The organism is Stenotrophomonas sp. YJH_SMC_65, from assembly GCF_059369475.1.
In genome coordinates this window covers 113692-171362 of record NZ_JCAFSR010000006.1, presented here as the reverse complement: position 1 = coordinate 171362, position 57671 = coordinate 113692, and the positions used below count along the sequence as shown (strand labels likewise).

Annotated in this window: 50 protein-coding genes and 1 tRNA gene (1 of these 51 running past the window's edge); 35 read left to right on the top strand and 16 right to left on the bottom strand. The window is 65.7% G+C overall.

What is annotated here, in order from left to right; genetic code table 11:
- Nucleotides 1-58 precede the first annotated feature (58 nt).
- From AC5P7A_RS13100 to AC5P7A_RS13080, 5 genes are all read left to right on the top strand, one after another.
- Nucleotides 59-1234, top strand: a complete 1176-nt coding sequence (locus AC5P7A_RS13100) for a phosphoglycerate kinase (protein ID WP_014648236.1) — start codon at nt 59-61, stop codon at nt 1232-1234.
- Nucleotides 1231-1884 (top strand): HAD hydrolase-like protein, encoded by a 654-nt coding sequence (locus AC5P7A_RS13095; RefSeq protein ID WP_111205442.1) that lies wholly within the window; start codon nt 1231-1233, stop codon nt 1882-1884. The genes AC5P7A_RS13100 and AC5P7A_RS13095 overlap by 4 nt, the downstream gene beginning before the upstream one ends.
- Nucleotides 1885-2094: 210 nt before the next feature.
- Entirely contained in the window at nt 2095-3561 is a 1467-nt protein-coding gene (pyk, locus tag AC5P7A_RS13090) for a pyruvate kinase (protein ID WP_032959168.1), read from the top strand.
- Between the two features lie 223 nt (nt 3562-3784).
- On the top strand, nt 3785-4789 hold the full coding sequence (locus AC5P7A_RS13085; protein WP_445978749.1) for a class I fructose-bisphosphate aldolase: 1005 nt from the start codon (nt 3785-3787) through the stop codon (nt 4787-4789).
- Nucleotides 4790-4918: 129 nt separating this feature from the next.
- On the top strand, nt 4919-6061 hold the full coding sequence (locus AC5P7A_RS13080; RefSeq protein WP_014648232.1) for a hypothetical protein: 1143 nt from the start codon (nt 4919-4921) through the stop codon (nt 6059-6061).
- A gap of 92 nt (nt 6062-6153) precedes the next feature.
- Here AC5P7A_RS13080 and AC5P7A_RS13075 read toward each other — a convergent pair whose 3' ends face one another.
- Together AC5P7A_RS13075 and cysK are read right to left on the bottom strand one after the other, a co-directional pair.
- Nucleotides 6154-6753, bottom strand: coding sequence for an O-acetyl-ADP-ribose deacetylase (locus AC5P7A_RS13075; protein WP_445978750.1), 600 nt, complete (start codon nt 6751-6753; stop codon nt 6154-6156).
- A 273-nt stretch (nt 6754-7026) separates the two neighbouring features.
- On the bottom strand, nt 7027-7986 hold the full coding sequence (cysK, locus tag AC5P7A_RS13070; protein ID WP_014648230.1) for a cysteine synthase A: 960 nt from the start codon (nt 7984-7986) through the stop codon (nt 7027-7029).
- Between the two features lie 208 nt (nt 7987-8194).
- Between cysK and AC5P7A_RS13065 the strand changes: the two genes are divergently transcribed.
- The 10 genes from AC5P7A_RS13065 to AC5P7A_RS13020 all read left to right on the top strand — a co-directional run bounded on the left by AC5P7A_RS13065 (nt 8195) and on the right by AC5P7A_RS13020 (nt 22582).
- Complete coding sequence (locus AC5P7A_RS13065) at nt 8195-9178, top strand: LysR family transcriptional regulator (RefSeq protein ID WP_010481448.1); 984 nt, start codon at nt 8195-8197, stop codon at nt 9176-9178.
- Nucleotides 9179-9791: 613 nt separating this feature from the next.
- Nucleotides 9792-10211: a DUF2946 domain-containing protein gene (locus AC5P7A_RS13060; protein WP_197621835.1), complete on the top strand. Its 420-nt coding sequence runs from the start codon at nt 9792-9794 to the stop codon at nt 10209-10211.
- 72 nt (nt 10212-10283) lie between these two features.
- On the top strand, nt 10284-12347 hold the full coding sequence (locus AC5P7A_RS13055) for a TonB-dependent copper receptor (protein WP_495220196.1): 2064 nt from the start codon (nt 10284-10286) through the stop codon (nt 12345-12347).
- Between the two features lie 273 nt (nt 12348-12620).
- Nucleotides 12621-13727 (top strand): efflux RND transporter periplasmic adaptor subunit, encoded by a 1107-nt coding sequence (locus AC5P7A_RS13050; protein WP_046432263.1) that lies wholly within the window; start codon nt 12621-12623, stop codon nt 13725-13727.
- Nucleotides 13724-16849, top strand: coding sequence for an efflux RND transporter permease subunit (locus tag AC5P7A_RS13045; RefSeq protein ID WP_014648225.1), 3126 nt, complete (start codon nt 13724-13726; stop codon nt 16847-16849). The genes AC5P7A_RS13050 and AC5P7A_RS13045 overlap by 4 nt, the downstream gene beginning before the upstream one ends.
- Nucleotides 16842-17444, top strand: a complete 603-nt coding sequence (locus AC5P7A_RS13040) for a GNAT family N-acetyltransferase (RefSeq protein WP_126411301.1) — start codon at nt 16842-16844, stop codon at nt 17442-17444. Before AC5P7A_RS13045 ends, AC5P7A_RS13040 begins: the two co-directional genes overlap by 8 nt.
- A gap of 180 nt (nt 17445-17624) precedes the next feature.
- Nucleotides 17625-19133: an alanine/glycine:cation symporter family protein gene (locus tag AC5P7A_RS13035; protein WP_495220195.1), complete on the top strand. Its 1509-nt coding sequence runs from the start codon at nt 17625-17627 to the stop codon at nt 19131-19133.
- Nucleotides 19134-19967 (top strand): TrmH family RNA methyltransferase, encoded by an 834-nt coding sequence (locus AC5P7A_RS13030; protein WP_046432259.1) that lies wholly within the window; start codon nt 19134-19136, stop codon nt 19965-19967.
- A 166-nt stretch (nt 19968-20133) separates the two neighbouring features.
- Nucleotides 20134-21120, top strand: a complete 987-nt coding sequence (locus AC5P7A_RS13025; protein ID WP_049404925.1) for a hypothetical protein — start codon at nt 20134-20136, stop codon at nt 21118-21120.
- 10 nt (nt 21121-21130) lie between these two features.
- Nucleotides 21131-22582: an alanine/glycine:cation symporter family protein gene (locus AC5P7A_RS13020; RefSeq protein ID WP_049440414.1), complete on the top strand. Its 1452-nt coding sequence runs from the start codon at nt 21131-21133 to the stop codon at nt 22580-22582.
- A gap of 126 nt (nt 22583-22708) precedes the next feature.
- On the opposite strand, the gene AC5P7A_RS13015 is transcribed toward AC5P7A_RS13020, so the two are convergent.
- The 4 genes from AC5P7A_RS13015 to AC5P7A_RS13000 form a co-directional block, all read right to left on the bottom strand.
- Nucleotides 22709-24130 carry a M28 family peptidase gene (locus AC5P7A_RS13015; protein WP_142235242.1) on the bottom strand — a complete coding sequence of 474 codons (1422 nt, stop codon included), beginning with the start codon at nt 24128-24130 and terminating at the stop codon, nt 22709-22711.
- Between the two features lie 245 nt (nt 24131-24375).
- Nucleotides 24376-24780 (bottom strand): large-conductance mechanosensitive channel protein MscL, encoded by a 405-nt coding sequence (gene mscL / locus AC5P7A_RS13010; RefSeq protein WP_241887061.1) that lies wholly within the window; start codon nt 24778-24780, stop codon nt 24376-24378.
- A 54-nt stretch (nt 24781-24834) separates the two neighbouring features.
- The gene (locus AC5P7A_RS13005; protein WP_445978751.1) at nt 24835-25551 is read right to left on the bottom strand and encodes a fumarylacetoacetate hydrolase family protein; all 717 of its coding nucleotides are present in this window, start codon (nt 25549-25551) and stop codon (nt 24835-24837) included.
- Nucleotides 25552-25626: 75 nt separating this feature from the next.
- Nucleotides 25627-25908 (bottom strand): hypothetical protein, encoded by a 282-nt coding sequence (locus AC5P7A_RS13000; RefSeq protein WP_005410817.1) that lies wholly within the window; start codon nt 25906-25908, stop codon nt 25627-25629.
- 178 nt (nt 25909-26086) lie between these two features.
- Here AC5P7A_RS13000 and AC5P7A_RS12995 point away from each other — a divergent pair, with 178 nt between their 5' ends.
- On the top strand, nt 26087-26422 hold the full coding sequence (locus AC5P7A_RS12995) for a Rieske (2Fe-2S) protein (protein WP_049440406.1): 336 nt from the start codon (nt 26087-26089) through the stop codon (nt 26420-26422).
- Nucleotides 26423-26664: 242 nt separating this feature from the next.
- Here AC5P7A_RS12995 and AC5P7A_RS12990 read toward each other — a convergent pair whose 3' ends face one another.
- The 4 genes from AC5P7A_RS12990 to thiS all read right to left on the bottom strand — a co-directional run bounded on the left by AC5P7A_RS12990 (nt 26665) and on the right by thiS (nt 30387).
- The gene (locus AC5P7A_RS12990) at nt 26665-28512 is read right to left on the bottom strand and encodes an SLC13 family permease (RefSeq protein WP_032957191.1); all 1848 of its coding nucleotides are present in this window, start codon (nt 28510-28512) and stop codon (nt 26665-26667) included.
- Nucleotides 28513-28539: 27 nt separating this feature from the next.
- Complete coding sequence (trmB, locus tag AC5P7A_RS12985; RefSeq protein WP_019660186.1) at nt 28540-29274, bottom strand: tRNA (guanosine(46)-N7)-methyltransferase TrmB; 735 nt, start codon at nt 29272-29274, stop codon at nt 28540-28542.
- Entirely contained in the window at nt 29274-30068 is a 795-nt protein-coding gene (locus tag AC5P7A_RS12980; protein ID WP_005418798.1) for a thiazole synthase, read from the bottom strand. The genes trmB and AC5P7A_RS12980 overlap by 1 nt, the downstream gene beginning before the upstream one ends.
- Before the next feature lie 118 nt (nt 30069-30186).
- The gene (gene thiS, locus AC5P7A_RS12975; RefSeq protein WP_005418796.1) at nt 30187-30387 is read right to left on the bottom strand and encodes a sulfur carrier protein ThiS; all 201 of its coding nucleotides are present in this window, start codon (nt 30385-30387) and stop codon (nt 30187-30189) included.
- Between the two features lie 240 nt (nt 30388-30627).
- Between thiS and AC5P7A_RS12970 the strand changes: the two genes are divergently transcribed.
- From AC5P7A_RS12970 to AC5P7A_RS12910, 13 genes are all read left to right on the top strand, one after another.
- Entirely contained in the window at nt 30628-32448 is a 1821-nt protein-coding gene (locus AC5P7A_RS12970) for an autotransporter domain-containing protein (protein WP_180835146.1), read from the top strand.
- Nucleotides 32449-32607: 159 nt separating this feature from the next.
- Nucleotides 32608-32681 (top strand) — tRNA-Gly (locus tag AC5P7A_RS12965).
- A gap of 124 nt (nt 32682-32805) precedes the next feature.
- Nucleotides 32806-33024 (top strand): hypothetical protein, encoded by a 219-nt coding sequence (locus AC5P7A_RS12960; RefSeq protein ID WP_049440387.1) that lies wholly within the window; start codon nt 32806-32808, stop codon nt 33022-33024.
- A 177-nt stretch (nt 33025-33201) separates the two neighbouring features.
- Entirely contained in the window at nt 33202-34080 is an 879-nt protein-coding gene (gene rimK, locus AC5P7A_RS12955; protein ID WP_005418651.1) for a 30S ribosomal protein S6--L-glutamate ligase, read from the top strand.
- Between the two features lie 258 nt (nt 34081-34338).
- Nucleotides 34339-34818 (top strand): hypothetical protein, encoded by a 480-nt coding sequence (locus AC5P7A_RS12950; protein WP_032957208.1) that lies wholly within the window; start codon nt 34339-34341, stop codon nt 34816-34818.
- A gap of 95 nt (nt 34819-34913) precedes the next feature.
- A complete protein-coding gene (locus AC5P7A_RS12945) occupies nt 34914-35384 on the top strand; it encodes a hypothetical protein (protein WP_014648207.1) in 471 nt (156 codons plus the stop codon).
- 115 nt (nt 35385-35499) lie between these two features.
- On the top strand, nt 35500-35961 hold the full coding sequence (locus tag AC5P7A_RS12940) for a hypothetical protein (RefSeq protein ID WP_014648206.1): 462 nt from the start codon (nt 35500-35502) through the stop codon (nt 35959-35961).
- Between the two features lie 162 nt (nt 35962-36123).
- Entirely contained in the window at nt 36124-36801 is a 678-nt protein-coding gene (locus tag AC5P7A_RS12935; protein ID WP_005410804.1) for a response regulator transcription factor, read from the top strand.
- Nucleotides 36764-38134 (top strand): sensor histidine kinase, encoded by a 1371-nt coding sequence (locus tag AC5P7A_RS12930; protein WP_075676409.1) that lies wholly within the window; start codon nt 36764-36766, stop codon nt 38132-38134. Before AC5P7A_RS12935 ends, AC5P7A_RS12930 begins: the two co-directional genes overlap by 38 nt.
- Nucleotides 38135-38673: 539 nt before the next feature.
- Nucleotides 38674-39060, top strand: a complete 387-nt coding sequence (locus AC5P7A_RS12925; protein ID WP_014648204.1) for a hypothetical protein — start codon at nt 38674-38676, stop codon at nt 39058-39060.
- 733 nt (nt 39061-39793) lie between these two features.
- Nucleotides 39794-40162 carry a hypothetical protein gene (locus AC5P7A_RS12920; protein WP_154582513.1) on the top strand — a complete coding sequence of 123 codons (369 nt, stop codon included), beginning with the start codon at nt 39794-39796 and terminating at the stop codon, nt 40160-40162.
- 1019 nt (nt 40163-41181) lie between these two features.
- On the top strand, nt 41182-41826 hold the full coding sequence (locus AC5P7A_RS12915) for a hypothetical protein (protein WP_126411298.1): 645 nt from the start codon (nt 41182-41184) through the stop codon (nt 41824-41826).
- A 591-nt stretch (nt 41827-42417) separates the two neighbouring features.
- Complete coding sequence (locus tag AC5P7A_RS12910) at nt 42418-42705, top strand: hypothetical protein (protein ID WP_053495128.1); 288 nt, start codon at nt 42418-42420, stop codon at nt 42703-42705.
- A gap of 975 nt (nt 42706-43680) precedes the next feature.
- Here AC5P7A_RS12910 and coaE read toward each other — a convergent pair.
- From coaE to AC5P7A_RS12895, 3 genes are read right to left on the bottom strand one after another with little or no spacing between them, the layout of a single operon-like run.
- Nucleotides 43681-44292, bottom strand: coding sequence for a dephospho-CoA kinase (gene coaE, locus AC5P7A_RS12905; protein WP_180835124.1), 612 nt, complete (start codon nt 44290-44292; stop codon nt 43681-43683).
- 11 nt (nt 44293-44303) lie between these two features.
- Nucleotides 44304-45167 (bottom strand): prepilin peptidase, encoded by an 864-nt coding sequence (locus AC5P7A_RS12900; protein WP_180835125.1) that lies wholly within the window; start codon nt 45165-45167, stop codon nt 44304-44306.
- Nucleotides 45168-45175: 8 nt separating this feature from the next.
- Nucleotides 45176-46435: a type II secretion system F family protein gene (locus AC5P7A_RS12895; protein ID WP_053495121.1), complete on the bottom strand. Its 1260-nt coding sequence runs from the start codon at nt 46433-46435 to the stop codon at nt 45176-45178.
- A gap of 353 nt (nt 46436-46788) precedes the next feature.
- On the opposite strand from AC5P7A_RS12895, the gene AC5P7A_RS12890 reads away from it, so the two are divergent.
- From AC5P7A_RS12890 to pilB, 3 genes are all read left to right on the top strand, one after another.
- On the top strand, nt 46789-47217 hold the full coding sequence (locus AC5P7A_RS12890; protein ID WP_053495122.1) for a pilin: 429 nt from the start codon (nt 46789-46791) through the stop codon (nt 47215-47217).
- A gap of 92 nt (nt 47218-47309) precedes the next feature.
- The gene (locus AC5P7A_RS12885) at nt 47310-47717 is read left to right on the top strand and encodes a pilin (RefSeq protein WP_053495123.1); all 408 of its coding nucleotides are present in this window, start codon (nt 47310-47312) and stop codon (nt 47715-47717) included.
- 224 nt (nt 47718-47941) lie between these two features.
- Nucleotides 47942-49672 carry a type IV-A pilus assembly ATPase PilB gene (gene pilB / locus AC5P7A_RS12880; RefSeq protein WP_014648200.1) on the top strand — a complete coding sequence of 577 codons (1731 nt, stop codon included), beginning with the start codon at nt 47942-47944 and terminating at the stop codon, nt 49670-49672.
- 114 nt (nt 49673-49786) lie between these two features.
- Here the strand turns inward: pilB and AC5P7A_RS12875 are convergent, their stop codons facing one another.
- Nucleotides 49787-51160 (bottom strand): sigma-54-dependent transcriptional regulator, encoded by a 1374-nt coding sequence (locus AC5P7A_RS12875; RefSeq protein WP_126411296.1) that lies wholly within the window; start codon nt 51158-51160, stop codon nt 49787-49789.
- 60 nt (nt 51161-51220) lie between these two features.
- A complete protein-coding gene (locus tag AC5P7A_RS12870; protein WP_049440369.1) occupies nt 51221-52834 on the bottom strand; it encodes a sensor histidine kinase in 1614 nt (537 codons plus the stop codon).
- 405 nt (nt 52835-53239) lie between these two features.
- Between AC5P7A_RS12870 and sucC the strand changes: the two genes are divergently transcribed.
- From sucC to AC5P7A_RS12855, 3 genes are all read left to right on the top strand, one after another.
- Nucleotides 53240-54409 (top strand): ADP-forming succinate--CoA ligase subunit beta, encoded by a 1170-nt coding sequence (gene sucC, locus AC5P7A_RS12865; RefSeq protein ID WP_004154430.1) that lies wholly within the window; start codon nt 53240-53242, stop codon nt 54407-54409.
- A gap of 20 nt (nt 54410-54429) precedes the next feature.
- The gene (gene sucD, locus AC5P7A_RS12860; RefSeq protein ID WP_005410793.1) at nt 54430-55305 is read left to right on the top strand and encodes a succinate--CoA ligase subunit alpha; all 876 of its coding nucleotides are present in this window, start codon (nt 54430-54432) and stop codon (nt 55303-55305) included.
- A gap of 181 nt (nt 55306-55486) precedes the next feature.
- Nucleotides 55487-57121, top strand: coding sequence for an NAD+ synthase (locus AC5P7A_RS12855; RefSeq protein WP_111206597.1), 1635 nt, complete (start codon nt 55487-55489; stop codon nt 57119-57121).
- 142 nt (nt 57122-57263) lie between these two features.
- Here the strand turns inward: AC5P7A_RS12855 and AC5P7A_RS12850 are convergent, their stop codons facing one another.
- Nucleotides 57264-57671, bottom strand: partial view of a lipase family protein gene (locus AC5P7A_RS12850; protein WP_495220194.1) — the end only. It continues 795 nt past the right edge of the window; only the last 408 of its 1203 coding nucleotides appear in the window; its start codon lies beyond the right edge, outside the window; the stop codon is at nt 57264-57266.

The window sequence follows — 57671 nt, the reverse complement described above, 5'->3', positions numbered from 1 at the left end:
CGATACAATGGCCGCCTGCCGTAGCCCGGCATCCCGTCCCTGAGCCAAAGAGTTGCCCATGTCCATCGTCCGCATGACCGACCTCGACCTCTCCGGCAAGCGCGTGCTGATCCGCCAGGATCTGAACGTGCCGATCGAGAATGGCCGCATCACTTCCGAACAGCGCATCACCGCTTCGCTGCCGACGCTCAAGCGCGCGCTGGAGCAGGGCGCGGCAGTGATGGTCACCTCGCACCTGGGGCGCCCGAAGGAAGGCGTGTGGAGCGAGGCCGACTCGCTGGCGCCGGTCGCCCAGCGCCTGTCCGAGCTGCTCGGCCGCGAGGTTCCGCTGGTGCGTGACTGGGTCGACGGCGTCGACGTGCAGCCGGGCCAGCTGGTGCTGCTGGAAAACTGCCGCATGAATGTCGGCGAGGGCAAGGACGACGAGGCCCTGTCGAAGAAGTACGCCGCCCTGTGCGACGTGTTCGTGATGGATGCCTTTGGTACCGCACACCGCGCGCAGGCCTCGACCCATGGCGTCATCCGCTTCGCCCCGGTCGCGGCCGGTGGCCCGCTGTTGATGGCCGAGCTGGACGCGCTGGCGCAGGCGCTGGACGCACCGGCCAAGCCGCTGCTGGCCATCGTTGCCGGTAGCAAGGTCAGCACCAAGCTGGAACTGCTGGCCAACCTGGTCGGCAAGGTCGACCAGCTGATCGTTGGTGGTGGCATCGCCAACACCTTCATCGCTGCCGCCGGCTACAAGGTCGGCAAGTCGCTGTATGAGCCGGACCTGCTGGACACCGCGAAGAAGATCGTGGCCGATGCCAAGGCGCGTGGCGCCGACATCCCGCTGCCGGTCGACGTGGTCACCGCCAAGCAGTTCATGCCGGACGCTGTTGCCGAAGTGAAGGCGGTCGACGCCGTCGCCGAGGACGACCTGATCCTGGATATTGGCCCGCAGACCGCTGCGCAGTACGCGCAGCTGATCGGAAAGGCCGGCACCGTGGTCTGGAACGGCCCGGTCGGCGTGTTCGAGTTCGAAGCCTTCAGCAAGGGCACCGAAGCGCTGGCCCGCGCCATCGCCAGCTCGCCGGCATTCTCCATCGCGGGCGGTGGCGACACCCTGGCGGCGGTCGACAAGTTCGATATCGCCGGGCAGGTCAGCTATATCTCCACTGGCGGTGGTGCGTTCCTGGAGTTCCTGGAAGGCAAGACCCTGCCGGCCGTCGCCGCGCTCGACGCGCGCGGCGCATGAGTGCCGACCGTAGCAAGGATGTCCTGTTCTTCGACCTCGACGGCACGCTGATCGATTCGCAGGTGGGCATCACCGCCTGCATCGCCTATGCGCTGCAGAAGATGGACCATCCGGTGCCGCCGCAGGAGACGCTGCTGGGCTGGATCGGTCCGTCGCTGCGCACCACCTTCGCGCCGCTGTTCGTCGAACCGGCACGGGTGGAACAGGCGGTGGGCTACTACCGTGAGCGCTTCGACGCCGAAGGCTGGCGCGAACACACGGTGTACCCGCAGGTGGAAGACACGCTGCGCACGCTGCATGGCCGTGGCCACCGCCTGGCGGTGGTCACCGCCAAGAACGAGCCGCATGCGCGCCGCATCCTTGCACACCTGCCGTTTGGCGGGCTGTTCGAGGAGATCATCGGTTCGACCCTGGATGGCTCGCGCAGCCACAAGCCGGAGCTGGTCGGGGAAGCTCTGCGCCGGCTGCAGGTGCAGCCCGCACAGTGCTGGATGATCGGCGACCGCCGCATGGACATCGAAGGCGCGCGTCACCACGGCCTGCGCAGCGTGGGTGTGCTGTGGGGCTTTGGCGGTGAGGCGGAACTCACCGCGGCCGGCGCTGGCCAGCTGGCACGCGAACCGGCGCAGCTGGAAACGCTGCTGGCCTAGCTCCCTGTAGCGCCGAGCCGATGCCCGGCTGCTCCGGCGAGTGGCCAGCCGGGCATGGGCTCGGCTCTACGGAATGCCCTGCGCCAGCGTATGTCCGGACAATGTCCGTTGCATGACCTGCGGAGTCAGGCAGCACAAGGCTGTAACCGTATACATGCGGCGTGAAGGATGTGCTAATTTCCGTTCTTTAACGGGAGAGGCCCATCCACCATGTTCGAGCGTCAGCGTCGCACCAAGATCCTTGCCACCCTCGGTCCGGCCACTGATCCGCCGGGCGTGCTGGAGGATCTTTTCCGCGCCGGCGTCAATGTGGTGCGCCTGAACTTCAGCCATGGCGATCCGTCCGGCCAGGCCAAGCGTGCTGCCGAAGTGCGCGCCGCGTCGGCCCGCGTGGGCGTGGAAGTGGGCATCCTGGCCGACCTGCCGGGCCCGAAGATCCGCATCGAGCGCTTCGCCGAAGGTAAGGTGCAGCTGAAGGCGGGTGACCGCTTCGACCTGATCGCCAGCGAGAACGCCGGCCCGGGCAACGCCAGCCAGGTGGGCGTGAGCTACCTCGGCCTGCCGCAGGACGTGGGCCCGGGTGATGTGCTGCTGCTCGACGACGGCCTGATGCAGCTGCAGGTGGTGGAAGTGCAGGGCGAGCGCATCGTCAACACCGTGCTCAACGATGGTGTGTTGTCCGACCGCAAGGGCCTGAACAAGCAGGGCGGCGGCCTGTCGCTGGGTGCCCTGACCGAGCGCGACAAGGAACTGATCGGCATCGTTGCCAAGATCGGCGTGGACTTCATCGCCGTGTCGTTCTGCCGCAACGCGCAGGACATGAACGACGCGCGCGACATCGCCCGCTCGCACGGCTGTGATGCCGCCCTGGTGTCGAAGATCGAGCGCACCGAGGCGATCGAGAACCTGGAAGAAATCGTCGAGGCCAGCGACGTGGTGATGGTTGCCCGTGGCGACCTTGGCGTGGAAATCGGCGATGCCGAGCTGCCGGGCCTGCAGAAGAAGATCATCAAGGCCTCGCTGGCGCAGAACAAGGTGGTGATCACCGCCACGCAGATGCTGCAGTCGATGGTGGAAAGCCCGATCCCGACCCGCGCCGAAGTGCTGGACGTGGCCAACTCGGTCATCGACGGTACCGACGCGGTGATGCTGTCGGCGGAAACCGCCGCCGGTGCCTACCCGGTCAAGGCGGTGGAAGCGATGGCACGCATCTGCCTGGGTGCCGAGCGCCAGTTCCAGACCGAGACCGATTTCAACGCCTCGCCGCGCAACCTGGAACGTGCCGACCAGGCAATTGCCATGGCCACCATGTTCCTGTCGCAGCATGTGGGCGTGCGCGCGATCGTGGCCATGACCGAATCCGGCGGCACCGCGCGTTACCTGTCGCGTTTCCGCGCCAAGGCGCCGGTGTTCGCGGTCACCCGCCACGACGGCGCGCGTCGCCAGATGGCGCTGATGCGCGATGTGTTCCCGATCAACTTCGACAGCCGCGGCCTGACCCCGCGCGAAGCGGCGCGCGGCAGCATCCGCCTGCTGGTCGAATCGGAACTGCTGCAGGCCGGTGACCGCGTTGTGTTCACCAGCGGCGAGCACATGGAAACCCATGGTGCCACCAACACCCTGCGCCTGCTGGAAGTGGGCGAGGATGGCCGCGCCATCGGCCTGGGCGATCTGTAAGCCCTGACGGTCGGGTCGGCGCTGCCGATCTGGGGTCAGAGCCCTGAAGGGATCTGACCCCGTACTGACCAGGGGTCAGATCCCTGAAGGGGCTCTGACCCCATGCCGCAGGACATCCTTTGTCCTGCGTAGACGTGGAAGCGTTTCCATCCTGTCCTCCACGGCGAGGCAACGGGCAGCAGGGCTATACTTACGTTTTTCCCGCACCCGCCACAGGAAATACATGAGCATCGAACAGCTGGCTGAAACCGCCCAGGCCATGGTCGCCCCGGGCAAGGGCATCATCGCGATCGACGAATCCACCGCTACCATCGCCAAGCGTTTCGCCGGCGTCGGTATCGAGAACACCGAGGAGAACCGTCGCGCCTACCGCGAGCTGCTGCTGACCACGCCGAAGCTCAACGAGCACATTTCCGGCGCCATCCTGTACGACGAGACCATCCGCCAGTCGACCAAGGACGGCGTGCCGTTCGCCAAGTACATGGCCGACCACGGCATGATTCCGGGCATCAAGGTGGACAAGGGTGCGCACCCGCTGGCCGGCTGCCCGGGCGAGCTGGTGACCGAAGGCCTCGACGGCCTGCGCGAGCGCCTGCAGGAGTATTACAAGCTGGGCGCGCGCTTCGCCAAGTGGCGTGCGGTCATCAACATCGGCGAGAGCATCCCGTCGGGCACCTGCATCGAGTCCAACGCCCATGCGCTGGCCCGCTATGCAGCGCTGTGCCAGGAATGCGGCCTGGTGCCGATGGTCGAGCCGGAAGTGATCATGGACGGCGAACACGACATCGAAACCTGCTACGAAGTCACCGAAGCCACCCTGCGCTCGCTGTTCGACGCGCTGTACCAGCAGAACGTGCTGCTGGAAGGCACCATCCTGAAGGCCTCGATGGTCATCTCCGGCAAGGACTGTGAAGAGCAGGCCGATGTCGAGGAAGTGGCCGAGTCGACCGTGATGTGCCTGAAGAGCACCGTGCCGGCGATCCTGCCGGGCGTGGTGTTCCTGTCCGGTGGCCAGAGCGACGAGCAGTCCACCGAGCACCTGAACGCGATGAACCAGCTGGGCAACCTGCCGTGGCCGCTGAGCTTCTCCTACGGCCGCGCCATGCAGCAGGCCGCGCTGAAGCTGTGGGCCAAGGACATGAAGGGCAACTACGCTGCTGCCCAGAAGACGGTGTACGAGCGCGCCAAGGACAACGGCCTGGCCGCGCTGGGCAAGTGGAACGGTTGATCCGTCCCATCGCCGGATGAACAAGGCAGCGCCGGCATCACGCCGGCGTTTGCTTTTGCGGGTATCTTTTCCGCCCCCGCGTGCCTGGCCGGTATGCGGGAACCACATGGAAGGCCAAGGAGAAACAACATGCGTTTGGCAGCAATCACACTGGCCGTTGCCACGGTCCTGGTCGCCAGCGGTTGCAACCGCATCGGCGGCGGCGCGGACGCGGGCAAGGCCGCGTCACTCGATTTCGACAAGCCGGTATCCGGCGAGATCACCTCGCGCAGCGGCATCAACTACAACGACGGCAGCCACCACCAGCTCTACCAGATCAAGCTGGAAGACAAGCAGCTGGTCGGGCTGAAGCTGACCGGTTCGCTGAGCGGCTCGATCGCCGTGTTCAACAACGGCAGCCTGGTGGCCAGCAGCAACACCGGCTACGAGCGCGAAGGCGACGTCTCGGTGGCCTTCCGTGCCAACGGTGGCGGCACCTACCAGGTGGCGGTCAACGCCAACGGCTCGACCGACTACGGTCCTTACCGCCTGCGCGCCGAGAAGTTGGTGCCGTACGACGGCAAGCCGCTGGCGGGCAGCGGCGAGATCGTCGACATGCTGGCCGGTGGTTCCCAGGACTACACCCTGCAGGTGGACAAGGCCGGCCTGTACGAGATCCGCCTGGTGTCGGATGTCTTCGATCCGGTGCTGAAGCTGTCGGGCCAGGGCGTGGATGCAGAGAATGACGATGGCGGCGACAGCACCAACTCGCGCCTGACCCTGTCACTGAAGCCGGGCAAGTACACCCTGACCGCGCGCGGCCTCGGCGACGGCGTCAGCGGCATGTTCACCCTGTCGGCCAACCGCATCGAGCTGCCCGGCAATCTGGTCGAGCGCGATGGCACGGCACTGCCGAAGTCGGGCAGCGTGTACACGATGCTCGACAACGATGGCCGTCGCCGCTTCCTGCTGTCGCTGGACCGCCCGGCCGATGTGCGCCTGGATGCGATATCCAGCCAGGTTGATACCGTGCTGCGCGTGGTCGGCGGCGATGTCGAGCTGACCGACGACGATGGTGGCAACGGCACCAATTCGCGCTTGGAAGAGACCCTGCCGGCCGGTCATTACACGGTCGACGTGTCCAGCCTGAACAATGGCGCGGGCATGGTGGAAGTGCGCGTGCAGGTGGATGGCGCCAGCGCCGATGGGGCTGCGGCCTCGGCGGCACGTGCCGCAGCCGACGCAGCCGCCGTGGCCGATGACGCCGCCGCGGTGGAAGCTGCCAGCCGTTGAGCGTGCCCCACGCCATGCGTGGCTGAGCACGACGGTGCAACGGAAAAGGCCGGGCACTGCCCGGCCTTTTTCTTTACGTCGCGCACCGGGATTCAGTGCGCGGCGGCAAAACCCGCATCACCCAGGGGCGGCAGCATCGCCCCGCGCGGTTCGCTGTCCGCGCTTTGCCCGGCGGCGCTCAACGCCTGCTGGTAGGCCTTGGCCGTAGCGGTATTGAACGCCACCAGCACGATGCGCATCGGTTGCGCATGGCTGCGCTGCCACGCCAGTGTTTCGGTCACTGCGATCTGCGCCGCCTGGTACAGCGGATAGCCATAGACACCGCAGCTGATCGCCGGGAACGCGATCGACTGCACGCCCAGCGACTCGGCCAGCTGCAGCGACTTCCAGTAGCAGTTGGCAAGCAGCGCCGGTTCGTCGCGCTGGCCGTCATGCCAGACCGGGCCCACCGTGTGCAGTACATGGCGCGCCGGCAGCGCATGGGCGCTGGTGGCGCGCACTTCGCCCGTCGGGCAACGCACGCCCGGGCGCAGCTCCGGCAACTGCGCGCACTCGGCCAGCAATGCGGGGCCGGCCGCGCGATGGATCGCGCCGTCGACACCGCCGCCACCGAGCAGTGTTTCGTTGGCCGCGTTGACGATCGCATCCACCGCCAGGGTCGTGATGTCACCCTGCCAAACCTCGATCTTCATGCGTCCGTCTCCTGCCTGTGAGGTGATCCGCGCAGCATCTGCGCCGGCTGTTCCCACGGTAGGGGACAGGGCATCGATACTGCGTCATGACCGTCTCACGCGCTGCGATCCGACGGCCTTCACGCACGATGGCGGGCGACGCCTTCACGCAGGCTGAAGCAGAGCGGGGTCAGATCCTTTCCCGCATGGGAAAGGCTCTGACCCCTGTCGCTGATCCACGCGGGTGGGGTCAGAGCCCTTTCCCTGCGGCAAAGGGATCCGACCCCGGGCGGTTTACGGCAGGCCGGCCAGCCAGTCGTCGTCGGAGCCTTCGTTGACATCGGCGAACAGCGGCGTGGAGAAATAGCGTTCACCGGTGTCCGGCAGCATCGCCAGGATCACCGCGCCGGGTTCGGCGCGGGCAGCCACGTCCAGCGCGCTGGCCACGGTGGCACCGGCAGAGATGCCGACGAAGATGCCTTCCTCGGCGGCCAGGCGGCGCGCGGTGGCGATCGCGCGGTCATCTTCGACCGAGACCAGTTCGTCCACCACATCGCGGTTGAGCACGTCCGGCACGAAGTCCGGGGTCCAACCCTGGATCTTGTGCGGCTTCCAGTCATCGCCCTTGAGCAGGGCGGCGCCGGCCGGCTCGGTGGCGATGATGCGGGTCTGCGGGCGCGCGACCTTCAGCACTTCGCCCACACCAGTGAGCGTGCCGCCGGTGCCCCAGCCGCTGACGAAATAGTCCAGCCGCTTGCCGGCGAAGTCGCGCAGGATTTCCGCGGCGGTGGTGTTGCGGTGATAGGCCGGGTTGGCCGGGTTGGCGAACTGGCTGGCCAGGAACCAGCCGTGCTGTTCGGCCAGTTCGGCTGCCTTGCGCACCATGCCGCTGCCGCGTTCGGCGGCCGGGGTCAGGATCACCTTGGCACCATAGGCACGCATCAGCTTGCGGCGCTCGACCGAGAAGGTCTCGACCATGGTCGCCACGAACTTGTAGCCGCGCGCTGCGGCGACCATCGCCAGTGCCACGCCGGTATTGCCCGAGGTGGCCTCCACGATGGTGTCGCCCGGCTTGAGCAGGCCACGCGCTTCAGCGTCGAGGATGATCGCCAAAGCCAGGCGGTCCTTGACCGAGCCGCCCGGATTGAACGACTCGACCTTGGCGTAAACGCTGACCTGCGGCGGTGCCAGACGCTGCAGCTTGACGATGGGGGTGTTGCCGACGGTGTCGAGGATGGAGTCGTACAGGGCCATGGAAGCGCTCCGGAAACGGGGCCGCGCCGGGCTTCGGCGGGCGAAGGGGGAGGGCTGGCTGTTCAGGCCAGCGGCTGCCGGCTGACCGTAGCGCCGGCATATGACGCCCGGAAATGACCAGATACCTTTCTTAAACAACCTTTGGTTATAAGCTGGTGACGGCAATTGACCCTAGAGTGGACCTCCGCCCCACGCCGCCTGCCTGCCCATGACGCTGACCCAGCTGCGCTACCTGGTTGCCATCGCCGACGCCGAGCTGAACATCACGCTGGCCGCCTCGCGCGTGCATGCCACCCAGCCCGGCTTGTCCAAGCAGCTCAAGCAGCTGGAGGACGAGCTGGGTTTCCTGTTGTTCGTGCGCAAGGGCCGCAGCCTGGAGTCGGTCACCCCGGCCGGGACCGAGGTGATCGCCCGCGCCCGCGCCGTGCTGGCCGAGGCCAACAACATCCGCACCTACGCGGCCAACCAGCGGCGCGAGAGCCAGGGCCAGCTGATCCTGACCACCACCCACACCCAGGCGCGCTTCGTGCTGCCGCCGGCGGTGGCGGCGATCAAGCAGGCTTACCCGCAGGTCAGCGTGCACCTGCAGCAGGCCGGTGAAGCCGACGCGCTGGATCGCTTGAACCAGGGTGACGCGGATATCGCCATCATCAGCACCGCTGGGGGGGAGCCCACCGATGGCATCGCGGTGCCACTGTTCCGCTGGCGACGCCTGGTGGTGGTGCCCAAGGGCCACCCGCTGGACCGCGCCGGGCGTGCACCGGACCTGGCCGCGCTGGCCCGGCAACCATTGATCAGCTACGAATCCTCGACCCGCCCGAATTCGTCGCTGCAGCGTGCGTTTGCCGCCAACGGGCTGGTGCCGGATCTGGCGCTGACCGCGCTGGATGCCGATCTGATCAAGACCTATGTGCGTACCGGCCTGGGCGTGGGCCTGCTGGCCGAAATGGCGGTCAGTTCCAACGACGAAGACCTGAGGTCGTGGCCGGCGCCGGACCCGATCAGCGAGTGCATCGCCTGGGCGGTGCTGCCGCGCGACCGCGTGCTGCGTGATTACGCGCTGGAGCTGGTGCATGTGCTGGCACCGCAGATCGATCCGCGCGACCTGCGGCGGGTGCTGGATGGCAACCAGGCGGCCGCGTGGCCGGTGCCACCGACCTGGGAATCACTGACTCAGACCATCACGGTGTGAGGGGGGCGAGCAGGGCTTGCAGCCCTGCACCTGCCGAATCAATGGCAACAGCCGAAGCAACAGCTGGCTTCCGTGGGAGGCGGGGCGGTGTGGGCAGGCAGGACACGCCGTAAACCCATCCCTGGGGGCTCGATGGCGCCATCCATGGCGCCAACGGTCCTGTCTGCCCACACCGCCCCACCTCTGACAGATCTTCGCGGCTGTTGGTAGGTGTCGACCTTGGTCGACACGGTAGATCCACGCCATGCGTGGATGAAAGCTGTCAGATATCGAAATACATCTGGGGTCAGATCCGTTTTCCTTCGGAAAACGGATCTGACCCCAAAGCCGTTCCAACAGACCGCAGGAAACTGTCGAAGGCGGGGTGGGTCCGGTTGCGGGAGTGTCCGCGGCATGGATGCCGCGGCCAAGCCCCCATGGATGGGTTTACGGCGTCTCCCGCAACCGGACCCGCCCCGCCATTCAACAGGAAGCCAGCTTTTGCTTTTGCTGTTGCTTCGGCTCTTGCCGTGGACGTGGCCTCTGCAGGTGCAGGGCGCAGCCCTGCCGATAAACCCCCTCCTGCGACGGTTCGTCGCACGGGCAACCCTGGACCCGGCTCTACACTAGCGGGATGACCCGGCTGTCCCGCCCGCAGCGCCTTCTGCTCCAGCTTGCCGTCCTGGCGACGCTGCTGATGGTGCTTGCGCCGCTGGTCAGCCGCGCGCTGCAGGCGCAGCCGATGGACCACGCTGCGATGGCCGGCATGGACCACGCGCACATGCAGCATGATGGTGCCGTAGCGGGCCAGAGCCCCTTGCCCGGGCACACGGATCCGACCCCACCGGCCGATCCCCACGCCATGCACGGCGAAGCCTGCGAATACTGCGTGCTGGCGATGCGCCTGCTGCCGTGGCTGGCCGTGCTGGTGCTGCTGTTGCCGCTGTTGTGGCGGCCGCGGCTGGTGTTCCCCTGGTCGCGGCAGGTGCTGCCCGCGCTGTGCTGGCCGGCGCATGCCGCGCGTGGGCCGCCGCCTTTCTCCATCGTTCGCTGATGTCCCTGTCGAATCTGCCGCACGACGCCTGACCGGGCGCCGTGCGCGCGTGCGTACCTTGGAGCTGTTCCGATGAAAATGACTTCCCGCCCCGCGGGCGCCTGTGCGCGCCTGCCGGTTGCCCTTGGCCTGGCCGCAGCTGCAACGCTCGCCCATGCCGCGCCCGCCGAAGAGGCGCGTACCCTCGACACCCTGGTGGTCACCGCTGCCGCACCGTCCTCGCCACTGCACTGGGTGACCGACCCACGCCTGCCGCGGCAGCCGGTACCCGCCAGTGATGGCGCCGATTACCTGAAGACCGTTCCCGGTTTCTCCGCCATCCGCAACGGCGGCACCAACGGTGACCCGGTGCTGCGCGGCATGTTCGGTTCGCGCCTGAACATCCTCAGCAATGACGGCAACCTGATCGGTGCCTGCCCGTCGCGCATGGACAATCCGCTGTCCTACATCGCGCCGGAAAGCTTCGACCGGCTGACCATCATCAAGGGCCCGCAGAGCGTGCGCTGGGGCGCAGGTGCCTCGGCTGGCACCGTACGCTTCGAGCGCGATACACCGCGCTTCGAAGAGCCGGGCCTGCGTGCCGATGCCAGTGCGCTGGTCGGTTCGCGCAACCGCAACGACCAGGTGCTCGACCTGACCCTGGGCAACCCGACCGGCTATGTGCGCGCCAGTGGCAACCGTTCCGAAGCCGATGACTACAAGGACGGCCATGGCGATGTGGTGCCATCGAAGTGGCGCAAGTGGAACGGTGACGTGGCGATCGGCTGGACGCCGGATGCCGACACGCTGCTGGAAATTTCTGCCGGTGCCGGAGATGCGATCGCACGCTATGCGGGACGCGGCATGGACGGGGCCGCGTTCGAACGCACCAGCTATGCCGCGCGCTTCGAGAAGCGCAACCTGCCGGGCGCGTGGGACACGGTGCAGGCCAACGTGTACTACAACGAGGCCGATCACGTGATGGACAACTACACGCTGCGTGCGCCGAACCCGAACAGCATGATGCCGATGCCGATGGCCTCGAACGTGGATCGCCGTACCCAGGGCGGCCGGGTCAGTTCCGAGTGGCGCTGGCAGGACGTGCAGCTGGTGGCGGGCGTGGACGGCGAAGACAGCCGCCATCGTGGGCGCATGGGCATGGGCCGCGGCACCTATCGCCAGGTGGCGTGGGAGACCGATGCCCACTTCCGCCGCTATGGCGTGTTCACCGAGTTGACCCTCGGCGCCGGCACCGATCAGCGTTGGATCAGCGGCCTGCGCATCGATCGCGCCAGCGTGCGCGACGAGCGGCAGTCGCTCCGCGGAATGATGGGCAACATGCCCAATCCGACTGCGGGCCAGCGTCGCAAGGAATGGCTCGGCAGTGGCTTCCTGCGCTACGAGCAGGACCTGGCCGACGGCCTGACCTGGTACGCCGGCCTCGGCCACAGTGAACGCATGCCCGACTACTGGGAGCTGTTCTCGCCCGACCACGGCCCGGCCGATGCGGTGAACGCGTTTGCCGGCATCCAGCCCGAGCGCACCACCCAGCTCGACGCTGGCCTGCAGTACAAGGGACCGCGCGTGCAGGCCTGGGTCTCGGCGTACGCCGGGCAGATCCAGGACTACATCCTGTTCACCTACCACCGCAGCGGCGCGATGGGGATGAGCCAGGCCAGCAACGTCGATGCGCGCATCGCCGGTGCCGAGGCGGGGCTGGAAGTGAGCGTGGCCGAACAGTGGAAGCTGGGTGGCACGCTGGCCTATGCCTGGGGCGAGAACCGCGACCAGCAGCGTCCGTTGCCGCAGATGCCGCCGCTGGAAGCGCGCCTGAGTGCGAACTGGGAAGGCCAGCGCTGGAGCGCCGGTGCGCTGCTGCGCGCGGTGACCCACCAGCACCGTGTCGCAGATGGCCAGGGCAACGTGGTCGCACAGGATCTCGGGCCGAGCGCGGGCTTTGCCACCTTCGCGCTCAACGCGGCGTACCGTTTCGGTTCGCAGCTGCAGCTCAGCGCAGGCGTCGACAACCTGTTCGACCGCGCCTACAGCGAGCACCTGAACCTGGCCGGCAGCGCCGACTTCGGCTTCCCGGCCGACCCGGTGCGCATCAACGAGCCGGGGCGCGCCGTGTGGATGAAGCTGAACTACCGGTATTGATCCGCCGGATGTAAAAAAACGGGGCCGGATCCCCGCCAGGATCCGTCCCCGCCCGACGCCCTCCGTCGGGCAGCTTCGACTCTACGATGACTGACCCGGTGGTGCACGACGGGATACACCCCGATACACGCCGACACTGCCCATGGCAGCCTTGCACGGAATGGGTTCAAGGCGCTATCGCAGCCCTGGTTCCACGCCGGTAAACGCTTGGCACATACCGCTTTCAGGGGCACTTGCCTACACTCGGCGGCCGTGGATCAATTTGGACCGTTCATGTTGGCTCGTATCGCTTCGACCCTGGCCCTTGGCCTCAGCCTGGCCGTGCTGGCCGGGTGCGCAGGCAAACAGGAGGCCGCCGCGCGTCGGCAGGGAGAAGCGGTGCCGGTCACTGCGCAGGTCGTGCAGTCCCGTCAGTGGAGCGACACCCTGCAGGCGCTTGGCACGGCCAAGGCGCGCGAATCGATCAGCGTGACCGCCAAGGTCAGCGAGATCGTCGAGAAAGTGCATTTCGAAAGCGGCCAGCACATTGCTGCCGGTGCGCCGATCGTGACCCTGCGTGGGCAGGCCCAGGAGGCCGCACTGGTGCAGGCGCAGGCGACCTTCCATGAAGCCGATCAGCTGTACAAGCGCCAGCGCGAGCTGGCCGCCCAGCGGCTGGTGTCCAGCGCCACGCTGGATACGCAGAAGTCGATCCGCGATGCCGCCGAAGCGCGCGTGATGCAGATGCAGGCAGACATCGGTGATCGCCGTGTGCGCGCGCCGTTCGCCGGCGTGCTCGGCATCCGCCAGGTCAGCCCTGGCTCGCTGGTGACCCCGACCACGGTCATCGCCACGCTCGACGATATCGAGCACATGCACATCGATTTCCAGGTGCCTGAAGTGGAACTGGCTGCGCTGGGCGTCGGTGACAAGGTCAGCGCCACCAGCGTGGCCTGGCCGGGCCGCACCTTCGAGGGCGTGGTCAGCACCATCGATGCGCGCATCGACCCGGCCACCCGTGCCGTGACCGTGCGCGCCGACTTTGCCAACGGCGACCATGCGCTGCGTCCTGGCATGCTGCTGGACGTGCGCCTGTTCCGCCCCGAGCGCCCGGCGCTGGTGATTCCGGAAATCGCCGTGGTGCAGGTCGGTCGCGATACCTTCGTGTACCGCATCAAGGTTGACGACAGCGTCGAGCGTGTGGACGTGGTGACCGGCGCGCGCCGTGCCGGCGTGGTCGAGATCAGGCAGGGTCTGGAAGCGGGCCAGCGCATCGTGGTCGATGGCACCGGCAAGCTGCGTCCGGGCCTGAAGGTTGCCGCCAAGGACGCAGCGCCCGCCAGTGGTGCAAAGCCCGCTGAAGACGCTGCGCCGGCCGCGGCCGAGGGCCACGGCGGATGAAGCTGTCCGACATCTCCATCCAGCGGCCGGTGTTCGCCGTGGTGATGAGCCTGTTGCTGCTGGTGCTGGGCGTGATGTCCTTCACCCGCCTGACCCTGCGCGAACTGCCGGCCATCGACCCGCCGATCGTCTCGGTCTCGGTGGACTACACCGGCGCCTCGGCGGCGGTCATTGAAAGCCGCATCACCCAGGTGCTGGAAGATGCGCTGGCCGGCATCGAAGGCATCGATACGATCAACGCGCGCAGCACCAACGGCCGCTCGCAGGTCAGCATCGAGTTCACCTCCAACCGCGATATCGAAGCGGCGGCCAACGACGTGCGCGATGCGGTCAGCCGCGTGGCCGACCGCATGCCGGAAGAGGCGCGGCCACCGGAGATCGCCAAGGTCGAAAGCGATGCCGACCCCATCATCTGGTTCAACATGGTCTCCTCGACCATGGACACGCTGGAGCTGAGCGACTACGCCGACCGCTACGTGGTCGATCGCTTTTCCAGCCTCGATGGCGTGGCCCAGGTCCGCATCGGCGGCCGCCAGCGCTATGCGATGCGGATCTGGCTGGACCGGGACCAGCTGGCCGCACGCGGGCTGACCACCGGCGACGTGGAAACCGCGCTGCGCAACGAGAACGTGGAGCTGCCGGCCGGCCGCATCGAGTCGACCGACCGTGATTTCACCCTGCGCGTGGAGCGCAACTACATCAAGCCCGAAGATTTCGCGACCATCCCGCTGGGCAAGGGCCGCGACGGTTACGTGGTGCGCATGGGCGACGTGGCGAAGATCGAGCTGGCCTCGGCCGAACGCCGCGCGTACTACCGCAGCAATGGCGAGCCCGGCATCGGTCTGGGCATCGTCAAGACCTCCACCGCCAACTCGCTGGACGTGGCGCGTACCGCGCGCGCTGAAGCCGAGCGGGTGGCGCTGACCCTGCCCAAGGGCACGCAGATCTTCGTCGCCTTCGACAACACCACCTTCATCGAAGCGGCGGTGGACCGCGTCTACGCCACGCTGGTGGAGGCGATGATCCTGGTGCTGGCGGTGATCTGGCTGTTCCTCGGCAGTTTCCGCGCCGCGTTGATCCCGGCGGTGACGGTACCGGTCTGCCTGGTCGCGGCGTTCATCGCACTGTATGCGTTCGATTTCTCGATCAACCTGCTGACCCTGCTGGCGCTGGTGCTGTGCATCGGCCTGGTGGTGGACGATGCGATCGTGGTGGTGGAGAACGTGCAGCGCCGCATCGACCTGGGCGAACCCCCGCTGGTGGCCTCCAAGCGCGGCACCGCGCAGGTCGCCTTCGCGGTGATCGCCACCACCGCCGTGCTGGTGGCAGTGTTCCTGCCGGTCGGCTTCCTGGAAGGCAACACCGGGCGCCTGTTCCGCGAGCTGGCAGTGGCGCTGGCCGCCGCCGTGGCGTTGTCCGCGTTCGTGGCGCTCACACTGACGCCGATGATGGCCTCCAAGCTGCTCAAGCCGCACACCGGGCAGGCGCCACGTGGCCTGCACGGCTTCATCAACCGCAACCTGGAACGCCTCGCGGGTGCCTATGGGCGGGTGCTCGATCACCATGTCGACCGCACCTGGATCTACCTGCTGGTGATGGTGGCCGCGCTGGTCGCCAGCTGGGGCCTGCTCAAGCTGCTGCCCTCGGAACTGGCGCCGGCCGAAGACCGCGGTTCGTTCCAGATCATGATCGACGGCCCGGAAGGTGCCGGCTACGACTACACCGTGCAGCAGGTGCAGCAGGTGGAGGCGCTGCTGGCCCCGCATGTCGGCCCGGACAAGCCGATCGTGCGTGCCAACCCGCGCGTGCCCGGTGGCTTCGGTGCCAGCGAGGAAATGCACACCGGCCGCGTCAGCATCTTCCTGCAGCCGTGGCGCCAGCGCAGCGAGGCCACGCCGGACGTGGCCAACGAACTGCAGAAGGAACTGGACACCATCCGTGGCGTGCGTGTGCGTACCCAGGTCGGTGGCGGCCTGGTGCGCAGCGGCGGGCAGCCGTTCCAGATCGTGCTGGGTGGGCCGGAATACGCGGAGATCGCGCAGTGGCGCGACCGCATCCTGCTGCGCATGGCCGACAACCCCGGCCTGGTCGGCCCCGACTCGGACTACAAGGAAACCCGGCCGCAGATGCGGGTCAACATCGACCGCCAGCGTGCGGCCGATCTCGGCGTGCCGGTCACCGCGATCGGTTCGGCGCTGGAAACCATGATGGGCTCGCGCCGCGTCACCACCTTCGTCGACAACGGCGAGGAGTACGACGTGCTGGTGCAGGCCGGACGTGACGGTCGCGCCAGCCCGGCCGACCTGGCCGCGATCCGCGTGCGCGCCACCTCTGGCGAACTGGTGCCGCTGTCCAACCTGGTCACGTTGAGCGAAGTGGCCGAGGCCGGCACCCTGAACCGCTTCAACCGCCTGCGCTCGATCACCATCAGTGCCGGCCTGGCGCCGGGCTATCCGCTGGGCGAGGCCATTGCCTGGGCGCAGAACGTGGCCCAGGAAGAGCTGCCGCAGTACGCGCAGGTGAACTGGAAGGGTGAATCGCGCGAGTACCAGAGCGCCGGTGGCGCCGTGCTGCTCACTTTCGCCATGGCCCTGCTGGTGGTCTACCTGGTGCTGGCCGCGCAGTTCGAGAGCTTCATCCACCCGCTCACCATCATGCTGACCGTGCCGCTGGGCGTGCTCGGCGCGCTGGTCGGGTTGTGGGTGAGTGGCGGTACGGTGAACCTGTTCAGCCAGATCGGCATCGTGATGCTGGTTGGCCTGGCCGCGAAGAACGGCATCCTCATCGTCGAATTCGCCAACCAGCTGCGCGACGATGGGCGCAGCGTGCGCGAGGCGATCATTGAATCGGCGATGGTGCGCCTGCGCCCGATCCTGATGACCTCGATCGCCACCGTGGTCGGCGCCATTCCGCTGGTGGTGGCCGGTGGTCCCGGTTCGGCCAGCCGTGGCACGATCGGCATCGTGATCATCTTCGGCGTGACCCTCTCGACCTTCCTGTCGCTGTTCGTGGTGCCGGCGTTCTACGCGCGGCTTGCCCCGTACACCCGTTCGCCGGAAGCGGTGAAGCGCGAGCTGGAGAAGCAGGAAGCGGAATCGCCGTCGGTGGGCGGCCATGCCTGACCGGCACGCCGACGGGGTCGGGTCCCTTGCTGACGGGGTCGGACCCCTTTCCCAAAGGGAAAGGGCTCTGACCCCACTTCGAGGCGACGGCTTCCAGCTGCGCCCCTGGCGCCCGGATGATCTGGAATCGCTGCTGCGCCACGCCAACGATCCCGAGGTGTCGCGCGGCCTGCGCGACCGTTTCCCGTACCCGTACACGCGCACCGATGGCGAGGCCTTTCTCGCCGGCCGCGTCCTGGCCCCCGGAACCCTGAATCTGGCCATCGAGATCGACGGCCAGGCCTGCGGCAGCGTCGCTGCCCAGCAGGGCATGGCCGAGCGTGGGCACACCGCCGAACTGGGCTACTGGCTGGGCCAGGCCTATTGGGGGCACGGCGTGATGACCCGTGTGGTCGGGCTGTTCGCACCGTGGGTGATGGACGAGCTGCGCCTGTTCAGGCTGCAGGCCACGGTCGTCGACTTCAACCTCGGCTCGGCGCGGGTGCTGGAGAAGAACGGCTTCCAGGAGGAGGGCGTGGAGCGCTGCGCGGTCTACAAGCGCGGCGTGCTGCACGACCTTCGCCGTTTCGCCCGGGTACGCACCCAGCTGCCGTGAACACGCGGGCTGGCCGCTGTAGAGCCGAGCCCATGCTCGGCTGCCCTCGGGGGGCCAAGCCGAGCATGGGCTCGGCTCTACAAAACAGCGCTACCGCAGCGGCCTGCGATCAGGGAGAATCGACCGGTCCCTTCCAGCCGACGGGACGTCCTTACAACCCGCCGACTGGAGAGAGCGCGCGTGGAAGCAACCGTACACTTCATCAACAGCATCATCTGGAGCAAGGCACTGATCTTCGTGTGCCTGGGCGCCGGCCTGTTCTTCAGCCTGCGCACGCGCTTCATGCAGATCCGCGGCTTCTTCGAGATGTGCCGCCTCACCGTCAAGGGTGAGAAATCCGACGCCGGCGTGTCCTCGTTCCAGGCCCTGGCCATGTCGATGGCCGGCCGCATGGGCATCGGCAACATCGCCGGCGTGGCTACGGCCATCGCCTTCGGCGGCCCCGGTGCGATCTTCTGGATGTGGGTGATGGGCTTCCTCGGCGCGTCCACGTCGTATGTGGAATGCACCCTGGCGCAGATCTACAAGACCAAGGACGCCGAAGGCCGCTACCGCGGTGGCCCGGCGTACTACATCGAAAAGGCCATGGGCCTGAAGTGGTACGCGCTGGCCTTCGCCATCGCCACGATCATCGCCGCCGGCTTCCTGATGCCGGGCGTACAGGCCAACGCCATTGCCGACAGCATCATCAACGCCTGCCGTGGCACCGCGCTGTGCGGTCCGCTCGATGGCCAGGCCTTCGGCATGGAATCGGTGCAGGCGCTGAAGCTGGGCATCGGCATCGTGGTGGCGCTGCTGCTGGGCGTGGTGATCTTCGGTGGCGTCAAGCGCATCGCCAACTTCGCCGAAGTGGTGGTGCCGTTCATGGCCGCCGGTTTCATCCTGATGGCCATCGTCATCATGATCATCAACTACGACCGCGTGCCGGAGATGTTCGGCATCATCTTCAAGAGTGCCTTCGGCACGCATGCCGCATTCGGCGCGATGATGGGCCTGGCGGTGGAGTGGGGCATCAAGCGCGGCATCTATGCCAACGAAGCCGGCCAGGGCTCGGGCCCGCATGCAGCGGCCGCCTCGGAAGTCTCGCATCCGGCCAAGCAGGGCTACGTGCAGGCCTTCGCGATCTACTTCGACACCATGATGGTGTGCACCGCCACCGCGTTCCTGATCCTGGCCAGTGGTACCTACAACGTGTACTCGCCGGTGGAGGGCGCCGCGCCGATCTTCCAGGGCCTGGCCGGCATTCCCGAAGGTGCGGGCTACGCCCAGGCCGGCGTGGAAGCGGTGCTGCCGGGCTGGGGTTCGGCGTTCGTGTCGATCGCCATCTTCTTCTTCGCCTTCACCACCATCATGGCGTACTACTACATGGCCGAGACCAACCTCAGCTATGTGAACCACAACAGGAAGCGCCCGCTGACCGTGCTGGTGCTGCGCCTGGGCATCATCGGCATGGTGGTGTTCGGCGCGTTCCATAATGCGACCCTGGCCTGGGCGCTGGGTGACATCGGCGTCGGCCTGATGGCCTGGCTGAACATCATTGCCATCCTCATCATCCAGAAGCCGGCGATGCTGGCCCTGCGTGACTACGAACGACAGAAGAAGCTGGGCCTGGATCCGGTGTTCGACCCTGATGCCCTGGGCATCAAGAACGCCGATTTCTGGCGCCAGCGCAAGCAGGAGAGTGTGTAAGTGAACAACCCCTGGAACAACCGCCGCCCGTCCGCCCGTCCGCCGCGCGCAACGCCGTTGCCGCGCCCGGAGGTGCCGGCCACGGGCGGTGGTGGGCGCGGTGGCAGCGACGAGCTGCGCCTGTACGGCCTGAATGCCGTGCTGGCCGCGTTCGAAGCGCGGCCACAGGCGCTGCGCAAGCTGTACCTGCTGGAGGCGCGCATTCCGCGCCTCCAGCCGCTGCTGAAGTGGTGCGTGGCCAACCGCGTGGGGTATCGCGTGGTTGAAGACGGCGATCTGAACAAGCTTGCCGGCACCACCCACCACGAAGGCGTGGTGGCCGATGTGCTGCGCGCGCCGGCGCTGCCGCTGGCGCAGTGGCTGGAGCAGGTCGGCGACGGCCCGGCGCTGGCGCTGTGGCTTGATGGCGTGGGCAACCCGCACAACCTCGGTGCGATCCTGCGCTCGGCCGCACACTTCGGCGCCAAGGCGCTGCTGCTGCCGGCCGGCAGCACGCTGGCGCTGTCCGGTGCCGCCGCGCGAGTGGCCGAGGGCGGTGCAGAAGCGGTGCCGCTGGTGCAGCTGCCGGAGACCGCCCAGGCGATGACGCAGCTGCGTGCGGCCGGCTTCGGCCTGGCGGCGACCCTGGTGGAGGGCGGTGACGACGTGTTCCGCACCTCGCTGCCGGCCCGCCTGGTGTATGTGATGGGCGCCGAAGGCGAGGGCATGGACCGCAGCCTGGCGGGAGCGTGCGACCAGCAGGTCTCGATTCCCGGCAGCGGCGCGGTGGAGAGCCTGAACGTGGCCTCGGCCACGGCGGTACTGCTGGCGCAGTGGGCGAGCCGCCGCGGCTGATCCGGTATCCCGGGTCGGATCCCTCGCCGCAGGCGAGGGCTCTGACCCCTTCCAGGGTCCGTAATTGCGTCAAGCGCGCATGATGTTTTGAAAGTTTCCTTATTGGTCAGCCGCTTCCGGCAACGCAGGGTGGAACTCCATCCCACGTTGTCCAGAAGAGGCTGCCATGCATCACCCACGCTGTATCCTCATCGCATTGCTGGTCCTGACCAGCGTCCTTGCCAACGGCCGTGCCGCAGCCAGCGAACGCAGCCTGGACGGCGTCAACTTCACCGGGCCGCTGATCACCCCCAACCCGGCTGGCCTGCCGCAGGGCAACTGGTACATCGAACCCTATCTGGTGCGGATCGACAGCCGCGATCATTACGACGATGGCGGCCATCGCCGCCGCAGTGGGCAACGCAGCGGCGCATGGGCAACGGTGGTACCGATCATCTACGGCTTCAGCGACCGGGTGATGGGGCAGGTCAATCTCAGTGCATCGCGTGCTGAACAGGGCGGCGCGCGCAGCAGTGGTTTCCGTGCCGGTGACACCACCGCGCGCCTGCAGTACCTGTTGCAGGCGCCCAATGCCGATGGCACGCGTCCGGCCATCTCGGTCGCGCTGGTGCAGCGCTTCAGCACCGGCAGCCATGACCGCATCACCGGCAATCCGCTCGATGCGCAGGGCGACGGTGTGCAGCGCACCACTGCCGCATTGGGCGTGCAGCAGGTGGTCTGGCTGGGTAACGACCGCCCGCTGCGCTGGCGTGCCCAGCTCAGCGCCGGGCCTGCGCCGTCGCGGACGGCGATCTCCGGGGCCAGCGTCTACGGCACCGACGACAGCTTCCAGGGGCACATCTCCCGGGGGTCGGTGCTGGGCCTGTCGGTCGGCGCCGAGTACAGCTTCAATCCGCGCTGGGTGGGCGTGATGGAAGTGGCCGCCAGCCGCGAGACCGGCCAGCGCCTGAGGGGTTTCGCGCGCAACGCCAGCGGTGGTTTCGAACGCATCGACGAGCATCGCCCGGCCAGCCGCAGCGTCACCCTGGCGCCGGCCGTGGAGTACCACTTCAGCCCGTCACTGGGCCTGATCGCCGGCGTCGAGTTCAGCGTGGCTGGCCGCAACACCGGCCGCATCATCAGCCCCCAGGTCGCCCTGGGCATGTTCTTCTGAGGGGCCGCCGATGAACATCGAATCCATCGTCAACGCGATCCTTGGCGTCGTCTGGAGCCCCTACCTGGTGGTGCTGTGCCTGCTCACCGGCCTGTACTTCAGCGTCCGCACGCGCTTCATCCAGCTGCGTGCATTGCCGGACATGCTGCGCCTGATGTTCCGCCATGAGCGCTCCGATGCCGGCGTGTCGCCGTTCCAGGCGTTGTCCCTTTCGCTGTCCAGCCGCGTGGGCGTGGGCAACATCGCCGGCGTCGCCATGGCCATCGCCTTCGGCGGGCCCGGCGCGATCTTCTGGATGTGGATCGTCGCCTTCCTCGGCGCCTCGAGCGCCTTCATCGAGTCCACGCTCGCGCAGATCTACAAGGAGCGCGACGGCAAAGGACAATACCGGGGTGGCCCGGCGTACTACATCGAAAAAGGCCTCGGCCAACGTTGGTATGCCGTGCTGTTCGCATTGGTGACGGTGCTGGCGGGCGCGATGCTGGCCGGCACGCAGTCCAATGCGATCACCAGTGCGGTGAACGAAGCCTGGGACGTGCCGGTGATGACCACCACGGCGGTTCTGCTGGTGGTGCTGGGTGCCATCCTCATCGGCGGTGTGCGGCGCATTGCGCGCGTGGCCGAATGGGTGGTGCCGCTGATGGCCGTGGCCTACCTGCTGGTCGCGGCGCTGGTGATGGTGCTCAACGCGGACAGGGTGCCGGAGGTGATCATGCTGGTGCTGCGCAGTGCATTCGGCGTGGATGCGGCGTTCGGCGCGATGATCGGCACCGCCATCCAGTGGGGCGTGCGCCGTGGCGTGCTGTCCAACGAGGCCGGCATGGGCAGTGGTGCGCATCCGGCCGCCGCCGCGGAAGTCTCGCATCCGGTCAAGCAGGGCCTGGTGCAGTCGTTCTCGGTCTACATCGACACAATGGTGGTGTGCAGTGCGACCGCCTTCCTGATCCTGTCCACCGGCCTGTACAACGTCTACGACCCGGCGGTGAACGGTATTCCGGATGAGGCGCGCCTGCTGCTGGGCAATCTGCCGGGTGTCGAAGCCGGCCCACGCTTCGTGCAGCACGCGGTGGAATCGACGCTGCCGGGCTTCGGCCGTTCGTTCGTGGCGCTGGCGATCCTGCCGTTTGCGTTCACCACCATCCTGGCGCTGTATTACATGGCCGAGACCAACGTCAGCTATCTGTGCCGCGATCGGCCGGCGGCGTGGCTGATGGGCGTCTTCCAGTTGCTGTTCCTGGCAGCGACCGGCTACTCGGCGGTGAACAGTGCCACAGTGGCCTGGTCGCTGGGCGACATCGGCGTCGGCCTGATGAGCTGGCTGAACATCATCGCCATCCTGCTGCTGCAAAGGCCTGCCCTGGCCGCACTGCGCGACTACGAGCAGCATCGCCAGGCCGGCAAGGATCCGCTGTTCAACCCGAAACTGCTGGGCGTGCGCAACACCAGCGTGTGGGAAGGCTGACAGGATCGGGGTCAGATCCCTCGCCAGGGCGAGGGCTCTGACCCACGCCATTGCCCGGTGGGTGCGAACCTCGGTTCGCACCGCTCTTCCCGCTGCACTCGCCGGGCATGGCCCGGCGCCACCGCATCACTCGTTCGGCGGCGTGGTCGCCTTGGCCTCGCTGCCGAAGCTGCCGTCGGCTTCCGCCGCCAGGTAGGCGAACACCGTATACGCGGCCACGTTCTGCGCCAGCGCCTTCGGGTCGATCTTGTCCAGCGTGTCGTCGGCGGTGTGGTGCAGGTGGAAGTAGTCCGAGCCATCCTGCGCCAGCCACGCCCACGCACCGCCCTTGGCGGCCAGCGGGCCGACGTCCGGGCCCGGGCCACCCTTGTCGGCCTGGTACTCGATGCCCAGCGGCTTCATTACTTCGGCAATCTGCTTCGTCGCTTCACGTGAGCCTTCCGGATTCGGTGAACCAGTATTGAAGGCATAGATGCGGCCTGCGCCGAAGTCGCTCTCGGCGGCCAGCTGGTGCAGGGCCACGTCCTTGGCGTGTGCCTCGGCATAGGCCTTGCCGCCGTAGAGGCCCTGTTCCTCGTTGGCGAAGGCGATCACGCGGATGGTGCGCTTCGGTGCCTGCTTGAGCTGGCCGATCAGGTGGCCGGCGGCCATCGTGATGCCCACGCCCGCGCCGTCATCCACGGCGCCTGTGCCCAGGTCCCACGAATCCAGGTGACCACCGATCACCACCACTTCCTTCGGCAGGCTGCGGCCGGTGATCTCGCCGATCACGTTGTACGAGGTGGCGGTGCCATCCCAGCCGCAATCCAGTACCACCTTCACCGTGGTGCTGCCACGCGCCAGCAGGCGGGCCAGCTGGTCGGCATCGGGCACCGACAGCGCGGCCGACGGCACCGGGGTCAGGCCGTCATCGAAACGGGTGATGCCGGTGTGCGGCACGCGGTGCGAGTCGGTACCGGCCGAGCGCATCAGGAAGCCGACCGCGCCCTTGCGGATGGCTTCGGATGGGCCCTTGCTGCGGATCGCACCGCCGCGGCCGTAATCGCGGCCATCGCGGAAGGGCAGCATCTGGTAATCGACGAAGGCGATCTTGCCCTTCAGCGAACCTGCCGGTGCGGCCTGCAGCGCGGCCAGGTCGGCGAAGCGCACCACCTCGGCTTCCACGGTGCCACCCGGGCTGCCGCCCAGTGCGGTGATCTGCAGCGGCTGCGGGTTCCTGCCGGTCACGGCGGCGTGTTCGCTGCGACGCTCCCATTTCGGGAACGTCACCGGCTCCTTCCAGACCTTGTCGAAGCCCAGGGCCTTGAACTTGGCTTCGGCCCAGGCAACGGCGCGGGCATCGGCTTCGCTGCCGGCGATGCGCGGACCAATCTCGGTGGTGAGCGACTCGACCACCTTCCAGCCGGTGTCATCGGCCAGCGCCTGGTCGCGCAGCTGCGCGGCGGTCGCCAGCGAGGCGGGGGGCAGGGTGGTGGTGCGCGGTGCCGCGAAGGCCGGGGCGGCCAACAGGGCGAGGGAGGATGCGATGGCAAGGACGCGGCGACGCATGGACAACTCCGGGAAGGGACCTAAGCCTTGGAGCTTAACAGTCGTTCAGCCCGGCGCATGGGCGGGAGGTCATGGCTGGCGCGGATGCTGTTTTCCGCCAGATGCAGCAAAGCGAAAGCCCCGCCGGAGCGGGGCTTTCGCCTGCTTCTGTAGAGCCGAGCCCATGCTCGGCTGCCTTTCGCAGATCAGCCGAGCGTGGGCTCGGCTCTACAGGTGGGAGGGGCGCCCATAGGCGCCCGGTACCCTTACTTCTTCAGGCTGTCGCGGATCTCGCGCAGCAGCACCACTTCTTCGGCCGGCGCCGCCGGTGCCGCTTCCTTCTTGCGCGACAGGCGGTTGATCGCCTTGACCACGATGAAGATCGCGAAAGCCACGATCACGAACTGGATGACGGTGTTGATGAAGTCGCCGTAGCCAACCACCACCGCCGGGATCTCGTTGCCATCCGGTCCGAGCCGGGCTGGCGACAGCGTCCAGGCCAGGCTGGAGAAGTCCACGCGGCCGATCAGGTAGCCCAGCGGCGGCATGATGATCTTCTCGACCAGTGCGGTCACGATCTTGCCGAAGGCCGCGCCGATCACCACGCCGACGGCGAGGTCGATGACGTTGCCGCGCATCGCGAATTCCTTGAACTCGGTGAGCATTCCCATTGTTGTTTTTCTCCGGTGGGGAAGTGGACAGCGCGCAGGGTAGCGCAGGTGATGTCAGCCGGCGATCACGCCGTGGCGCTCGGCCACGTTTTCCAGGCGCGCGCTGAAGCGGTCGCCGGGCTTGAGCGCGGCCACGCCGGACGGCGTGCCCATGAACACCAGGTCGCCGGCACGCAGCTGCCACAGCTTGGACAGCTCATGCAGGATCTCCGGCACGTTCCAGATCATCTGGTCGAGCAGAGCCTGCTGGCGCACCTCGCCGTTGACCTCCAGCGACAGGTTCAGCGCGGCCAGGTCGCCGACTTCCTCGGCGTGGACGATTTCGCTGATCGGCGCGGAGGCATCGAAGCCCTTGGCCGCGTCCCACGGGTGGCCCTTGTCCTTGGCGGCGGCCTGCAGGTCGCGGCGGGTCAGGTCCAGGCCGACGGCATAGCCGTAGACCAGTGCGTCGGCATCGGCCACCGCCAGCTCGCCGACGGGCGCATCGCGGCCGATCGCCACCACCAGCTCCACTTCGTGGTGCAGGTTGGCGGTCGCCGGCGGGTAGGGGATGGCATCGTCGTGACCGACCACGATCGAATCGGCCGGCTTGCTGAAGAACATCGGGCGGCCGCGGTCATCGGCCGCCGGTACGGCCGCGCCCATTTCGCGGGCGTGGTCGGCAAAGTTGCGGCCGACGCAGTAGATGCGGTGCACGGGGAAACTGCCACCACCGGCTACCGGCACACGCGGCAAGGCTACGGCAGGGATCACATCGGAGACATCGGACATGCGGGCATCCAGGAAGGGCGTGCCCGCAGTCTAGAACGCATGGCGCCCGCCGTCAGCGGGCGCGGAGGAGGTGGATCAGCGCGAGGCCGGCAACACCGGCTTGCGTACCACGCGGTACTCGCCTTCGACCACGGTCGGGTCGACCGGACGGGCAACACCCGGCTTGCGCGAGGCCAGCAGCTTCCACGCCAGGCCGACCAGGATCATCGCCGCACCGACGAACACACCGATGAACACCATCGCGGCCAGGATCGCCAGGCCAAGCAGGCCCACGGCAACGCGCACCAGCGGGTGGCGCGGCTTGCGCGGCGCGAACAGGGTGCGGAACTGGTTGAAGGCGGATGCGCGATTGAACATGGCGGCTCGATAGGCTGGGATCAGCGAAACCAGAGTATCGGGACGCGCCACTGTCATTGAGTGAAAAACTCGTTAAATATAGCCTGTGCTTATTACGGATCAATGACTTGTGTTCATGTCGCAGCCAGTCACCTGAGTGGGCATGCGACAATGCGGGTTTACCGTACGAGCCTTCGCCATGACTGCCGCTGCTGCCCTGATCGCCCTGGATGCCATTGCCGATGGCGCGTTTGCCGAGGTTGAAGCGGTGGTCGATGGAGATGCCGAATCGCTGGTGCTGTACCGCGACGGCGCGCAGGTGCGCGCATTCCTGAACATCTGCCCGCATGCCGGCCGCCGCCTGGACTGGGCGCCGGGGCAGTTCCTGAAGAGCCGCGAGGGCCACCTGGTGTGCGCCGCGCATGGCGCGTCGTTCGCGCTGGACAGTGGCGACTGCATCGCCGGCCCGTGCAAGGGCGACCGCCTGCGCGCGGTGCCGATGGACGTGCGCGACGGGCAGGTCTACCTGGCCTGAGGCCGGCTAGAGGGCGGATCCGTTTTCCGGAGGAAAACGGCTCTGACCCCATCACGCCAGGAGCAGTCGAGCATGGCTCGACGCTACAAAAGCCGTGTCGACCAAGGTCGACACCTACCAAAGCGATGCACGACGCCGTTCTGACAGATCGCGGCAACCTGCCATGCCACCGAATGCCAGCCTTTGACGTTGACGTTGATTCGGCGGGTGCAGGGCGCAGCCCTGCCAACAAACCCCAACCCTCAGAACATCAGGTTGATCATCAGCACCACCACGCAGGTGTAGATCAGCGACAACGGGCCGCCGACCCGCCACATCTCGCGCGGGGTGTAGTTGGCCGGGCCGGTGATCATCGAGATCACCGGGTTGGAGGCCGTCATCAGGTTGTTGGACGCCGACAGCGCCACGATCAGTGCGAACGCGGTCGGGTTGCCACCCGCCGCCAGTGCCAAGTTCACCGCAATGGGCACCATCACGATGGTCGCGCCCACATGGCTGATCACCAGCGAGAACGCCGTGGTCAGCAGCGCCAGCGCCACCTCCAGCACCCACACCGGAATGCCGGTCGGCAGCTTGTCGATGGTATGGCCGGCCACCCACGCGGCCGCACCGCTGGAGTCCATCGCCCAGCCGAGCGGAATCAGCCCGGCCATCATGAACACCGTCTTCCAGTTGATCGAGGCATAGGCCTCGTCCATGCGCAGCACGCCGGTCAGCAGCATGCCGGCCACGCCGGTCATCAGCGTCAGCGCCACCGGCAGCTTGCTGGTCAGCGCGATCAGGATGGTCAACGCGAAGATCGCCATCGCGATCTTGAACTTGTGCGGGCGCTGCTCGCCGGTCGGGTAGTCGGTCACCACCACGAAGTCGCGGCTCTTGGCAGCCTGCGCCAGGTCGGTCCAGATGCTGTGGAACACCAGCATGTCACCGGCGCGCAGCTGCACGTCACGCACGTCCTCGCGGATCACCTGCTTGTCACGGTTGATCGCCAGCAGGCTGATGCCGCGCTCCTTGCGCAGGCGCAGGTCGGCCGCACTCTTGCCGATCACGTTCGAGGTCGGCGGCACCACCGCCTCGGAAATGCCGGCGCGGCTGGGGTTGAACAGGTCGCCCAGGTGCTTCAGGCGCGAGGACATGCGCAGGAACTGGTTCTGCGCGAAGTCGCTGATCTGCTGGCGCGGGCCCATCGCACCGAGCACGCTGCCGACCCAGATGCGCATCTCCGCCGGCGGCGCCAGGCGGGTGTCATTGCCGGTCTTCAGGGCCAGCAGCAGTGGCGCATCGTGCAGGGTCTCGGCCTCGCCCAGGGTCATGCCGACCAGCGGGCTTTCGGCGCTGACCACCAGCTCGAACACATCGCCTTCGATGCCGTAGGTCTTGGCAAAGTAGCTCTCGGTTCGCGCCGGGGTGACCCCGTCGTTGACCAGGTTTTCTTCCTCGATCAGCTTGCGGTCGCCGTAGTAGCGGAAGTACAGCAGCGAGGCGACCAGCAGTGCCACGCCGATCGGCAGCGGCGCGAACATGCGCAGCGGCTCGATGGTGGCCAGGCCGGAGGGCAGGTTGTTGTTGGCCGAGGCCAGCAGATCGTTCAGCAGGATCAGCGGCGAATTGCCGACCATGGTCAGCGCACCGCCCATCACGATCGCCGCCGAGATCGGCAGCAGCAGGCGCTGCATCGTCAGCCCGGTGCGCGCTGCCAGTCGCGAGGCGACCGGCAGGTACAACGCCATCACCGACGGGTTCTGCATGAAGGATGAGTTCAGGCCGGCGATGGCCGTGGTCATCATCAGCAGCCGCTGCTCGACACCGTGGCCGCGCCGCAGCAGCCAGGCGGCCAGCCGGTTCAGCGCCCCGGTGCGGTCCAGACCCGCACCGAGGATGGTGGTGGCGATGATGCTCATCACCGCGTTACCGGAGAAACCGCCGAAGATTTCCTCCGGCGCGATCAGTCCGGTGACACCGAGCACCACCAGCACCACCAGCGCGACCACGTCGGCGCGGATGCGCTCGAACAGGAACATCGCCATCGTGAAGCCGACCAGCCCGAGCACGAGCTTCATGTCGTTGGTCAGCGTCAGCGCGGTATCCATGTGGGGCGCGGCGTCCTCAGGCGATCGTCAGGTGCGGTCGTACAGCAGGTCCCAGACGCCATGGCCGAGCTTCTGGCCGCGGGTCTCGAAGTGGGTCTGCGGGCGCCAGTCCGGGCGCGGCACGCTGCCACGCGGGCCGGCACGGTTGACCAGGCCGGCGGTGGCATCGAGCACATCCCACATCTGCTCGGCGTAGTCCTCCCAGTCGGTGGCACAGTGCAGGCGGCCGCCCGGGCGCAGCTTGCGCACCAGCAGTTCGGCGAACGCCGGCTGCAGCAGGCGGCGCTTGTTGTGGCGCTTCTTGTGCCACGGGTCCGGGAAGTAGATGCGCACTTCATCGAGCGCGCCGTCGGCGATCTCGTTCTGCAGCACTTCCACCGCATCGTGGTGGTACAGGCGCACGTGGTCGGCATTGTCCTCGGCCAGCGCGTTCAGCAGACGGCCCACGCCCGGGGCGTGCACCTCGATGCCGATGTAGTCGCGCGACGGGTCGTGCTGGGCGGCGAAGCGCAGCGCGGCACCGTTGCCGAAGCCGATTTCCAGCACCTTGTGTGCCGGGCGGCCGAAGGTGGCGTCCAGGTCACGCGGTTGGCCGGTGTAGTCGAGGCCGAAGCGCGGCCAGCGTTCGTCGAACGCGCGCTGCTGGGCAGGGGTGAAGCGGCCTTGGCGCAACACGAAGCTGCGCACCTCGCGGCGGCCCTCGCTCACGGTGAAGGGCTTGGGCGGGGCCTTGGAACCGGCGCTGTCAAAAGGATTGGTCATCAGCCGATCAGCCCATCCACCGGCGAGGAGGCGCTGGCGTAGCGCTTGCGCGGGATGCGCCCGGCAAGGAAGGCCTCGCGGCCGGCCTCGACCGCCTTGCGCATCGCACTGGCCATCAGCACCGGGCTGCGCGCACCGGCAATGGCGGTGTTCATCAGCACGCCGTCGCAGCCCAGCTCCATCGCGATCGCCGCATCCGAAGCGGTACCGACGCCGGCGTCGACGATGATCGGCACCTTGGCGTCTTCGATGATCTGCAGCAGGTTGTACTTGTTCTGGATGCCCAGGCCCGAGCCGATCGGCGCGGCCAGCGGCATCACCGCAGCGCAGCCGATCTCTTCCAGGCGCTTGGCCAGGATCGGGTCGTCGGAGGTATAGACCATCACCTCGAAACCGTCCTTGACCAGCTGCTCGGCGGCCTTCAGGGTCTGCATCACGTCCGGGTAAAGGGTCTTCTGGTCGCCCAGCACTTCCAGCTTGGTCAGGTTGTGGCCGTCCAGCAGCTCACGGGCCAGCCGGCAGGTACGGACGGCGTCCTCGGCGGTGTAGCAGCCGGCGGTGTTGGGCAGGATGGTGAAGCGCTCCGGCGGCAGCACGTCCAGCAGGTTCGGCTCGCCCGGGTTCTGCCCGATGTTGGTGCGGCGGATGGCCACGGTGACGATCTGGGCGCCAGCGGCCTCGGTGGCCAGGCGGGTTTCTTCCAGGTCCTTGAACTTGCCGGTGCCGGTCAGCAGCCGCGAGCCATAGGTCTTGCCGGCGATCACCAGCGAATCGGGGGAGACATGAACGTTCATGGCGCGATTATCGCTTATCCGCCTGAAGATGGGGTCACGCAGAGGGCGGGGTCGAGCGTGGGGTCAGATCCCTTTGCCATCGGCAAAGGGATCTGACCCCTGAACACCCGCGCAGGCCTCAGCCCCCGCCCAGCGCGTGCACGATCTCCACCACGTCGCCTTCGGCCAGGACGTGCTCGCCATGGCGGCTGCGGCTGACGATCTCGCCGTTGACCTCCACCGCCACCCGGCGCTGCAGCAGCTGCTCGGCCTGCAGCAGGTCGTGGAGGGTCGCCGAAGCGGGCAGGGTACGGGGTTCGCCGTTGAGCTGGATGTTCATCGCCGCATTGTCGCCGATGGCCTGCGCGGATCGGAACCCTTGCAAATTTCGTTGATCGCCAGCCCCGGCACAGCGTGGTCCAGCGCCCTCAGGCGACAATCCATGCGGCGGCGCAGCGTGAGCAAAACGCGGCGCAGTGGAACCATTCACCGTGCGCCGGCGTACGTCCGCCGGGTCCTCAACGATATCCCCACAGGAGTTTTTTACATGCTGCTCAGCAAACGCCCGATCCGCTCCCTGATGGCGGCCGCGATCGCGCTGGCCGCGCTTCCGGCCATGGCAGGCGAATCCCCCTATTCCAAGGCCGTGTTCTTCGGTGACAGCCTGACCGACGCTGGCTATTTCCGCCCGCTGCTGCCGGCCGATGTGCGTCCGGTGACCGGCCAGTTCACCACCAACCCGGGTTGGGTGTGGGCGCAGCAGGTCGCCAACTACTACGGCCTCAACGGCACGCCCAACGGCAATGGCCAGAACGGTGACAACTACGCCGTCGGCGGCGCCCGTGTATCGGCCGACGAAGCGGGTGGCCTCGGAGCCATTCCGTCGCTGAAGTCGCAGGCGACCCGTTACCTTGCTGCGAATGGTGGCAAGGCTGACGCCAATGCCCTGTACACCGTATGGGGCGGTGCCAATGATCTGTTCGCGGCCACGCGCGCAGCGGCCGGTGGTGCCTCGCAGGCCCAGGTGCAGGGCATCATCGGCGCCGCGGTCACCGACCAGATCGCGCTGGTGGGCGCCCTGAGGCAGGCCGGTGCCCAGTACGTGCTCGTGCCGAATCTGCCGGACGTGGGCATCACTCCGCAGTTCCGTGGCCCCAACGCCGCCGCCGCCACTGCACTGTCGGCCGGTTACAACAAGGCCCTGTACGGTGGTCTGAAGCAGGCGGGCATCGAGTTCATTCCGCTCGACACCTTCAGCATCCTGCGTGAAGTGACCGCCAACCCGGGCATGTACGGCTTCACCAACGTCACCAGCACCGCCTGCAAGATCGATCCGGCCAACTCGACGCAGAGCATCCTGACCTGCAACCCGACCAGCTACGTCAGCCCGGATGCGGCCAACACCTACCTGTTTGCCGATGGCGTGCACCCGACCACTGCCGGTCATCAGCTGCTGGGCCAGTACGCGGTCTCGGTGCTGGAAGGCCCGCGCCTGCAGCAGGTGCTGAGCCACTCGGCACAGACCATCGGCCGCTCGCGTGCCGACCAGGTCAGCATGCACCTGGGTGGTCGGCCGGCTGACGGCCTGTCCTGGTGGGGGGGCGTGCGTGGCGACCTGCAGCGCTACGACCACGCCGACCTGTACGACGGCCTGGCCCCGGCCGGCCTGTTCGGTATCGACTGGGCCCGCGACGGCATGGTGTTCGGCGGTTTCGCCGGCTTCGGCCGCCTCAGCGCCGACTTCGGCAACAGCCGTGGCGACTTCACCCAGAAGGACACCACCGCCGGTCTGTTCGCCGGCTGGTACGGCGATCGCATCTGGGTGAACGGCCAGGTCAGCTACACCTGGCTGTCCTATGACGTTAACCGCAAGGTCCAGCTGGGCCCGGCCACCCGTGAGCACGGTGGTTCGCCGGACGGCAGCAACCTGACCGCCGCCCTGAACGCCGGTTACGAGTTCGGCACCGAAGGCGGCTTCCGCCACGGCCCGATCGCCTCGGTGATCTGGCAGAAGGTGAAGATCGACGGCTACACCGAAAGCGCCGCGGCCGGCACCCTGGCCACCGCACTGGGCTATGACCGCCAGAACGTCGATTCGACCGTCGGCCGCCTCGGCTGGCAGGCCCGCTTCGATGGCGGCGCCGTCAAGCCGTACGCGCAGGTGACCTACGATCACGAGTTCGAGGACACCAAGCAGGCCAGCGCCTGGCTGCAGACCCTGCCGGAACTGGGCAACTACCGCGTGCCCGGCCTGAACTTCGACAAGAACTACGCCACCGTCGTGCTGGGTGCCCGTACCGAACTGTTCGGCCTGCAGAGCAACTTCGGCCTGAGCGCGTCGACCGGCCAGAAGCGCGCGCAGGACGCCACCCTGTTCGCCAACTTCAGCGGCACGTTCTAAGCAGCACCCGCTGGGGTCGGATCCCTTTCCGCAAGGAAAGGGCTCTGACCTGTTGCGCCGGGGGTCGGATCCGTTTCCGCCAGGAAACGGCTCTGACCCCATTGCGGCACGCTGCCATTGCGCAACACCGGCCCCACCGCATAGACTTTCACCCGCAATGCGGGCGTAGCTCAATGGTAGAGCTGTAGCTTCCCAAGCTACTGACGTGGGTTCGATTCCCATCGCCCGCTCCAATCGCGCCACGCGCGTAGACAGAAGGCCGCTCATCAGCGGCCTTCTTCATTTCTGATTAGTTTCATATCCACGGCCATCCGTGCCCGGTTAGCGTTGCCGCATTTCCAACACGGGACGCAGCGCATGGAAACGAAGGACGACGTCGTCGGCAGCCTTCATGAGATCTACAAGAACTCCGGTGCCGGCACCTCCCGCCAGCTGGAGGCAGTGCGCGCACTGGGTCGCGCCGGTGGGCCGAAGGCCGCGCAGCTTCTGTGGCAGATCTATGAGGGGACCTCGGCCGGATCGGTCACGCAGATGGCCTGCATCGCAGCGCTGGGTGAATCCGCGCGCGGGTTCTGAAGCGGAACCAGCCCGCATGGTGATGCGGGCCTGTGGTGTATCCGGCGACGGTTACTCTTTCGCCGGAATCGTCGCCGCAGGAGCCGGCCACTACCGGCGCAGGCAGCACGGGCCAGGCATCATCCACCCGCCACACGCCCGCGCTATGCTTCGCGCCTGCCGACCGATCCCACCGCGATGAAGCTCGCCATCCTGTCCCGCAACAGCTCCCTGTATTCCACCCGTCGGCTGGTCGAGGCGGCGCGCGCGCGCGGCCACACCGTGCGCATCCTGGACCCGTTGCGCTGCTACATGCGCATCGCCGCCGATGGCTTTTCCATGCACTACAAGGGCCGGCCAATGACCGGGGTGGACATGGTCATTCCGCGCATCGGTGCCTCGATCACCCGCTACGGCACCGCGGTGCTGCGCCAGTTCGAGCTGATGGGCGCGCGCACGCCCAATCCGTCCGACGCCATCCTGCGTTCGCGCGACAAGCTGCGCGCGCACCAGCTGCTGGCGGCCAAGGGCATCGACATGCCGGTCACCGTGTTCGGCGACAACCCCGACGACACCGTCGACCTGCTGTCCATGCTGGGCCCGCCGCCGCATGTGGTGAAGCTCAATGAAGGCACCCAGGGGCGCGGCGTGATCCTGACCGAGAAGGCCAGTGCCTCGCGCGGCATCGTCGAAGCGCTGCGCGGCCTGTACGCCAACTTCCTGATGCAGGAATTCATCGGCGAGGCCAAGGGGGCCGACCTGCGCTGCTTCGTGGTGGGCGACCAGGTGGTGGCGTCGATGCAGCGGCAGGCACCGGAGGGCGACTTCCGCTCCAACCTGCACGCCGGGGGTACCGCCGTGGCGGCCAAGGCCAGCCGTGCCGAGCAGCAGGTGGCGGTGCGTTCGGCCAAGGCGCTGGGCCTGTCGGTCTGCGGCGTGGACCTGATCCGTTCCGCGCGCGGCCCGCTGGTGCTGGAGGTCAACTCCACGCCCGGGCTGGAAGGCATCGAAGCGGCCTGCGGGGTCGACGTGGCGACACGCATCATCGAGCACGTAGAGAAGATCAAAAAACCCTGATTATCCATGGGGTTATGATTCTCACCGGCAAATGATCCGGGCCTTTAACGAGGCTTTAATCGGAGCGGGCGTAGGCTTCAGCGAACCGCAGCTCTGCCTCTCAGCAGGATCGGTATCGGGATACGACTTCAGGCCCAGGCGGGTGCACCGTCTGGGCCTTTTTTATGCCTGTCGGCCCCATGCCCAAGGTCTCTTGTGGAGGCCGCGTGACGGTCGTAGAGTTGGCCCTTCGTTCCGGGATGGATCGGGAGGTTGGCGATGTACCGCATCATGATGATCGCGTTGCTGCTGGGCCTGTCTGGCGCTGTTGCCGCCAAGCCGGAGAAAGTGGCTGTACAGATGGACCGGCAGGGCTCGGTCGCCGAGCAGATGCGTCAGGTGGAAACCGCCCTGGCCGCCCCCGACTATGCCGAACTGTCCGCCGAGGATCGCGGCCAGGTGCAGCAGTCGCTGTCGCGTATCCGCCAGCACATGGGCGAACGCCAGACCGTGCAGGAGCTGCCGCCGCAGCTGCAGGCCGAGGTCTTCAACGAGCAGGAACGCATCAACACCCTGTTGGCGCGTGGCCATGAAGACAGCCGGCAGATCTGCAGGTACGAACGCACCACCGGCAGCAACATGCCCAAGAGCCGCTGCCTGACCGTGGCCGAACGGCGCCGGATCGAAGAGAAAGGCAAGGCGCTGATCAACGACCAGCGCAGCTACAACACGCTCAGCCCACCGCCCGCCGGGCGTTGACCGCACCGCCCTTCGGCCCATCGAGTGTGCTGTGACGGCGCATCGGTGGCACCGCAGGATCGATGTTCCACTCATGGAAGAACCTGGAGGTAACGATGCAGCGCATGACCCCCTTCGCCCTGATGCTGGGCCTGGCCCTGGCCACCACCGCCCACGCCAAGCCCGAGAAAGGGCAGGTGAAGTTCGACGCCAACGCACCGGTGGCCGAACAGATCCGCAACGTTGAGACGGCGATCAACAGCGAGGACTACAGCGAGATCGGGCTGGAAGACAAAAGCCGCGTGCAGCAGGCGCTGGGCCGCATCAAGATCAAGATGGGCGACCACGAACGCGTGGAGCAGGTCAGTCCGCAGGACCGCACCGAGATCTTCAACGACCAGGAAGTGATCAACACGATCATGACCCGCGCCCACGCCGACAGCCGCATGGTCTGCCGTCGTGAACGCACCACCGGCAGCAACATGCCGCAGAGTGTCTGCCTGACCGTGGCCCAGCGCCGCAAGGCGCAGGAAGACAGCCGCAAGGCGCTCAACGACAACCAGCGCTTCAACAACTACAAGCCCTGATCGCTGCCGGACCGATCGCATGCCGCCATCGGTCACCCTGCCGTGCGTCCCTTGTGGGCGCATCGGCGGAATCGTAAAGTCGAGACCCTATTCATGGACGAACATGGAGCTCGTCATGTACCGCAACACGACACTTGCCCTGATGCTGTCGCTCGGCCTGGTAGCCACCGTGCAGGCCAAGGCGCAGAAGGACACCGTGCAGATGGATGCCTTCACCCCGGTGTCCGAGCAGATCCGCCGCGTTGAAACGGCCATGGGCAGCGAGGACTACAGCGAGATCGGGCTGGAGGACAAGAGTCGCGTGCAGCAGGCACTGAACCGGATCCGGATCAAGATGAATGGCCGGGAGAAGGTCGATGAGCTGGCCCCGCAGGAGCGCAACGACCTGTTCAACGAGCAGGAGATCGTCAACACCATCATGACCCGCGCCCAGGCCGACAGTCGCATGATCTGCCGCCGCGAGCGCCTTACCGGCAGCAACATGCCGACCAGCGTCTGCCTGACCGTGGCCCAGCGTCGCAAGGCCCAGGAAGACAGCCGCCGGGCGTTGACCGACCAGCAGCGCATCAGCCGCTGACCGGCTGACGCGGGGGCTTTTGCCGGTGTCGGCGCTTCGGTACGAAATGTTAAGAATGGAACCTGTATCGTTCAGCAGGTAGACGTCGCGTCCACCCACGCAGGGGCATCCTGAGCGGGTGGGCCTGGCCCCCCGACGACCCTTCAAGAACCAGAGGTCCCAGTGCGCATTCTCGTAATCGAAGACAACAGCGACATCGCCGCCAACCTTGGCGACTACCTTGAGGATCGTGGCCACACCGTGGACTTCGCCGCCGACGGCGTGACCGGCCTGCACCTGGCCGTGGTCCACGAGTTCGACGCCATCGTTCTGGACCTGAACCTGCCGGGCATGGATGGCATCGAAGTGTGCCGCAAGCTGCGCAACGAAGCGCGCAAGCAGACCCCGGTGCTGATGCTGACCGCCCGCGACTCGCTGGACAACAAGCTGGCTGGTTTCGATTCCGGCGCCGATGACTACCTGATCAAGCCGTTCGCGCTGCAGGAAGTGGAAGTGCGCTTGAACGCGCTGTCGCGCCGCGGCAAGGGTGTGCAGACCCGCGTGCTGGAAACCGGCGACCTGGAATACAACCTGGACACGCTGGAAGTGCGCCGCCAGGGCAAGCTGCTGCAACTCAACCCGACCGCGCTGAAGATCCTGCAGGCCCTGATGGAGGCCGCGCCGGCCGTGGTCACCCGCCAGGAGCTGGAAACCCGCGTCTGGGGCGAGGAGCTGCCCGACTCGGATTCGCTGCGTGTCCACATCCACGGCCTGCGTGCGGTGGTCGACAAGCCGTTTGAAGTGCCGCTGATCCAGACCCGCCATGGCATCGGATACCGCATCGCCACCCCGGAAGCCTGATTCCGTGGCAACCAAGGGGGAGCGCCGGCGTTCGCCGTATCGGCGGCGCCTGCGCAGCCGCATCATCGTCTCGTTCGTGTTGTTGGGCTTCTGCCTGACGACACTGTTCGCGTTTGCCACCAACTGGGCCCGCATGCGCGTGGAAAACCAGCTGGTGGAAGACGTGATGAACCGCAACATCAACGAGTACGTGCGGCGGTTCTACGAGAGCCCGGATCGCAACCCCGACCTGCCCGTGCAGCAGATGCGTGCGCGCCTCGTCAAGCCCGACAAGTTCGATGCGCTGCGTGAGGAAGAACCTGATTGGGCAGCGTTGCCCGACGGCAACCACAATATCTCGGGCACCGACGAACGTGGGCAGCCTTACGCCTACAAGCTGGCCGTGCGCAAGACGCCGGACGCCTGGGCGTTCCTGGCCTATGACATGACCGACAGCGTGCGCGGTGGGCAGCAGCTCAACCGCGCGCTGGTGCTGTCGGTGCTGGTGTTCAGCCTGTTGTCGCTGGTGCTGGGCTGGTGGTCGGCATCGAAGGTGATGAAGCCGGTCTCGGACCTGGCCGCGCGGCTGCGTGCCTATCGCGGCGGCACCAGTGATCCCGAGCCGCTGGCGCCGCGTTTCCCCGATGACGAAGTGGGGCAGCTGGCGCAGGCGCTGGATGATTATTCGTCGCGACTGACCGAAGTGGTGCAGCGCGACCGCGAGTTCAATGCCGACGTCAGCCACGAACTGCGCACGCCGCTGGCGGTGATCCGTGGCGCCACCGAACTGCTGCTGACCCGGCCCGGCCTGGATGAGAAGGTGCTGCAGCGGCTACAGCGCATCCAACGCGCCGAACAGCAGTGCAGCGACCTGATCGGCGCGCTGCTGCTGCTGTCGCGCAACGAGCGCGGGCAGGGCACCAGCAACGTCGCGCGCGTGGCCGAACAGCTGCTGGACGCCCACCGCGCCCAGCTGGGTGGCAAGCCGCTGGAGCTGGCGCTGGAAGGCGAGCGCAACCTGGTGATCGATGCGCCGGAAGCCGCGTTGTCGGTGGCGCTGGGCAACCTGATCGGCAATGCGGTGAAGTACTCGCAGGATGGCGAGGTGCGCGTCTTTGTCGGCAGTAATTCGGTGTCGGTGACCGACAGCGGCCCGGGCCTGAGCGAAGAGGACGCCGCCAAGCTGTTCCAGCGCGGCTATCGCGGCACGCATGCCGGACATTCGCAGGGGGGCGGCATCGGCCTGTCGATCGTCAGCCGCCTGTGCGATCTGTATGGCTGGCAGGTGAGCGTGCGCCCCGGTGGCGAGCGCGGCGTGATCGCCACGCTGACGTTCTCGCCGAAGCCGTTGTAAGGGCCCCTGCTTGGGTGGGTGCTCCACTTGTAGAGCCGAGCCTGCGCTCGGCTGCCGTGGCTTCCCGAAGCCGAGCATAGGCTCGGCTCCACAGCGGGTTCGTGTCGCGCCCTCTGTCGCTTGTGCCACCGAATTTCCCTCGCAGGAAGGATGGGCCAGAAGCCCAACACGACATCACCGTGACCGTTGCCACGTAGCGCGCGTGTCCGCATGCACGCATTCGTACACCCAACAGCGGCTTGAGAATTTCCCTACAGATCACAGCGCTGCGTGATGGCCAGATGGGGCGGCCGGGGCAGGTGCCCTGGCCGGGATTGGCGTCCTGAAAAAAACCTTCAACTCAAGCGCTCCGGGTGGGCTGCGGCTCATCATGGAAAATGCATCGCCTGCCTCGTTTCGGCGGATGGTGCGTGGGGATTCATCAGAATCCGCTGGAGTCTTTTTCCTCGCGCTTGAGTTGTTGGGTCTCCGGTACGCCAACCCGCACCGTCCGCCACCTCGCATCCGCAGGTGGCTCGTCGTCTGCGAGGAGATTCACCATGTCCGCACGCCCCGTGTTCCCCCAACTGTACGCACTGATCGGCGAAGCCGCTGACCTGCTGCCGGCCGACGTGGCCGAGCGTGTCGAAACTCTGCTCGATGATCCCAAGGATCTGCTGCCCGCGCTGCTGGCCCGCATGGACGGTCGCGATGCCGCCGACGGCCGGCGACTGGAAGCGCAGGGCCTCAGTCCTGCCCAGGCGGCCACCATGGCCGGTCTCAGCCGCACCCTGGCCGGCCTGAATGCACTCATGCAGGTGCTGCACGCCGCCGAAGCCGCCCGCGAACAGGGCGGTGCCCACCAGCAGCTGAGCCCGGATGTCGTCGACGGCCTGCTGCTCGGCGCACGAGAACTGGCCCGTTATGCCCGCCTGCAGCTGGAGTAGGTCCACGCAATGCGTGGATGCGCGAGCTGCTGCCGCAACTGCCTTGGGTCGCGCGTACGCTTTCTGTGGTCCGCTTGTGGCGCGCTTCGCGCGCTGCTTGGGGGGGGCACAAACTGCTGTTATGTCGTGCTACCCCCAACGATGGGCAGATGCGATGAACTCGCTTGCCACGATGAGGCGGGAGGGGATTGCAGGTCAATTGCCACAATCCGATACTCCGTGCCTGGACGCGCCACGAAGGTTTCACAGGAAGCTTCTCCTGTGTAGAGTCAGAAGGAAGCTGTGTACAGGCCTTCGGAAGGCTAATGCTTGGACTTGCGCGCGCTCTTACAGCGTTGCTTTCTTTCGCTTTTTTCCACAGGGAGGTGGTTGTGGCTGTTCTGTGTTTAGATACGGCCGGATGCGCGCTAGCCGCAACGACGCGAGACCACCGCGGGCGCCTCATTGAAAGATCGGGTTGCGCATCTGTGCCGGACTGCAACGGCTTTCGGATTTCCTGACTTGATCCGGATGCTAGGTGGGATCTTCTCACTCAATGCAAACGCTCAGGAGCGGGTAACGAGAGACTGCTACGAAAGGCATTTCTCAAGACTTTATGAGGCGGATGCCGAGCTTCGGCGGGGGCTCTCCCATTCAGCTATGAAAATTGGTGCGGTCTCGTCAGTGGGAATCGTTGGCCAAAGGCGGTGGAATGCCACGGCGAGTTACGTCATTGCGCAAAGCAGTCTCTTGGGTGCTGGTGTCAGATGGAGTAGCTGCGAATGCCCTTAGAATCCATATTCGAATTGCTTTGTGTATTGGCAGCCGTGATGCTAATGATCGCGATCGCTTCAAGGCTTATTCTTGTTTGGGAGTTAAAAAGAAATTCCCCGGAGCTGTGGATCTCACTTGGGAGGCCTGCGATTCTGGAGCGGGATCACTTGATGCGGAAGTATCCATTTTGTGGCTGGCGGCAGGTGTTCTGGGTGGCTTCTGGTGCCCGAAGGATGCTTCTTTCGATATTCTGGTTGTCATTCTCTACCTATCTCGTCGTGTTGATTCCGTTGGTCTGGATTTGGGTCATTCGGTGAGGGGGCTTGTCTCTAGCTGGAGTTTGAATTGAATCTTGATTCAGGCCCGAGCTGTTGAACGCCGAGCTAAAGGCCAACATCGACCAAGGGTTCATGTGAATCGGCACCTTGCGCACGTTACGGCCGGTAACCGTGGCTTGCTGGGCGCTTGGGAAGACCCCGTTGGCTATGCTGACCCGTAGTGGGCGGTGAAGTGCGCAACCATATTGCGGCGAGTGAATGCTCCGTCGTTGAATCCTGGGCTGGAGATTGCCTGAAATGCTGGCAGGTGGATCCGAAAGCGCGGTAGGGCGCTCTCCAGGTGCGCGCCCGGTAGTTGGAGCTCTTTATGCCAATGGCGGAATCTTTGACGCGAATTAAGGAATGAAGATGCTCGCCTTGCGTATTTTCGGATGTCTCGTGGGTGTACTGATGGTCGTGTATGGCGTTGCAGTCATGGACGATGCATTGATTGGGACGGGTCCTTGCCGAGCGAACTGTGGTCTGTATAGCGCCTTGATTCGTTTATTCGGACAGTCGGCCTATAACAGATTGATGGGCTTTTCCTGGGTTGTTGCGGGAGTGATGTTCATTTTTGTTTCTGTTGTGGTTTGGCACGGAAAGGGCTCCGCGGAAAGGCGTAGGCAAAAAAGGGACGCCGACGTCGATAGGGATGAGCGGATGAAATATCTCAGAAGATCCAAGTCATGCGTAAAAGCGCTTCCGCGCATTGCGAGCACCTCGGTCCCTAGCGAGCCTCGGATGGCGTCCATGTAGAGGTTCGAGCTGCGCCTGCAGGCCTTCCCATTGGACATCGTTGATCACCGCATCGTCGGCCGATGCCGAGCGCCGCACGCGACTGACCTGGGCGAAAGTGATCTAATAGGCGTAGAGCTGGGAGAGTGCATCTGAAGGCGCGAGAATTTCGTTGCTTGCAAGGAGGCCGTCGCTATATGAAGTTGAACTGGTAAAGGTGCGTTGATTGCAATGCGCGCATGCCCGATTGCATCATTCTGGTGTTCGTATAATCCGCTGCTCTATTCGTGGAAGTTGCCAATCATCGGTGGAAGTGATGCATCCTGAGATTGAAGTGAAATTGACGGCTTCGGTAGCTGGCTGTGCTAGCTGTGACTTGATGGCGCAGCTGTCGCTCGAAGTGAATGAGCTGGATGCTGCGGATGTTCTGATCAGGAAAGTCATTGATTGTCGCGGGGCGGCAAGCCTGTCCGAGTCGACCCATCAGACTCTTGAGGTCGATGTGCGAGTTCGGGCAGGCGAGGGAGATAGGGCGTGTCTGAATCTCTCTTCCGCAACCCTTGAAAAGATGGCATCTATATCTGCTTCATTGAATTTTGATCCCGAGTTGACTGGAGACGGAGGCGCAGATGGATTGGAATTGGGGGAGGACAGTGCTCCATCGACGCGCCCTGAGCTGGTTGTCGTTCTCGTTGGTGACTCTCCTGTGAGTGGTGAAGAAGTCATCCTTTCCAGAGTCGAGCGCCAGCAATACAGAACTGGCGACATCCAGGAGGGAGTTCATGAAGCGTTGCAGCGCGGCCTTGAGAAGGTGGGAGGAGAGGCGAAGGTGTGGGCGCTGGAGGTGGGAGTACGCCTATCGAGTCAGCGCGGGGTGTGGCCGGGTTTCAATCTTTCTTGTGACGTGATCAGACTGATGGCGTCTAGTGGAGTCTCATTGGATTTCGATCCGTATGTCTAGCTCGGTCCTGTTGGTGGCCAGCAGTTGGAAATCCGAATCGACCATCCCGTATGGCGCTATCCGAAGGCATGCTTGAGCTCGAAGCCCGCTCTGATCTCGTCGACATTCATGGACTTCCCTGAGTGCTTCCTATGAACTACCCGGATGGGGAAAAGGTACTGCTTGGCGACACCGTTGATCTAGGTGGCGGAACGCGCGGGATCGTGGTTGCCGTGATCGATGATGAGTCCTATGCAGTTGGCTTTTCCGCGGAAGAGTGGCGGTACCTCGGACGAGGTGCGTTGTTGCGAGCGCCTGGATTCGGTCTACTGCATTGTCCAGATACAGGGCACGACTTCACTTTGATCGAGCGCGGTCGATCAGGAAGTCCTGCGTCGTAGAGCTGGGGGGCTTGATTCAATTGTATGGCTTGATAAGCAACGTCCTTTGCAGGTGGGAAGTACATGACCAAGTTGATCCCGTGCAAATAGTTGGTGCATGATCGTTTGCAGATGAGTGTCGATCATGTCCGGTGTCATGTGGGGGCTTATCGAGGGCGTTGGTCTGCCTTATTGGTGATGATTCATGGATAGAAGTGCGTATCTGGAAATGATGGAATTCCCGACCAAGTGGTGGGAGTACGACTTGTTGCCAGCGGAGTTGATCGATCAGCTCATGGCTACATATCAGCCTGGGATGGAGAACGCCTCAGAACATGATAGGAACAGTGTCTTCCATTGGTGGTTGAGAAAGTCGCCAAGTAAGGATCTGCTGATGAAGTTGGTTGAGCTTTCTTTCTTGGACCCTGATCAGGCAATGGCGGGTGATGTCAGAACGTACATCGCCCAAAGCGTCTTCTTTGATCGAGACGTGGCTCTGTTTATTCGTGGCGGCCGCTGATTTCCTGATTGATTAGTGATGTGGGTCAGAGCTGCAATGACCCACTGGATCAGCTGAAATTTGTAGGTACATCCGAGCCACGGCCAATAGTGTTGAGCGCATTTCCCCGTGGCTTATTGGAGGCTGAGTTGGTGGTTCGAAATCCATTGGAGGCGACGGGACTTCATGACTCGTCTCTCGATTCAGTGCAGGTGTCGATCCTGGATAGATCCTGCCTGATACGGACTGTTGGCGTATGTGGTGACCTTGCGGAAGGAGCATTGGCTGACATTGGTTGCCATAACCTAGAATCGTTCTTCCTGCTGTCCGACAGTCAGGAGCTGTCGGACAACGCTTGGCCCGGGAACATTCAGGATGGCCATTTTGATGGGTTAGGCTGCACTGGCGTGCTTCGGCTTTATCTGGCCGGAGGCATGCTGGAGGCGGGGGGCAGTCTACTCAGGTCGGAGCTCCCTGCGCTGTCTGGACATTCTCCACGACCCAGCGTGTCCGCGGCCTCTGGAACACGACTCGATGGAGTTGCTGCCGGGCGGCTGAGTTTCGCTGTCTTGACGGGGTTGAGCCATTCCGTAGGCAGCAAGCAGTTCTCAGCTCAGCTGTTGGTGCTGAGGGATACAGATGTCATCTGCTTGCCAGACGTGCCTGAGCGCATTCCCGTGTCTGTCTGCTTCGAGGGCGTCAAGTCGTGCGCGGTGAGGTTTGATGAAACCGCAATGGAGTGGAGCGAACGTCTTGGAAATGTTGCGAGCTGCATCGTCGACGAAAAGCGAGGAGTCTGCTGGTTATACCTGCGAAACGGGATAGTCATGATCGAGGCCCGCGCCGCAGTGATGATGTCCGATTGGATTGAGTCGAAGAAAACGCAAGAAAGTTCGGCTGCGATCATCAAGCCGAGCATAGGCTCGGCTCTACAGTGGATCCACGCCATGGGGCGATGCGCTTCGGTAGTGCCGGTCGCTGGCCGGCAGCCAGGCCTCAGCCCCCAGCCAACCCCAGATACCGCGCATGCACCCGTTCCACCTGCGCCTGCAGGTCCTCGGGGTGACCATCGTTGACCACTACATCATCGGCCAGTGCCAACCGCTGCGCGCGGCTGGCCTGGGCGGCGATCATCTTGTCGGCCAGCGCGGCGTCGATGCCGTCGCGCTGCATCAGCCGGGCGTGCTGCACGGCTTCGGGCGCATCCACCAGCAATACCCGGTCCAACCACGGGTAGGCCTGCCGCCCACCGACCTCAGTCAGCAACGGAATGGCGGCAATCGCATAGGGGCTGGCGGCCTGCTCGCACTGCTGTTGCATCAGCAGACGGATGGCCGGGTGGGTGATCGCTTCCAGCGCCGCCCGTTCGGTCGGGTCGGCGAACACGTGGGCCCGCAGGCGTGCCCGATCCAGGCTACCGTCCGCCTGCAGCATGCCGGCGCCGAAGCGCTCGGCGATACGGTCCAGGGCCGGGCTGCCGGCGGCAACCACCGCGCGGGCGGCCAGATCGGCGTCGGCCACCACGATGCCCAGCGCCTCGAAGCGCCGGGTCACCTCGCTCTTGCCGGCGGCAATGCCGCCGGTCAGGCCAACCACATAGCGGCTCATGGGGATTCCCCTCAGCGCAGTCCGCTCAACACCAGGTACTGCTCCACCACGGGCGCGCCCCACATGAAGTACAGCCAGCCCGCGATGGCCAGGTAGGGGCCGAACGGGATCGGCGTGGCGCGGTCACGGCCCCTGGTGTACAGCCAGATCGAGCCGATGATGGCGCCCAGCACCGACGACAGCAGGATGATCGGCAGGATGCCCTTCAACCCGCACCAGGCGCCGAGGGCGGCCAGCAGCTTGAAATCGCCGTGGCCCATGCCTTCCTTGCCGGTCAGCTGCTTGAACAGCCACCAGACCATCCACAGCGACAGATAGCCCACCGCCGCGCCGACCAAGGCAGGCTTGGCCGGCATGTACAGGTTGTCGATGTTGCCTATCAGGCCCAGCCACATCAGTGGCAGGGTCAACTGGTCGGGTAGCAGCTGGGTGCGCAGGTCGATGCCGGACAAGGCGATCAGGAAGCAGGTCAGCACGATGGCGCCGAAGCCCTGCCAGCCGAAGCCGAACTGCCAGACGCAGGCCAGCACCAACGCCGAGGTCAGGGCCTCGACCAGCGGGTACTGCAGCGAGATCGGCGCCTTGCAGTGGCGGCACTTGCCGCCCTGGATGATCCAGCTGAACAGCGGGATGTTCTCGTACCAGCTCAGCTTGTGCTTGCAGTGCGGACAGTGCGAAGGCTCGACCACGATCCCCGGTGGCGGGGGTTCGTAGAAGTCCGGTTCTTCCAGGACCTCGCGCGCATCGCGCTTCCACTGCCACTCCAGCCGCTTGGGCAGGCGCAGGATGACGACGTTGAGGAAACTGCCCAGCAGCAGCCCCAGGGCGGCCGCGGCGGGGTAGCCGAGGCCGGGATGCTGGTCGAGAAATGCCATTGATACCTTTAGCCGACGACGGCGCCAAGTTTGAAGATGGGCAGGTACATGCCGACAACAATACCGCCGACGATGGTGCCAATGAATACCATGATCATCGGTTCCAGCAGGCTGCTCAAGGCATCGACCGCATTGCTGACCTCCTGTTCATAATACTCCGCAACCTTGAACAGCATCGCGTCCAGGGCACCGGCCTCTTCACCGATACCGGTCATCTGGATGACCATGTGCGGGAACAGCGCGGTCTGTTTCATGGCCATGTTGACTGGATAGCCTACTGAGACATCGTCGCGCATACGGAGCACGGATTCCTCATAGACCTTGTTACCTGTGGCACCTGCAACGATTCCAAGCGCTTCGACCAAGGGCACACCAGCTTTGAATGTCACTGCGGTCGTCCGGGCGAAGCGCGCAATGGAGCTGTTATGCATGATCTGGCCGATCACTGGCACCTTGAGGATGAGCCTATCCATGGTGTGCCGCATGTTAGGCGAGCGTTTGTAGGCAGCGATGAAGCCAGCAACCGCGCCCGCCAGCACCAGTAACATCAACCACCACCAGGACACCATGAACCGCGACAGGTTCACGATCATCTGGGTGAACGCCGGTAGTTCTGCACCGAACCCTTTGAAAACGTCCTCGAACTGTGGGACCACCCAGACCAGCAGGATGCCACTGACGACGAGTGCCACCGCCATTACCATGACTGGGTAGAACAAGGCCTTCTTGATCTTGCCCTTAAGGGACTCGATGTTCTCTTTATAGGTTGCGACAGTGTCCAGCACTGTTTCCAGCACGCCAGCGCCTTCGCCAGCGCGGACCAAGTTCCGGTAGAGGTCATCGAACTGCACAGGATGTTTGCTGACCGCTTCATATAGAGAAGAGCCGCCCTCAATGTCCGTACGGACCGAATCCACCATCTTCTTCATGCGTGGGTTCTTGTGGCCGCTGGCGATGATGTCCAACGCACCCACGATAGGTACGCCCGACTTCATCATGGTGGCCATCTGCCGACTGAAGAAGGCAATATCCTTTGATGAAATCTTGCTGCCGGCATTGCCGAACAGAGGTTTGGGCTTGGGCTTCACTGTGCCAGGATTGATGCCCTGACGTCGCAGTTCGGCCCTCAGCAGATTGGCATTCTTTGCCGCCTGCTCCCCTTTCATCTTTACGCCCCGCTTGTCGGTCCCCTCCCAGACAAACGGCTGCAGCTCCGTAGTGCCACGCGCCACGGGCTGCTTCTTGATCGTACTGCGACTGACAGACATATCGGCTCCCCAAGACCCACCATCCCCAGGCGGGCGTCTAGCGGCTGATGGTAGCGGGTTCACGCCCGTCTGGGCAGTTGGTAAGGGGGGCGGAATGCAATTTCGTGCCCGGCGCCGGCCAAAGGTGACGCACTGCGTCACATTGCCGCGTCCATCGCAGATTCGCATCCGGGGGGTTCCCATCCGTGAAATAGCTGCCATCATGGGCGCGGGGAAATCCAGGGGGAGGCGTGCCGGGTTGGCACGCAACCTGCGTTGATCCACCCGCAGGGGGCAGGACCCGCTCAGCTGGCCGCCGGCCAGACCGATCCTGCGCTCTGAAATCAACCACCACTATCTTGGGGATGTACCAAATGAAGAACCAGAAGGGCTTCACCCTTATCGAACTGATGATCGTCGTTGCGATCATTGCAATCCTGGCTGCCATCGCCCTGCCGCAGTACCAGAACTACGTAGCCAAGTCGCAGTTCACGGCAGGCCTCGCCGAAGTTTCGGCCGGCAAGACTGCCTACGAAACCAAGGTGAATGACGGTGTCACTGACGGCACGCAGTACACCACTGTATCGAACCTGGGCCTGAAGGATAGCGATCGTTGCGCGCTCACCGCGACCGCTCCGGATAACACCGGCGCTGGTTCGATTGTGTGCACCTTGAAGGGTAACCCGAAGGTTGCCACCAAGAAGATCACCTTGGAGCGTGACGCCAACGGCAACTGGAGCTGCAAGTCCGATCTGGCTGCTGCCGACAAGCCGAAGTATGCTCCGGCTACCTGCCAGGGCTGATACTTAGCAGTGATCGAAGGAGGGCCCCGCGTTGTCGGGGCCTTCTTCGTTTGGAGGCTATCCAACTAATTCGAGCCTGATGGGGAGGCGCGATGTTAAGGCATGCCGGTTTTACTCTGATTGAGCTCATGATCGCGGTCGCGATCATCGCGATCCTATCGGCGATCGCGATTCCTGTGTACCAAACTTTTGTCGCGAGATCGCAATTGACCGCTGCGTTGGCGGATATCAGGCCCGGCAAGACTACGGTTGAGTCTGTAGCCCAAGACAGCCGCAACGCGAGTCTGGTGAATGCGGAGTTCGTCGGTCTTTATCCGACGTCTCGTTGCACTGCTGTATCCGCTGTCTTGGATGAAGCCGGGGTGGGCAGTATCAGCTGCGTAGTCGATGGGGCACCGTCGATAAAGGGTAAAATCCTGTACCTAAAGCGCGCAGCCGACGGCACCTGGACCTGCGACGGCAGCGCCTTCGAAGCGCGCTATCGCCCAACCGGCTGTTGATCACACTTCGGCCTGCCAATGGGATGTTGGCGGGCCGTTGACGGGGCTATCATCCCCGGGGGAGTCAGGATCGTGCCTGCCGGGCTGGGAGTGCCGGGCGAGGCAGTCATGCTGAAGGATTGGCGTCGTCGTCGGCCATCGGGTCGCGGCAGGTTCTGCTGCCCTGTGCGGTGCCTCTGGAAGGCGCGCCGCACTGCCTGACCCATGATGAGCCAAGGATCCATATGAACGCCGTAACCACCGCCAATCTCGTCGGCATCACCGGCCTGGCCCGTCGCCTGGTCCAGGATGGTGCGCTGGACGAGGCTTCCGCCCGCGACGCCATGGCCAAGGCCGCTGCGGCCCGCCAGCCGCTGCCGACCTGGTTCGCGCAGAACAAGGTGGTCGGGGCGGCCCAGTTGGCGGCGGCCAACGCGGTCGAGTTCGGCATGCCGCTGTTCGACGTGTCCACGTTCGACGCCAGCCAGAACGCGATGAGCCTGGTCAGCGAGGAGCTGCTGCGCAAGCACAACGTGCTGCCGCTGTTCAAGCGCGGCGGCAAGCTGTTCGTGGGTACCAGCAATCCGACCCATTCGCTGGACGAGATCAAGTTCCACACCAATCTGGTGGTGGAGCCGATCCTGGTGGATGAAGACCAGATCCGCCGCACGCTCGAGCAGTGGCATGCCAGCCATGACACGCTGGGCGACGCGCTGGGCGGTGACGACGATGGCATGGGCAACCTGGATGTTGCGGCCGGAGACGAGGATCTCGGCGCCGGTGGCGACTCCGGCATCGATGCCAAGGGTGATGACACCCCGGTGGTGAAGTTCGTCAACAAGGTACTGGTGGACGCGATCCGCAAGGGCGCCTCGGACATCCACTTCGAGCCCTATGAAGACGACTATCGCGTGCGCCTGCGCATCGATGGCCTGCTGAAGATGGTCGCGCGCGCGCCGGTGAAGCTGAACCAGCGCATCGCCGCGCGCCTGAAGGTGATGGCGCAGCTGGACATCGCCGAGAAGCGCGTGCCGCAGGACGGACGCATCAAGCTCAACCTGTCCAAGACCAAGCAGATCGACTTCCGCGTGAGCACGCTGCCGACCCTGTTCGGCGAGAAGGTGGTGCTGCGTATCCTGGACGGCAGCGCGGCCAAGCTGGGCATCGACAAGCTGGGTTACGAGCCGGACCAGCAGAAGCTGTTCCTGGACGCCATCCACAAGCCCTACGGCATGGTGCTGGTGACCGGCCCGACCGGTTCGGGTAAGACGGTGTCGCTGTATACCGCGCTGGGCATCCTCAACGACGAGACGCGCAACATCTCCACCGCCGAAGACCCGGTGGAAATCCGCCTGCCAGGCGTCAACCAGGTGCAGCAGAACAACAAGCGCGGCATGACCTTCGCCGCGGCACTGCGCTCGTTCCTGCGACAGGATCCGGACATCATCATGGTCGGCGAAATCCGCGACCTGGAGACGGCCGAGATCGCGATCAAGGCGGCGCAGACCGGCCACATGGTGCTATCCACGCTGCACACCAACGATGCACCGCAGACCATCGCGCGCCTGATGAACATGGGCATCGCGCCGTACAACATCACCAGCTCGGTGACGCTGGTGATCGCCCAGCGCCTGGCGCGCCGGTTGTGCAACAACTGCAAGCGCCCAGCCAACCTGCCCGAACATGCGTTGCTGGCCGAGGGCTTTACCCAGGCGCAGCTGGATGCGGGTATCGAGCTGTACGAGGCGGTCGGCTGTGACGAGTGCACCGAGGGGTACAAGGGCCGCACCGGTATCTACCAGGTGATGCCGATGACCGACGAGATCGCCACGATCGTGCTGGCCGGTGGCAATGCGTTGCAGATTGCCGAGGCCGCACAGCAGATCGGGGTGAACGATCTGCGCCAGTCGGCGTTGAAGAAGGCGGCGGCGGGTGTCACCAGCCTGGCCGAGATCAACCGCGTTACCAAGGATTGAGGTAGAGCCGAGCCTATGCTCGGCTGATGGTTCGAAGAGCAGCCGAGCGTGGGCTCGGCTCTACAGTAGATCTGCGTCGTGCGTGGATGGGGTGGCCCGCGTCGGGCCCTGTCCTTACTCCATCCCCAGCTTCTTCAGCTTGTAGCGCAGCGCGCGGAAGGTGATGCCCAGCTGCGCGGCGGTGCGGGTCTTGTTCCAGCGGTTCTCTTCCAGCGCGCGCTGGATGGCGCTGCGCTCGAGCTGTTCGATGTACGAGGGCAGGGCGGCGCTGCCGGGCTGCAGGTCCACCACGGCTTCGGCGTGTGCTGCGCTGCCGGGCGTGCGCGGGGCGTGCTGCGGCAGGCGCAGGTCGTCGGCGCCGATGCAATCTTCCTCGGCCAGTGCCAGCGCGCGTTCCAGAATGTTCTCCAGTTCGCGCACGTTGCCGGGGAAGGCGTACTGGGCCAGTGCGTCCAGCGCCGACGGCGCCAGCAACGGCGTCGGGCGGCCATGGCTGCGGGCCAGCCGTGCCAGTACCGATGCGGCCAGTTCCGGCAGGTCCTGGCGACGCTCACGCAGCGGCGGCACCCTCAGTTCGATCACGTTGATGCGGTAGTAGAGGTCGTGGCGGAAGCGCCCGTCCTCGACCAGCTCGGCCAGGTCCTTATGGGTGGCCGAGAGGATGCGCACGTCCACCGGCTCCTCGGCAGCCGCGCCCACCGCGCGCACCGACTTCTCCTGGATCGCGCGCAGCAGCTTCACCTGCATCTGCAGCGGCAGCTCGGCCACTTCGTCGAGGAACAGGGTGCCGCCGTGCGCGGCCTGGAACAGCCCGGGCTTGTCGGCGTGGGCGCCGCTGAAGCTGCCTTTGCGGTGGCCGAAGAATTCGCTTTCCATCAGCTCGCCGGGAATGGCGCCGCAGTTGACCGGCACGAACGGGCCGGCCGCGCGGGCGCCCTGGGCGTGGATGGTGCGTGCGACCAGCTCCTTGCCCACGCCGGATTCGCCGAGGATGTAGACCGGCGCCTGGCTGCGCGCGACCTTGCCGATGGTGGTACGCAGCACGTCCATGGCCGGCGAATCGCCGAGCAGGCGTGCGCCCTGTTCGGCGGCGGGGCCGGGTGCAGGGCGCTCGGTGTTGTTCAGTTCCAGCGCGTGCTTGACCAGGCCGCGCAGCACGGCGATATCCACCGGCTTGCTGACGAAGTCGAAGGCGCCGGCCTTCAGCGCTTCCACGGCCAGGTCCATGCTGCCGAAGGCGGTGATCATCGCCACTGGCGTGCGCGGGTAGTGCTGCGCGATCTCGCTGACCAGCTCGATGCCATTGCCGTCCGGCAGGCGCATGTCGGTGATGCACAGGTCGTACGGATTGCTGGCCAGCAGTTCGCGCGCTTCTGCAAGGTTGGCTGCCGTACTGATGCGCAGCCCCATGCGGCCGAGCGTCAGTACCAGCAGTTCGCGGATGTCGCGTTCGTCGTCGACGACGAGGGCGCTGCGGGTTTCGTTCATGGGCGTGAAAGATAAACGAGGGGGCTGGAAGCGACAAATGTTTGACGCACAGAATCGAGATCAGGTGGGCAACAGCGTATGCGGGCCGGGCAGCACCAGGCGGAAGCAGGAGCCTCCAGCGGGAACCGGGATGTAGTCCAGCCGCGCCTGGTTGGCCCGGCACAGCTCGCGGGCGATATACAGGCCCAGCCCGGTGCCATGCTCGGACGTGGTGAAGAACGGCCGGAACAACTGTGCGGCCACGCTCTCGGGAATACCGGGGCCACGGTCCATCACGTCGATGACCGCACTGCGCTCGTGCTGCGCCACGCGCAGGCGCACCCGCGCCGGCTGCTGGCCGATGCGCCCGTACTTGAGCGCGTTGTGCACCAGCACGGTCAGCACCTGGTAGAGGTGCTTGGTGTCGACCTGGGCCAGCACCGAGGTGTCGTTGATGATCGGCTCGATGCTGTCGGTCTCCAGCGTCTGGCCCTGCTTGTACTCCAGCACGAAGCGGCGCACGAAGGCGGCCAGGTCGACGTTCTCCGGCGTGGCGCGCTCGCGCCGGGCCAGGCCCAGCACGCTTTCGACGATGCCGTTGGTGCGCTGGCACTGCTGGCGGATGATCTGCAGCAGGCGGCGGTCGCTTTCGTTGAAGCCGGTGCCTTCTTCCAGCAGCTGCACCGCGTAGTTGATCGCGGCCAATGGGTTGCGGATCTCGTGGGCGAGGCTGGCCGAGAAGCGGCCCATCGCCGACAGGGTGAGCGATTCGGCGCGGCGCGAGACCACGCTGGAGTCGTCCAGGAACACCAGGGCCAGGTCGCTGCCGGCCAGCAGGCGGGCAAAGCGCGGCTGCACTTCGGGCTGGTCGGGGTTGAGCTGCAGCGGTAGTTCGTCCTGCGCCCAGCCATTGCGCCAGCGCTGCAGGCGACGGGCGAGTTCCGGGGCGGCGCTGGCCAGGTCCAGGCGGCCGCTTTCGCCGCTGCCGTCGTTGTCACCGAGCAGCATCGCGGCGGCCTCGTTGGCCAGGGTGACGCGGTTGTCGGCGTCGACCACCAGCACGCCGGTACGCATGCGGCGGATGATCAGCTCGTTGATCTGGAACAGGTTGGCCACTTCATCGCCGCGCTGGTTGGCCAGCTGCTGGTTGCGGCGCGCGCGGCTGCCGACCTGGTAACTGATGAAGGCCAGCGCCAGGTAGCTGGTGGCGAACATGGCCAGTTCGGCCAGGGTGCGGGTGGGATCGCCGCCTTCCAGCAGCTTCCAGGTGTACTCCACGCCGGTGGCGAGGCTGGCGGCCAGCGCCAGGCCCAGCCCCAGGCTGAGCGGGAGCAGGGTGGCGGCGGCGGCGATGTTGAACAGCAGCGACATCGAGATGCCGGCGCTGGCACCGGGCAGGGCATGCGACAGCAGGGTGGCGGCGACGATGTCCACCAGCACGCCACTGACCACGATCGGGCGCAGCCAGCGTTCGTTGCGGCCGATCACCAGGGCCAGCAGGGACAGCACCAGGTAGATGGCGGCGACGGTGTCGGCCAGCCGCGGGTGGTGGGCTTCGCCGACCATGGCCGACAGCGGGCTGTAGAGCAGGGCGGCGATGACCGAGGCGATCAGCACCCGGTACAGCGCGAAGAAATACAGCTCACGCCGCGGAATCGATTCGATGCGGTCGATCAATGAAGCACTGGGTGACACGCCGGAACTCCCCTTCTGGCTGCCTGGGTCTGGACGCTGCGGCGGGCCTGCCTGGCGTCCCCTGAGGCCGGGCGGGCACGTCGCTTCGATGTGGCCTGCGGTGGAAGCAGCAGGGCAAGCCCGGCTCTACACACCTTGGTCGGCCAGTATAGGGCCCCAGGCAGGGCGCCGCCGGAGCCGCCCGGATCGCGCATTTGGCCCGGGATGGATACCGGTGGCCAGTGGGCCGCCGGGCGCAACTGCCTGAATGACCGCGGAAATCTGGCCGGGTCTGGCGTTTTGTACAGACTTCTTTGCGCCCCGGCGCCGGCTCGGCCACAATAGTGGGCCCGCCGCGGTCCATGCCGGCGCCCCGCCGGGGCCCTGAGGAATTGCGTGCGGTCGTTCCTATTCCCACGGTGACGCATGAATTTCCACGAATACCAGTCAAAACAACTGCTTGCCGAGTACGGCATCCCGGTCCCGGCCGGCAAGGTCGCTGCGACCCCGGACGAAGCGGTTGCCGCTGCCAACTCCCTGGGCCAGGGCCCCTGGATGGTCAAGGCGCAGATCCACGCTGGCGGCCGCGGCAAGGCTGGCGGCGTCAAGTTCTGCAAGACCACCGACGACGTGAAGGCCGCTGCGGCCAAGATGCTCGGCACCAAGATGGCCACCTACCAGACCGCAGGCGTTGAACTGCCGGTCAACCTGGTGCTGGTGACCACCGCCGGCGAGATCGTCAAGGAACTGTACCTGTCGGTGCTGGTCGACCGTGGCACCAAGACCATCACCTACATCGCCTCTTCGGAAGGCGGCGTGGAAATCGAGCAGGTTGCTGCTGAAACCCCGGAGCTGATCCACTCGCTGAACGTCGATTTCGTCGAAGGCGTGCAGGGTTACCACGGCCGTGATTTCGGCTTCAAGCTGGGCCTGACTGCCAAGCAGGCCGGCCAGTTCGCCAGCATCATGGTGAACCTGTACCGCCTGTTCAACGAAAAGGACCTGGCCCTGGTTGAAATCAACCCGCTGGCCATCCTGGACGACGGCAACCTGTACGCGCTGGACGGCAAGTTCGACAGCGACGACAACGCCGCGTTCCGCCAGAAGGCCCTGGTCGCCATGCGCGACAAGACCCAGGAAGATCCGACCGAAGTGATCGCTTCGGAGCTGGACATCAACTACGTCACCATGGACGGCAACATCGGCTGCATGGTGAACGGCGCCGGCCTGGCCATGGCCACCATGGACGTCATCAAGCTCAACGGCGGCGAGCCGGCGAACTTCCTGGACGTGGGCGGCGGTGCCAACAAGCAGCGCGTCATCGAGGCGTTCAAGCTGATCCTGTCCTCGGACAAGGTTGAAGGCATCTTCGTCAACATCTTCGGCGGCATCGTCCGCTGCGACATGATTGCCGAAGGCATCATCGCCGCCGTGAAGGAAGTGGGCGTCAAGGTTCCGGTCGTGGTGCGCCTGGAAGGCACCAACGTGGAAGAAGGCAAGCAGCTGCTGCGCGACAGCGGCATGGCCATCATCCCGGCTGACAACATCAACGATGGCGCCAAGAAGATCGTTGAAGCTGTCAAGAACGCTGCCTGATTCGACACCAAGGAATTCCCATGTCTGTTTTGATTAACAAGAACACCAAGGTGATCGTGCAGGGCTTCACCGGCCAGCAGGGCACCTTCCACGCCACTCAGATGATCGAGTACGGCACCCAGGTTGTTGGCGGCGTGACCCCGGGCAAGGGTGGCACCACCCACATCGACCTGCCGGTCTTCAACACCGTTGCCGACGCCGTGCAGAGCACCGGCGCCAACGCTTCGGTCATCTACGTGCCGCCGCCGTACGCGGCCGACGCGATCCTGGAAGCCGCTGCTGCCGGCATCAAGGTCATCGTCTGCATCACCGAAGGCATCCCGGTGCTGGACATGCTGCGCGTCAAGAACGTGCTGACCCGTTCGCATCCGGACACCGTGCTGATCGGGCCGAACTGCCCGGGCGTCATCACCCCGGGTGAGTGCAAGATCGGCATCATGCCGGGCCACATCCACCAGCCGGGCAAGATCGGTATCGTGTCGCGTTCGGGCACCCTGACCTATGAAGCGGTCAAGCAGACCACCGAAGTCGGCCTGGGCCAGTCCACCTGCATCGGCATCGGTGGTGACCCGATCAACGGCCTGAACTTCGTCGACTGCCTGAAGCTGTTCAACGAAGACCCGCAGACCGAAGGCATCATCATGGTTGGCGAGATCGGCGGTGACGCTGAAGAAGCCGGCGCCGAGTACATCAAGAACCACGTGAAGAAGCCGGTCGTCGGTTTCATCGCCGGTGCGTCGGCTCCGGCCGGCAAGCGCATGGGCCACGCGGGCGCGATCGCCTCGGGCGGCAAGGGCACTGCCGAAGGCAAGTTCGCCGCCATGGAAGCTGCCGGTGTTGTCACCGTCCGCTCGCCGGGCGATCTGGGCGCTGCCATCGCCAAGCTGGTGAAATAAGATCGACTGCCTCCGGCAGACGATGCTGTAGAGCCGGCCGCTGGCCGGCTGCTTGAACACAGAAAGGCCGCCTCCGGGCGGCCTTTCTGCGTCTGGTGTGGGGCCAGATCCCTTTTGCTGCGCAAAACGGATCTGACCCCGGCGTTACAATGGCGGCATTGCAACCACAGGCTGGAATCCCATGGCTTCGATCCGCATCGCGATGGCGCAGTTCGACTTCCCGGTCGGCGATGTCGCCGGCAACACCGAGCGCATCATCGAGATGATCGGCCAGGCGCGCGACGAGTACGGCGCCGAGCTGGTGATGTTCCCCGAGCTGGCGGTGAGCGGCTACCCGCCGGAAGACCTGCTGCTGCGCCCGGGCTTCCTGTACGAGTGCGAGCAGGCGATGGCCCGCATCGCTGCCGCCTGCCGCGGCATCACCGCCGTGGTCGGCTGGCCGCAGGCGGCTGGCGCGGTGGTCTACAACGCCGCCAGCGTGCTGCGTGACGGCCTGGTCGAGCAGACCTACCGCAAGCGTGAGCTGCCCAACTACGCCGTGTTCGACGAGCGCCGCTACTTCGATGTCGATCCGGATGGCGGCAGCTGCGTGTTCGAGGTCAACGGTATTCCGGTTGGCCTGCTGATCTGCGAGGACCTGTGGTTTGCCGAGCCGCTGGCCGACACCATGCGCGCCGGTGCGCAGCTGGTGGTGGTGCCGAATGCTTCGCCGTACGAGCGTGGCAAGCATGCCCAGCGCGACGCCGTGCTGGCTGCACGTACCCGCGAGAGCGGGGCGGCGATCGCCTATCTCAACGTGGTTGGCGGCCAGGACGCGCTGGTGTTCGATGGCGCCTCGGTGGTGGCCGACGGTGATGGCACGGTGCACCCGGCCGCTGCTGCCTTCGTCGACCAGTGGCTGGTGGTGGAGTACGACGGCGCCAGCCGCCGCTTCATGCCGCACGTGTGGATGGACGACGGCGACGAGAGCATGGACGCGCTGGCCTGGCGCGCGGTGACCCGTGGCATCCAGGACTACTGCCGCAAGAACGGCTTCAAGAAAGTGTGGCTGGGCCTGTCCGGCGGCATCGACTCGGCGATCGTGCTGGCCATGGCGGTCGACGCGATGGGCGCGGAGAACGTAACCGCCGTGCGCCTGCCGTCGCGCTACACCGCGGGCCTGTCCAACGACCTGGCGGCCGAGCAGTGCCAGGCGCTGGGCGTGAAGCTGGAGACGGTGTCGATCGAGCCGGCGTTCAAGGGCCTGATGGAAGCGTTGGCGCCGATGTTCGAGGGCACCGCGCCGGACGTGACCGAAGAGAACCTGCAGTCGCGCAGCCGCGGGGTGATCCTGATGGCGCTGGCCAACAAGTTCGGCGGCTTGCTGCTGACCACCGGCAACAAGAGCGAGTACGCGGTCGGCTACGCCACCATCTACGGCGACATGTGCGGTGGCTATGCGCCGCTGAAGGACCTGTACAAGACCGAAGTGTTCGGCCTGTCCAAGTGGCGCAATACCGTGGGCGGCGCACCGGTGATCCCGCCGGCGGTGATCAGCCGCCCGCCGTCGGCCGAGCTGCGCGAGAACCAGCTGGACCAGGATTCGTTGCCGGCCTATGACGTGCTGGACGGCATCCTGTACCGCTACATCGACCAGGAGCAGTCGCGCACGGAGATCGTGGCGGCCGGCTATGACGCGGCCGTGGTCGACCGCGTGCTGCGGCTGGTGCGCATCAGCGAGTGGAAGCGGCACCAGGCCGCGCCGGGGCCGAAGGTCTCGCGCCGCGCCTTTGGCCGCGAGCGTCGTTACCCGATCAGCAACGGCTACAAGGGCTGAGGCAGCGGTTGGCAGGTAGTGCCGGCCGCTGGCCGGCAACGCCCTATAGCGCGTATCCACGCATGGCGTGGATCTACTGCATTCGGTAGTGCCGGCCGCTGGCCGGCAACTTCCTGGATCGCGTATCCGGCATGGCGTGGATCTACCGGGCTTCGTCGAGCCGTTGTTCGAGGCCTGCGATCTCCGCAGCGTCGTTGAAGTGGTCGCCCTCCAGTCGTGCACGCACGAACGCCAGGGCATCCGCCGCCGCCGCATCCAGCGTGTCGCGATGATCGACCGGGTAGCGCCGGAACGCGACCGGCTCACCTCGCAAGGCCAGGCTTGCGGCGTACAGCAGGGTGGTCAGATAGGGCACGTCGCGGTCCTCGCTGCCATGGGCCAGCATCAGCGGCTGGCTGAAGCCGCGGCGCGGTACACCCAGATAGTCGTACAGCACCGCCCAGATGCCCGGCACGCTGGTCAGTGGTGCAGTAAACATGCTGCCGGTATCGGCGCCGTCCAGCGTGGCGGTCAGTTCGCTCAGGCACTGCTCGCGGGCCACTGCCACACG

Bases quoted from the DNA above. Each gene is read 5' to 3' on its own strand.
- AC5P7A_RS12855 (WP_111206597.1), top strand. From the start codon at position 55,487: ATGGCTTCGATCCGCATCGCGATGGCGCAGTTCGACTTCCCGGTCGGC.
- AC5P7A_RS12980 (WP_005418798.1), bottom strand. From the start codon at position 30,068: ATGAACGTTCATGTCTCCCCCGATTCGCTGGTGATCGCCGGCAAGACC.
- cysK (WP_014648230.1), bottom strand. From the start codon at position 7,986: ATGGCCCTGTACGACTCCATCCTCGACACCGTCGGCAACACCCCCATC.
- AC5P7A_RS12990 (WP_032957191.1), bottom strand. From the start codon at position 28,512: ATGGATACCGCGCTGACGCTGACCAACGACATGAAGCTCGTGCTCGGG.
- AC5P7A_RS12900 (WP_180835125.1), bottom strand. From the start codon at position 45,167: ATGGCATTTCTCGACCAGCATCCCGGCCTCGGCTACCCCGCCGCGGCC.
- AC5P7A_RS13100 (WP_014648236.1), top strand. From the start codon at position 59: ATGTCCATCGTCCGCATGACCGACCTCGACCTCTCCGGCAAGCGCGTG.
- sucD (WP_005410793.1), top strand. From the start codon at position 54,430: ATGTCTGTTTTGATTAACAAGAACACCAAGGTGATCGTGCAGGGCTTC.
- pyk (WP_032959168.1), top strand. From the start codon at position 2,095: ATGTTCGAGCGTCAGCGTCGCACCAAGATCCTTGCCACCCTCGGTCCG.
- AC5P7A_RS13065 (WP_010481448.1), top strand. From the start codon at position 8,195: ATGACGCTGACCCAGCTGCGCTACCTGGTTGCCATCGCCGACGCCGAG.
- AC5P7A_RS13085 (WP_445978749.1), top strand. From the start codon at position 3,785: ATGAGCATCGAACAGCTGGCTGAAACCGCCCAGGCCATGGTCGCCCCG.
- AC5P7A_RS12945 (WP_014648207.1), top strand. From the start codon at position 34,914: ATGCAGCGCATGACCCCCTTCGCCCTGATGCTGGGCCTGGCCCTGGCC.
- AC5P7A_RS12930 (WP_075676409.1), top strand. From the start codon at position 36,764: ATGGCATCGGATACCGCATCGCCACCCCGGAAGCCTGATTCCGTGGCA.
- pilB (WP_014648200.1), top strand. From the start codon at position 47,942: ATGAACGCCGTAACCACCGCCAATCTCGTCGGCATCACCGGCCTGGCC.
- AC5P7A_RS13000 (WP_005410817.1), bottom strand. From the start codon at position 25,908: ATGTTCAATCGCGCATCCGCCTTCAACCAGTTCCGCACCCTGTTCGCG.
- AC5P7A_RS13095 (WP_111205442.1), top strand. From the start codon at position 1,231: ATGAGTGCCGACCGTAGCAAGGATGTCCTGTTCTTCGACCTCGACGGC.
- AC5P7A_RS13005 (WP_445978751.1), bottom strand. From the start codon at position 25,551: ATGTCCGATGTCTCCGATGTGATCCCTGCCGTAGCCTTGCCGCGTGTG.
- AC5P7A_RS12950 (WP_032957208.1), top strand. From the start codon at position 34,339: ATGTACCGCATCATGATGATCGCGTTGCTGCTGGGCCTGTCTGGCGCT.
- AC5P7A_RS13015 (WP_142235242.1), bottom strand. From the start codon at position 24,130: ATGCGTCGCCGCGTCCTTGCCATCGCATCCTCCCTCGCCCTGTTGGCC.
- AC5P7A_RS13080 (WP_014648232.1), top strand. From the start codon at position 4,919: ATGCGTTTGGCAGCAATCACACTGGCCGTTGCCACGGTCCTGGTCGCC.
- AC5P7A_RS12995 (WP_049440406.1), top strand. From the start codon at position 26,087: ATGACTGCCGCTGCTGCCCTGATCGCCCTGGATGCCATTGCCGATGGC.
- thiS (WP_005418796.1), bottom strand. From the start codon at position 30,387: ATGAACATCCAGCTCAACGGCGAACCCCGTACCCTGCCCGCTTCGGCG.
- AC5P7A_RS13075 (WP_445978750.1), bottom strand. From the start codon at position 6,753: ATGAAGATCGAGGTTTGGCAGGGTGACATCACGACCCTGGCGGTGGAT.
- AC5P7A_RS12970 (WP_180835146.1), top strand. From the start codon at position 30,628: ATGGCGGCCGCGATCGCGCTGGCCGCGCTTCCGGCCATGGCAGGCGAA.
- trmB (WP_019660186.1), bottom strand. From the start codon at position 29,274: ATGACCAATCCTTTTGACAGCGCCGGTTCCAAGGCCCCGCCCAAGCCC.
- AC5P7A_RS13050 (WP_046432263.1), top strand. From the start codon at position 12,621: ATGTTGGCTCGTATCGCTTCGACCCTGGCCCTTGGCCTCAGCCTGGCC.
- AC5P7A_RS13040 (WP_126411301.1), top strand. From the start codon at position 16,842: ATGCCTGACCGGCACGCCGACGGGGTCGGGTCCCTTGCTGACGGGGTC.
- sucC (WP_004154430.1), top strand. From the start codon at position 53,240: ATGAATTTCCACGAATACCAGTCAAAACAACTGCTTGCCGAGTACGGC.
- AC5P7A_RS13055 (WP_495220196.1), top strand. From the start codon at position 10,284: ATGAAAATGACTTCCCGCCCCGCGGGCGCCTGTGCGCGCCTGCCGGTT.
- AC5P7A_RS12960 (WP_049440387.1), top strand. From the start codon at position 32,806: ATGGAAACGAAGGACGACGTCGTCGGCAGCCTTCATGAGATCTACAAG.
- AC5P7A_RS12890 (WP_053495122.1), top strand. From the start codon at position 46,789: ATGAAGAACCAGAAGGGCTTCACCCTTATCGAACTGATGATCGTCGTT.
- rimK (WP_005418651.1), top strand. From the start codon at position 33,202: ATGAAGCTCGCCATCCTGTCCCGCAACAGCTCCCTGTATTCCACCCGT.
- AC5P7A_RS12885 (WP_053495123.1), top strand. From the start codon at position 47,310: ATGTTAAGGCATGCCGGTTTTACTCTGATTGAGCTCATGATCGCGGTC.
- AC5P7A_RS12895 (WP_053495121.1), bottom strand. From the start codon at position 46,435: ATGTCTGTCAGTCGCAGTACGATCAAGAAGCAGCCCGTGGCGCGTGGC.
- AC5P7A_RS12940 (WP_014648206.1), top strand. From the start codon at position 35,500: ATGTACCGCAACACGACACTTGCCCTGATGCTGTCGCTCGGCCTGGTA.
- coaE (WP_180835124.1), bottom strand. From the start codon at position 44,292: ATGAGCCGCTATGTGGTTGGCCTGACCGGCGGCATTGCCGCCGGCAAG.
- AC5P7A_RS12925 (WP_014648204.1), top strand. From the start codon at position 38,674: ATGTCCGCACGCCCCGTGTTCCCCCAACTGTACGCACTGATCGGCGAA.
- AC5P7A_RS13020 (WP_049440414.1), top strand. From the start codon at position 21,131: ATGAACATCGAATCCATCGTCAACGCGATCCTTGGCGTCGTCTGGAGC.
- AC5P7A_RS12875 (WP_126411296.1), bottom strand. From the start codon at position 51,160: ATGAACGAAACCCGCAGCGCCCTCGTCGTCGACGACGAACGCGACATC.
- AC5P7A_RS13060 (WP_197621835.1), top strand. From the start codon at position 9,792: ATGACCCGGCTGTCCCGCCCGCAGCGCCTTCTGCTCCAGCTTGCCGTC.
- AC5P7A_RS13045 (WP_014648225.1), top strand. From the start codon at position 13,724: ATGAAGCTGTCCGACATCTCCATCCAGCGGCCGGTGTTCGCCGTGGTG.
- AC5P7A_RS12915 (WP_126411298.1), top strand. From the start codon at position 41,182: ATGCATCCTGAGATTGAAGTGAAATTGACGGCTTCGGTAGCTGGCTGT.
- AC5P7A_RS12910 (WP_053495128.1), top strand. From the start codon at position 42,418: ATGGAATTCCCGACCAAGTGGTGGGAGTACGACTTGTTGCCAGCGGAG.
- AC5P7A_RS13025 (WP_049404925.1), top strand. From the start codon at position 20,134: ATGCATCACCCACGCTGTATCCTCATCGCATTGCTGGTCCTGACCAGC.
- mscL (WP_241887061.1), bottom strand. From the start codon at position 24,780: ATGGGAATGCTCACCGAGTTCAAGGAATTCGCGATGCGCGGCAACGTC.